This window comes from Pseudomonas sp. GW821-FHT01D09, from assembly GCF_059422465.1.
Genome location: NZ_JBWKWY010000026.1, coordinates 1 through 57,671, shown reverse-complemented (window position 1 = coordinate 57,671; position 57,671 = coordinate 1). Strand labels below are relative to the sequence as shown.

Below are 57,671 nucleotides of genomic sequence, written 5' to 3'. Positions count from 1 at the left end.
GGCGAAGTCCGTCGATAAAGGCAACCAGACGCCGGCCCAGCGCATCGGCGAGGGGCAATTGCGGGTCGTTGTAGGAACTCAATTGTTGTTTCACATCGTTGGGCACGATGCGCATCACGTGGTTCATGCCGGGAATCACCACCAGTTCGGCTTCGGGTTTGGCCTGCTTGAGTTTCTGGGCATCGGCGACCCCCACTTGCAGGTCGGTGGTGCCCTGGATGATCAGGGCCGGCATCGTCAGGCGGGCGAAAGCCGCTGCTGGGTCGGCACGAAACAGGCTGATCAGGTAAGGCTGCACGCTGGGGCGGAAAATCCCCTGCAGCGGGCCTGGCACATCGGCATCCACTTGGCCGGCCTTGAGTCGATCCAGAATCTGGTGGCTGCGCAGCAGCAGGGCAGGCGGCAGGCGATCGGCCAATTGCTGGCGAATCACCTGGTCCACCGGGCGGGCACTGCCGGACAGGGAAACCACCCCGGCGGGCCGCAGCTCGGGGGCGGCGAGGGCTGCCACCAGGGCACCCTCACTGTGGCCCAGTACCACCAGGGGCCCGAATCGCGGGTCGGCCTTGAGCAACGTGCCCCAGGCCACGGCGTCGGCCACGTAGGCGTCCAGCGTCAGGTTGCGCTCGTCGGGCGTGGCCTGGAGGCTGGCGGCCACGCCGCGCTTGTCGTAGCGCACGCTGGCAATATTATGCCGGGCCAGCACCCAGGCCAGGCGCTTGAGGCTGTCGTTGCGCGCCCCGTCGGCACTGTTGCCGTTGCGGTCGGTGGGGCCGGAGCCGGCGATGATCAGCACCACGGGCACCGGTTTGTCAGACTGGGGCAGCAATAACGAGCCAAACAGCTCGCCGCTGCCAGTGTCCAGGCTGATGGGCCGTTGCAGCACCACAGGGCTGGCGGCGTGGGCGACGGTACAGAACAGGGTGAGGGTGAACAGCAAAACTCGCAGCATCATCGCGCCATCATGAGAAAGGTGCCGGTTGGACCAACGTCTACCGGGAAGGTTTCGAGGATGAACTACTGGGTGAGCCTGCGTATACTGGCGCGCTTAGTTATCACGGTTGAGTTGATTCAACTGATTTCACGGAGCGCTCTGCATGTCCGGCAATACCTACGGCAAGCTGTTCACTGTCACCACCGCGGGCGAAAGCCATGGCCCGGCGTTGGTCGCCATTGTCGACGGCTGCCCGCCCGGCCTTGAGCTGTCCCTGGACGACCTGCAGCGCGACCTCGACCGCCGCAAGCCCGGCACCAGCCGCCACACCACCCAGCGCCAGGAGCCCGACGAAGTCGAGATCCTCTCCGGCGTGTTCGAGGGCCGCACCACCGGCTGCGCCATCGGCCTGTTGATCCGCAACACCGACCAGAAGTCCAAGGACTACTCGGCGATCAAGGACCTGTTCCGCCCGGCCCACGCCGACTACACCTACCACCATAAATACGGCGAGCGCGACTACCGTGGCGGTGGCCGCAGTTCGGCGCGGGAAACCGCGATGCGCGTGGCCGCCGGGGCCATTGCCAAGAAGTACCTGGCCACCCAGGGCATCGTGGTTCGTGGCTACATGAGCCAGTTGGGCCCGATCGAAATCCCGTTCAAGACCTGGGACAGCGTGCAAGACAACGCCTTCTTCAGCCCCGACCCGGACAAGGTGCCGGAACTGGAAGCCTATATGGACCAGTTGCGCCGCGACCAGGATTCGGTGGGCGCGAAAATCACCGTGGTCGCCGAAGGGGTGATGCCGGGCCTGGGCGAGCCGATCTTCGACCGCCTGGACGCCGAACTGGCCCACGCGCTGATGAGCATCAACGCGGTCAAGGGCGTGGAAATCGGCGCCGGCTTCGCCTGCGTGGCCCAGCGCGGCACCGAGCACCGCGATGAGCTGACCCCCGAAGGTTTTGTCAGCAACAATGCGGGCGGCATTCTCGGCGGTATCTCGTCTGGCCAGCCGATTGTGGCGCACCTGGCGCTCAAGCCGACGTCGAGCATCACCACGCCGGGGCGTTCGATCGATGTGCATGGCAACCCGGTGGACGTGATCACCAAGGGCCGCCATGACCCGTGCGTCGGCATCCGCGCCACGCCGATTGCCGAGGCCATGATGGCCATTGTGCTGATGGACCACCTGCTGCGCCATCGTGGGCAGAATGCCGATGTGCGCGTGAGTACCCCGGTGCTGGGCCAGCTGTGACGGTCTGACCGTGACAGCGCTCCCGTACTGGCGACTTTCCAGCTTTTATCTGTTCTATTTCGCCCTGCTGGGGGCGACGGCGCCGTTCCTGGCGCTGTACTTCCACCACCTGGGGTTCTCCAGCGCGCGCATTGGCGAGTTGGTGGCAATCCCGATGCTGATGCGTTGCGTGGCCCCCAATATCTGGGGCTGGCTGGGGGACTACACCGGGCGGCGCCTGGCCATTGTGCGCTTTGGCGCGGTGTGCACGCTGCTCAGTTTCTCGCTGATCTTTGTCAGCCAGAGCTATGCCTGGCTGGCGCTGGTGATGGCCCTGCATGCGTTCTTCTGGCATGCGGTGCTGCCACAGTTCGAGGTCATCACCCTGGCGCACCTGCAAGGCCAGACTTCGCGCTACAGCCAGGTCCGCCTGTGGGGCTCCATCGGTTTCATCCTGGCCGTGGTCGCCCTGGGACGGCTGTTCGAGGCCCTGAGCCTGGATATCTACCCGCTGGCGATTGTGTTGATCATGGCCGGCATCGTCGGTGCCAGCCTCTGGGTGCCCAATGCCCAGCCGGCTGCCACAGGCGGGCGCGGCGCCGGCGACGGCTTCCTGCGACAACTGCGCAGCCCCGGCGTGCTGGCGTTTTATGCCTGTGTTGCCTTGATGCAGATGAGCCACGGCCCTTACTACACCTTCCTCACCTTGCACCTGGAAAACCTCGGCTACAGCCGCGGCGTGATCGGCCTGCTATGGGCCCTGGGCGTGGTGGCGGAAGTGCTGATGTTCATGGCCATGCGCCGGATTCTCTCGCGATTCTCGGTGCGCCGGGTGCTGGTGGCAAGCTTCCTGCTGGCGGCGTTGCGCTGGCTGTTGCTGGGCTCGTTCGCCGAGTTCCTGTGGGTGCTGCTATTTGCCCAATTGCTGCATGCGGCGACCTTTGGCAGCTTTCATGCGGCGGCCATCCAATTTGTGCAACGCAGCTTCGGGGCGCGCCAGCAAGGCCAGGGCCAGGCCCTTTATGCCGCGCTGGCCGGCACCGGCGGCGCGCTGGGCGCCTTGTATTCCGGGTACAGCTGGAACCAGTTGGGGCCGACCCTGACCTTCAGCATTGCCAGCCTCGCAGCCCTGGCCGCCGCGTGGATCATGGCGCTGCGCTTGCCCGAGGAACGGCCATGAGCCCGGCCCATCATCTGCAGACTCTTACCGCCCGAGGACCCTATTTATGAGCATTCTTTGCGTTTATCACGTTTCTACCCCGGACACCCCGAACAAGGTCCTGACCCACGCTGACGATATTGCCTCGACCCTGGCCGAGCAGGGCGTGGGCTTCGAGCGCTGGTCGGCCAACACCCGTGTCGAAGCCGGCGCCAGTGCGGCCGAGGTGACGGCGGCGTACCAGGAGCACATCGACAGCTGGATGACGGCACACGGCTACGCGCAGGTGGAAGTGTTGAGCGTGAGCCGCGAACATCCGCAACAGGAGGCCCTTGCTGCAAGCCTGCGCGATGAGTATCGCCATGAGGCCGACGAAATCCGCCTGTTCGCCGCCGGGCGTGGGCTGCTCGGCTTGCACATCGACGATTACGTCTACACGCTGCTCTGCGAAAAACATGACCTGTTGCGCATCCCGGCCGGCATGCCGCGCTGGCTTGACCTGGGGGAAGAACCGCGGGTGGTCGCGATCAGCCTGTTCCAGACGGTGTCCGGGGCCGTGGCGCAACGCACCGGCAGTGACCTTGCCCAGGGTTTCCCCGGGCTGGATGATTGACGGTAATTCACTATCTGCAAACTTATTCAATATGCTCAAGTTGGATAAGTTTGTGGGAATGGACTGTATGGTTTGTAAGTTATAGCTATTTGTCTATGGGCTGATGTGTTAATTCCAGGCTTTGTGTAACTCTCCCCTCACTGTGTAAGTTCGTCTGTCAATAGGAGGAGTCCGAATATTGGCGGTGCAAATCAATAAGAGAGGGAGAGGTATGCATGAGCAGCCCAGAGGAGCCGACCCCATCCGTGGAGCCTGCGGCAAACGCGGCCTGTGAACAGCTGGCGTTGCAGGATAAGCCGCTGACGGCCAAGGAGTTGGAAATACTGCGCTGGGCCACGGAGGGCAAGACCGTGTGGGAAATCAGCCGGATCCGATGTGTCTCACAGGCCACGGTGAAGTTTCATTTGCGCAATATCTATTGCAAGTTGCACGTCAATAACCGGGTCCAGGCCGTCAGCGAGGCGATCAAGCGTGGGTTGTGCAATTAAAAAAGGGCCGTGAGGCACAACGGCGTCACGACCCTGGAAAACACAGCGCTACTTATGCCGAGTGGTAGGTCGGCAGGGCAAAACGGTTCTGGCTTTGCAGCATCGAGATCTGCGGCAAGTCACTGGCTTGTTCTGCCAGGTCGCGGCGGATGGCGCTGATGACCCAGGTCAGTTGGTCGGCAGTGTGCAGTTGCTGGTACGAAATCGAGCGCTTGATCTGCTTGCCCTCGGTGTTGCGCAGGGTCAGCAGGATCCCACCGTCAGGGCGCGGTTGGGTGGTGACGTCGTAGTTGGAGAATACAGAAGCAAACTTGTCTTGGATCAGGCTCATGTCTATTGGCTCCATTGGCTCGTGTTGTGCGGCATGGAGTGATAGGTGCAGTGATTGTGCCAGTATTGTGATTTGTATAAATCATTTATAAATCAATAACTTATAAAAAATAGAATTTTTCGGTTTCGTGCAATATGCATGAATGGCCATCGTGCATCCTGCATTTTGCGCTATCGGGCGCTGACCAACGGTACTGACGGCGGGATACAAAACATTGCAAATCCTGCGTGTACAGCCAAGGAATGGCTGGCGTATTTTCCTGCAAGGCATTCAGGAACGGTCCTACACCGTACGAAGGCCCACGGATCATACGAATAATAAGAAAAAGGACTTTTGTGCATGAGCAATCCGAACAGCGAGATGATTACCCTCGGCATGATGTTGCGTAAGGTGCCGACCATTGTCAGGGCTCTGCCACGCCTGGTGCGCGGTATCCGCGTTGCCAATATCACTGACCCCGACCAGCCGTGCGGGCTGGGCTGGACCTTCGAGCAGGCCACCCAACGCAACCCCGAGGGCGCCGCGCTGCTGTACGGCGACCAGGTGCTCAGTTACCGCCAGGCCAACCAGCACGCCAACCGCATCGCCCATCATCTGCAGGCCCAAGGTATTGGCAAGGGCGATGTGGTCGCACTGTTTATTGAAAACCGTCCCGAGCTGTTGCTGGCGGTACTGGCGGTGGCCAAGGTCGGCGGCATCTGCGCCATGCTCAACACCGCGCAGACCCAGGCGGTGCTGGTGCATAGCCTGACCCTGGTCAACCCGGTGGCGATTGTGGTCGGCGCCGAACTGGTCGAGGCCTACGACGCGGTGCGTGAGCAGGTGGCGATTGAGCCGCTGCGCACCTGGTATGTCGCCGATCAACAGGTGACTCCGGTGCCCCGGGGCTATATCGACCTGATGGCCGCCAGCGCGCAGAGTTCGACGGACAACCCGGCCAGCAGCCAGCAGATCTACTTCAACGACCCGTGTTTCTATATCTACACCTCCGGCACCACCGGTTTGCCCAAGGCCGGCATCTTCAAGCATGGGCGCTGGATGAAGTCCTCGGCCAGCTTTGGCACCATCGCTCTGGACATGGGCCCGGACGACGTCGTCTATTGCACGCTGCCGCTGTACCACGCCACCGGGTTGTGTGTGTGCTGGGGCTCGGCGATTGCCGGCGCGTCGGGGTTTGCCATCCGCCGCAAGTTCAGCGCCAGCCAGTTCTGGGACGATGTGCGCAAGTTCAACGCGACCACCCTGGGTTACGTCGGCGAGCTGTGCCGCTACCTGATCGACCAGCCCCCCAGCCCGCGCGACCGCGACAACCGGGTGGTGAAGATGATCGGCAACGGCTTGCGTCCCGGGGTGTGGGGCCCGTTCAAGGAGCGTTTTGGCGTCGAGCATATCTGCGAGCTGTACGCCGCCAGCGACGGTAATATCGGCTTCACCAACGTGCTGAATTTCGACAACACCATCGGCTTTTCCCTGATGCACTGGGCGCTGGTCGACTACGCCCACGACACCTGTGAGCCGATCCGTGGCAGCAATGGTTTTATGCGTGAGGTGGCGAAGGGCGGCCAGGGCCTGCTGCTGGCCAGGATCGACGACAAGGCACCGTTCGATGGCTACACCGACCCGGAAAAGAACCGCAAGGTGGTCTTGAGCGACGTGTTTGAAAAGGGCGATCGTTATTTCAATACCGGCGATCTGTTGCGCAGTATCGGCTTTGGCCATGCGCAGTTCGTCGATCGCCTGGGCGACACCTATCGTTGGAAGGGCGAGAACGTCTCCACCACCGAAGTGGAAAACATCTTTATGCAGCACCCGCAGATCACCGAGGCGGTGGCCTACGGCGTGGAAATCGCCAACACCAATGGCCGGGCCGGGATGGCGGCGATTACTCCGTCCGAATCCCTGGCCAGCCTGGATATGCAGGCATTGCTGCAGTTCGCCCAGAGCCAGATGCCCGCCTATGCAGTGCCGTTGTTCCTGCGGATCAAGGTGAAGATGGAAACCACCGGCACTTTCAAGTACCAGAAGATGCGGCTCAAGGAAGAGGCGTTCGACCCGGCCCGGGTCGGTGATGATCCCCTGTATGCCTGGTTGCCGGGCACTGACGCCTATGTGCCGGTGACCGGGCAGGTGCTGGCGGATATCCAGGGTGGAAAGTATCGCTACTGAGGGTCTGTGATAGCGCCTGACTATCGTGGCGTTCGGCAAAAAAGGGGTGACAGGCGTAGCGCCGCTCGGGAAACTAACGGCCTTACGCCACACCCACAGGGAGCCGCAGATGTCAGATCAAGCCAAAAAAATGACCGAAGAAGAAGCCGCCGAATTTGCCGAGCAGGTCTTCGACGTCGCCCGCCGAGGCGATGCCGCCATGCTGGCCGCGTTGCTGGCCAAGGGCTTGCCGGTCAATCTGCGTAATCACAACGGCGATACCTTGTTGATGCTGGCCGCCTATCACGGGCACGCCGAGGCGGTGAAAGTGCTGCTGGAGTTCAAGGCAGACCCACAGATGGCCAACGACAAGCACCAATTGCCGATGGCCGGCGCGGCGTTCAAGGGCAGCCTTGAGGTGGTCAAGGCGTTGATTGAAGGGGGCACCCCGGTTGACGGCGCCTCAGCCGATGGCCGCACGGCGCTGATGATGGCCGCGATGTTCAACCGCACCGAGATGGTCGAGTACCTGATCAGCGTGGGGGCCAACCCCAAGGCCACGGATGCCCAGGGTGTGACGGCCCTGGTGGCGGCCCAGACCATGGGCGCTGCGGATACGACGGCGCAGCTGCTAAAACTGGTGTAGGCTTTGCGCCCTCAAAATCAGCCTCGCTACAGGATTGCCCATGAACACCGCGCTCGTCGAACTCATCACTAAAATCAGTTCCGGTTGCCTGGGCGACGCCGAGATCGTGCAGATCGCCGACGAGGCCACCCAGGCCTACGCCGATGCCGATGGGTTCCTGGCGGCCAACCCCGATATCAACTACGACGACAGCTTCCCCATCCCCCTGGGCGAGTGGATAGTGGTTGGCAGCCTGCCGGAAACCGTGCTGTTCCAGGCCGATACCTACCAGGACCTGTTCGCCCAGATCGTCGCGTCCTTTGGTCCGGGCGTCGAGTTCAACCTCAAGCCCAAGCAACTGGCCAAGACCGAGGCGCTGACGGCGCTCAATCGTATCCAGATCCAGCTCGGCGCCATGAACCCGGAAAACGGCGGCTACACCCTGATGAACTTCAGCCAGTTGCTCGATGACGAGATCCAGGCGGTGTTGGTGTATGGCAACGACGTGCCACGGGTGCTGGAATTGTGTGCCGAAACCGGGATCAAGGGCGAGCCGTCCCTGGAAGCCCTGCGTATTGCGCTGCACGTGTGAAATAAAACGGAACCCTGGTCAGGGCTGGCTATCCTAAACAGGCAAACCCTCACTTAGGAGCGACACCATGGGTTCCACATTTAATGGCCTGATCGGGCTGATCATCCTGGCGCTGGATATCTGGGCGATTATCAACGTGTTCAAAAGCGGCGCCAGCACCGGGGCCAAAGTGTTGTGGATCCTGTTGATCCTGTTCCTTCCAGTGCTGGGCCTGATTATCTGGGCCATTGCCGGGCCACGGGGGAATGTGCGGATCTGACCCTCATGGGGCACACTCAAATAATGTGGGAGCCCGCTCCCACATTTAATTACGCTGTGTCCTGTAGATTTGTGTGTCGAGATATTCGCTGCACAAAATTTTCACACTTCATCCAAGACAATTCTCCCCGCTTTATTTTCCTGCCACGGCCCGTCTGCGCCGCCAGGAGCCCTGCGCAATGAGTAATCAATAGCGTTGCCGGCGTTGATCGGGCACCATCTGCCCACCGCGTAATACCCTGGACCCTGTGCCTTTATTGGTTGGGGCAGGACGCCGCTGCATTATTTCGCCACTTAAACTTCCAATGGGTCCTCAAACAACATGGCAAACCCGGACGCCCTGAATCAGCAGCGAGCTTCTAATCGCCTGCTGCAACCGACCGTCAAGTCCCACCTGGCCTACACGCTGCTATGCGCGCTGGTCATGATGGTGATGCTCTCTCTGCTGCGCCTGGGACTGTTGGTGTACAACAGCGACATGATGCTCGACACCCCGGCCTCGACCTTCCTTGAAGCGTTCGCCAATGGCCTGCGCATGGACTTGCGCCTGGTGGTGTACCTGAGCATCCCGCTGATCCTGGCCCTGTTCAGCGTGCGCGCCATGGCCGCCCGTGGGTTCTTCCGGCTGTGGCTGACCGTGGTCTCCAGCATCGCGCTGTTCCTGGGCCTGATGGAAATGGACTTCTACCGTGAGTTCCACCAGCGCCTCAACGGCCTGGTCTTCCAGTACGTCAAGGAAGACCCGAAAACCGTGATGAGCATGCTCTGGTACGGTTTCCCGGTGGTGCGCTACCTGCTGGGCTGGGCCGTCGGCACGTTTATCCTGAGCATCGCCTTCAAGGGCGCCGACCGTGCAACACGCCCCCGTGGCCCGTTCAGCGGTGGCACGGTGGGCACCCGCCAGGTCGCGCCGTGGTACAGCCGCATCGCGGTGTTCGTGGTGTGCCTGCTGATCGCCGTGGTCGCCGCGCGTGGCACCCTGCGCCAGGGCCCGCCGCTGCGCTGGGGTGACGTGTACACCACCGACTCGAACTTTGCCAACCACCTGGGCCTCAACGGTACGTTGTCGCTGGTCGGGGCGGCCAAGGCGCGGTTCTCCGAGCACCGCGAGAACGTCTGGAAAGCCACCCTGGAGCAGCCGCTGGCCACCCAGACCGTGCGTGACATGTTGGTGATGCCGGACGAAAAACTGGTGGATGCCGACACCGCCGCCGTGCGCCGTGACTTCACGCCACCGGCCGAGAAGACCCTGGCGATCAAGAACGTCGTGGTGATCCTGATGGAAAGCTTCGCCGGTCACTCGGTGGGCGCCCTGGGCAGTGGCGGCAAGATCACGCCGTACTTCGACGAGCTGACCAAGGAAGGCCTGCTGTTCGACCGTTTCTTCTCCAACGGCACCCATACCCATCAGGGCATGTTCGCCACCATGGCCTGCTTCCCGAACCTGCCAGGCTTTGAATACCTGATGCAGACCCCGGAAGGCAGCCACAAGCTGTCGGGCTTGCCGCAATTGCTCAGTGCCCGTGATTTCGACGACGTGTATGTCTATAACGGCGACTTCGCCTGGGACAACCAGTCGGGCTTCTTCAGCAACCAGGGTATGACCAACTTCATTGGCCGCAATGACTTCGTTGACCCGGTGTTCTCCGATCCGACCTGGGGCGTGTCCGACCAGGACATGTTCAACCGTGGCCTGCAGGAGCTGAAGGCCCGCGAAGGCGGCAAGCCGTTCTACGCCCTGTTGCAGACCCTGTCCAACCACACGCCGTACGCCTTGCCGACGCCGTTGCCGGTCGAGCCGGTCACTGACCGTGGTCGCCTCAACGAGCATTTGACGGCCATGCGCTACTCCGACTGGGCCCTGGGCCAGTTCTTCGAGAAGGCCCGCAAGGAGCCGTACTTCAAGGACACCCTGTTTGTGGTCGTCGGCGACCATGGCTTTGGCAACGAGCAACAGATCACCGAAATGGACCTGGGCCGCTTCAACGTGCCGCTGCTGCTTATCGCTCCGGGCGTGCAGGACAAGTTTGGCGTGCGTGACCACACCGTGGGCACGCAGATCGATATCGTGCCGACCATCATGGGCCGCCTGGGCGGTGAAACCCGCCACCAGTGCTGGGGCCGCGACCTGCTCAACTTGCCGGAAGGCGACAAGGGCTTTGGCGTGATCAAGCCCTCGGGCAGCGACCAGACCGTGGCCTTGCTCACCGCTGACCGCGTGCTGGTACTGCCCAAGGAAATGCCACCCAAACTGTGGCAATACGAACTGGGCGCCAATCCTAGCGGCAAGGTGATCCCGGAGTCGACGGATGAGGCACAACTCAAGCAGAAACTTGAGTCGTTCCTGCAAACCGCCACCAAGAGCCTGCTGGATAACACCGCAGGCGTGGTAGACGGCAAGCCGGACTAATCGCCAGGCAATAAAAAAGAGGCCTTTTCAAGGCCTCTTTTTTTTGCATCTTTTTTCCTGCTTTTTGTAGGAACGATAACTTTATATCTTGCCCAGCAACAACAGAATCAACAGCACCACCAGCACCGTGCCGAGAATACCCGATGGCCCATAACCCCAGTTGCGCGAATGCGGGAACACTGGCAGGCCGCCGACCAGCAGGAGGATCAGGACAATGATGAGAATGAGGCTCATAGTGGGATTTCCTTATGCGTCTTGTAAAAGACTTGATGATTAAACCGGTCATCTAAAACGGCCGCCTTAATCAATCCGACTCCTGCGTTTTGCAGAAAATTCCCTGTTTTTTTAATGTAATTTGGTTGCTGGCTTATTTCCTTTTTAATTGTTGTACGGCCTCGCACTTAGTTTAAAAAAATTGAACTTGCCCCACGCGCCGAGATCCGACCGGGCTTTTGGTTTGCCCCGGGCATTCAGCAACTTGATGGTGCATGGGCCGGTGAATGACCTTCGCTACACTGGCGCGTACTTCTTCCCTGAACCACAAGGCTACTTCCTATGCAAAATTGCATGATGATCACTGGCGCCGGATCCGGCCTGGGTCGCGAAATCGCGCTGCGCTGGGCCCGTGAAGGCTGGCAACTGGCCTTGTCGGACGTCAGCGAACCGGGCTTGCAGGAAACCCTCGCCCAGGTGCGCCAGGCCGGTGGCGACGGGTTTATCCAGCGCTGTGACGTGCGCGACTACAGCCAGCTCACGGCCTTGGCCCAGGCCTGCGAGGTCAAGCTGGGCGGCATCGATGTGATCGTCAACAACGCCGGGGTCGCCTCGGGTGGGTTCTTTGGCGAACTGTCCCTGGAAGACTGGGACTGGCAGATCGCAATCAACCTGATGGGCGTGGTCAAGGGCTGCAAGGCCTTCCTGCCGCTGCTGGAAAAAAGCCAGGGCCGCATCATCAACATCGCTTCCATGGCGGCCCTGATGCAAGGCCCGGCCATGAGCAACTACAACGTGGCCAAGGCGGGTGTGGTGGCGCTCTCGGAAAGCCTGCTGGTGGAACTCAAGCAGCAGGAGATCGGGGTGCATGTGGTGTGCCCGTCGTTTTTCCAGACCAACCTGCTGGACTCGTTCCGCGGCCCGACCCCGGCGATGAAGGCCCAGGTCGGCAAGCTGTTGGAAAGCTCGCCGATCAGTGCGGCAGACATTGCCGAGTACATCTACCAGCGTGTGGCCGTCGGTGAGTTCATGATTCTGCCTCACGAACAGGGGCGAATGGCCTGGGCCCTGAAGCAGAAAAACCCGCAGTTGCTGTATGACGAGATGACCAGCATGTCGGAAAAAATGCGCGCCAAGGCCCAGTCGGTCAAAGGTTGAGAGATAAACGATATGTTTAAAGCTGATCGGTCCTACTGCTCTATTTGATATTCGTCTGTCAGTAAAACTAACCCTTACCTGTAGGGCTTATCTGTTTGTCTGGCGGCTTATTGATGGATCGTAGGCTCGGGAGCAAGGTCGATGTCCAGTCACTTCCAAAGGACAAACACCATGCTGGTACTTAGCCGCGCAGTAGACGAAATCATTTCCATCGGCGATCACATCACCCTGCGGATCCTGGAGGTCAACAACCTCCAGGTGAAACTCGGCGTGCAAGCCCCGGCAGAGGTCAATGTGCACCGGGCGGAGATCTACGAAAAAAACCGCAACCGGCAGGGCCAGTCGGTGCCCGTGGCCAACCCTTAGTCGAACAGGTGCTTGGGCACATCGTGCTTGAGCATCAGTTGGCACTGTTCACTCTCGGGGTCGAAAACGATCAGCGCCTGGCCCTTGGTCAACGCCTGGCGCACACGCAGTACGCGGGTTTCCAGGGGGGTGTCGTCGCCATTGTCGGTGCCGTCGCGGGTCACGAAGTCCTCGATGAGGCGGGTCAGGGTGTCGACTTCAAGTGCATCGTAGGGAATCAGCATACAAGCCTCAAATGGTGGATCCCGGCGATCCTACTGTGCCGGGATCATAGTTGCCAGCCTCAGGGTTTGTGCCCCACCAGGCTGTCCACCGAAGGCACACGGGTATCGCTCTCCATTTGCGTGTCGTGCTCCAGTTGATGGCTGAAGCGGTCCAGGGAGCCCTGGGCCGGTTGCGCATCGCTGGCAAACACCGGCGGGCTGAGGATGTAGGCGCCCAGCAGGCGGCTCAAGGCCGCGAGGCTGTCGATATGGGTGCGCTCGTAACCGTGGGTCGCATCGCAACCGAAGGCCAGCAGCGCGGTGCGGATATCGTGGCCGGCGGTGACGGCCGAATGGGCATCGCTGAAGTAATAGCGAAACAGGTCACGCCGTACCGGCAGGTCGTGATCCGCCGCCAGGCGCAGCAAGTGCCGCGACAGGTGATAGTCGTAGGGGCCGCCGGAATCCTGCATCGCCACGCTGACGGCATGTTCGCTGGAGTGCTGGCCGGGAGCGACCGGGGCAATGTCGATGCCGACGAATTCGCTGACATCCCAGGGCAGTGCTGCGGCTGCGCCACTGCCGGTTTCTTCGGTGATGGTGAACAGCGGGTGACAGTCGATCAGTAGGGGTTCGCCACTGTCGACGATGGCCTTGAGCGCCGCCAGCAGGGCGGCGACCCCGGCCTTGTCATCCAGGTGGCGGGCACTGATATGGCCGCTTTCGGTGAATTCCGGTAGCGGGTCGAAGGCCACGAAGTCACCGACGCTGATCCCCAGGGAATCGCAATCGGCGCGGGTGGCGCAGTAGGCATCCAGGCGCAGTTCGATATGGTCCCAACTGATTGGCAGTTCATCCACGGCGGTGTTGAACGCGTGCCCGGAGGCCATCAGTGGCAGGACGCTGCCACGGATCACGCCATGGTCGGTGAACAGGCTCACGCGGCTGCCCTCGGCAAAACGGCTGGACCAGCAGCCCACCGGGGCCAGGCTCAGGCGGCCATTGTCCTTGATCGCCCGCACGGCGGCGCCGATGGTGTCCAGGTGCGCGCAAACCGCGCGGTCCGGGCTGTTTTGCTGGCCCTTGAGGGTGGCGCGGATCGTGCCGCGCCGGGTCATCTCAAAGGGGATGCCCAGTTCTTCCAGGCGCTCGGCGACGTAGCGCACGATGGTGTCGGTAAACCCGGTGGGGCTGGGGATGGCGAGCATTTCCAGCAGTACTTTCTGCAGGTAGTTGAGATCCGGTTCGGGGAGGGGTTGGGTCATGGAAACTCCTGATGAGTTGAGGGCCGCATGATCGTTCCCACGCTTCGCGTGGGAATGCCTCAAGGGACGCTCCGCGTCCGCTCTGGTGACGCGAAGCGTCACTGGCTGCATTCCCACGCGGAGCGTGGGAACGATCATTGAGGGGCTGGGGTATTTGTTGGCCGGGCCGGCCTCATCGCAGGCAAGCCAGCTCCCACCTTTAAATGTGTTCACACATCAACATGTGGGAGCGGGCTTGCCCGCGATGAGGCCCGTCCAGACAGCTCATGTCTCAAGCCGTGGTTTGGCTGTGGGGAAACAACAAATCCACAAAGCGTTCCGCCGTGGGCTGCGGTTCATGGTTGGCCAATCCTGCGCGCTCATTGGCTTCGATAAATACGTACTCCGGTTGGTCGGCGGCCGGCACCATCAGGTCCAGGCCCACCATGGGAATGTCCAGGGCCCGTGCCGCCCGCACCGCTGCATCCACCAGCGTTGGGTGCAGGATCGCCGTGACATCCTCCAGGCAACCCCCGGTGTGCAGGTTGGCGGTACGCCGCACCGCCAGCACTTCGCCCGCAGGCAGGATGCTGTCGTAGTCGTAACTCGCTGCCTTTAAGGTGCGCAGGGTTTCGTCGTCCAGGGGGATCCGGCTTTCGCCATCGGTGGCCGCCTGGCGTCGGCGGCTTTGCGCCTCGATCAAGGCGCCGACGCTGTGTTTGCCATCACCGATCACCTGCGCCGGGCGCCGGATCGCGGCGGCCACCACGTCAAAGCCGATCACCAGGATGCGCAGGTCCAGGCCCTCGTGGAAGCTCTCCAGCAACACCCGTGCGTCGAACCGACGCGCCGCTTCAATAGCGCCTTGCACCTCTTCGAGGGTGCGCAGGTCCACGGCCACGCCTTGACCTTGCTCGCCGTCCAGCGGCTTGACCACAATGCGCTGGTGCTCGTCGAGAAACGCCAGGTTGTCGTCGGCGCTGGCCGCCAATTGTTGCGACGGCAATTTCAAACCGGCGGCGCTCAAGACCTTGTGGGTCAGGCTTTTATCCTGGCACAGGGTCATGCTGATGGCGCTGGTCAGGTCGCTCAACGACTCGCGACAACGCACCCGGCGCCCCCCATGGCTGAGGGTGAACAACCCGGCGGCGGCATCGTCCACCTGCACATCAATCCCGCGCCGGTGCGCTTCTTCGACAATGATCCGCGCATAGGGATTAAACCCCGCCTGCGGCCCCGGCCCAAGGAACAGCGGCTGGTTGATGCCGTTCTTGCGCTTGATGGCAAAGGTGGTGAGGGGACGGAAGCCGAGCTTGGCGTAGAGGCTTTTCGCTTGGCAATTGTCATGCAATACCGACAGGTCCAGGTAACTCAGGCCACGGCTCATAAAGTGCTCGATCAGGTGGCGCACCAGCACTTCGCCGACGCCCGGCCGCGAGCATTGCGGGTCTACGGCCAGGCACCAGAGGCTGCTGCCGTGTTCCGGGTCATGGAAGGCCTTCTGGTGATTGAGGCCCATGACGCTGCCGATCACCGCGCCGCTGTCTTCATCCTCGGCCAGCCAGTACACCGGGCCGCCCTGGTGGCGCGGGGTCAACAGGCTGGCATCCACCGGCAACATGCCGCGCCCCTGGTACAGGCGATTGACCGCCTGCCAGTCGGCTGCGTTCTGCACCCGGCGAATGCGAAAGCCGCGAAATACCCGGGTCGCCGGGCGGTAGTCGGTGAACCACAGGCGCAAGGTGTCGGAGGGGTCGAGGAACAACTGTTGTGGATCAATCCCGAGGATCTGCTGGGGCGCGGCCACATACAGTGCGATGTCGCGCTCTGCGGGCTGCTCGTTGAGCAACTCCAGGGCCAGGCTCGCCGGGTCGGGGAAGGTATGGCCAATCAACAGCCGGCCCCACCCACAATGCACGGCAATCGGTTGCGTGCTGGGTTCGCTGCCGTCTTCGGCCAGGCGCGCTTGCAGGCGCTCGTAGGACGGCGCCTGGCCGCGCAGCAGGCGTTGGCTGTAGGTCGTGGCGTGAGGTTTCATCAATCAGATTCCTTGTTCGCTGAGCCATAGGTTCAACGCTGCCAGTTGCCACAGTTTGGAGCCGCGCAGCGGCGTCAGTTGCCCCTGGGGGTCAGTGAGCAGGCGGTCGAGCATCGCCGGGTTGAACAGGCCCCGATTTTGGCTTGGGTCCAGCAGCAGGTCGCGCACCCAGTTCAGGGTATCGCCCTGCAAGTGCTTGAGCCCGGGCACCGGGAAGTAGCCTTTCTTGCGGTCGATCACCGCGCTGGGGATCACCCGGCGCGCGGCCTCCTTGAGCACCTGCTTACCGCCGTCCGGCAGCTTGAATTGGCCCGGCACCCGCGCCGACAACTCCACCAGGCGGTAGTCGAGGAATGGCGTACGCGCCTCCAGGCCCCAGGCCATGGTCATGTTATCCACACGCTTGACCGGGTCGTCCACCAGCATCACCGTGCTGTCCAGGCGCAGGGCCTTATCCACTGCGGCCTCGGCGCCAGGTTGGGCGAAATGTTCGCGCACAAAGTCGCCGGCCGCGTCATGGGCGGTCAGCCATTGCGGGGTGACGGTCGCCGCATAATCGTCGTAGCTGCGGTCGAAAAAGGCCTCGCGGTAAGCCGCGTAAGGGTCGCTGGCGCCGTCCACCTGCGCATACCAGTGGTAACCGGCGAACAGCTCATCGGCGCCCTGGCCGCTTTGCACCACCTTGCAATGCTTGGCCACTTCCCGCGATAGCAGGTAGAAGGCAATGCAGTCATGGCTGACCATCGGCTCGCTCATGGCGCGGAAGGCGGCCGGCAGTTGCTCGATGATCTCGCTTTCAGCGATGCGCAGTTGATGGTGCTGGGTGCCGTAATGCCGGGCGATCAGGTCGGAGTACTGGAACTCATCGCCACGCTCGCCGCCGGCATCTTCAAAGCCGATGGAGAAGGTCGCCAGATCCTGCACGCCGACTTCACGCAACAAGCCCACCAGCAGGCTCGAATCCACACCGCCGGACAGCAGCACGCCCACCTCCACCGCCGCGCGTTGGCGAATGGCCACGGCCTGGCGGGTGCTGTCGAGCACGCGGTCGGTCCAGTCTTGCAGGGTCAGGTGTTTTTCATCGTCATGAGGGCCGTAGGGCAGGGTCCACCAGGTTTTCTGCTCGGTGTTGCCATCGGCGTCGATACGCATCCAGGTGGCCGGCGGCAGTTTTTCGATGCCCGACAGCAGGGTGCGCGGGGCCGGCACCACGGCGTGGAAATTCAGGTAGTGATTGAGCGCCACCGGGTCGAGCCGCGGGCTGATATCGCCGCCCTTGAGCAGCGCCGGCAACGCTGAGGCAAAGCGCAGGCGCTGGCCGGTGCGCGACAGGTACAACGGCTTGACGCCCAGGCGGTCGCGGGCGATGAACAGGCGCTGGCTGTCGCGCTCCCAGATGGCCAGGGCAAACATGCCGTTGAGCTTGGGCAGCAAGGCTTCGCCCCAGGCGTGATAGCCCTTGAGCAGCACCTCGGTGTCGCCGTCCGAATAGAAGGCGTAGCCCAGGGCTTCAAGCTCGCTGCGCAGTTCCGGGAAGTTGTAGATCGCGCCGTTGAAGGCCAGGGACAGGCCCAGTTGGGCGTCGACCATCGGTTGGGCCGAGCCGTCCGACAGGTCCATGATTTTCAGGCGTCGATGGCCCAGGGCAATTGGCCCCTGGGCGTGGAAGCCCCACGCGTCAGGTCCGCGTGGCGCCAGGTGATGGGTGATTCGTTCCACCGCTGCCAGGTCGGCAGGTTGATGATTGAAACGCAATTCTCCAGCTAATCCGCACATAAATTCCTTACCGGTTTTTCCGTTGGGGAGGGGTAAAAAGGCACGCGCCAAAACGGCGGGTACCCAGGGACTGACCCCAGGGCTGCGCAGGGAGTTTTAGATCAATACGTTATATGGCAAACAGCCGCCCCCCTTCGCGACAGACCCTGCGGCCGGTGCGGCGCGGGGGAAAAGGGCGGTAATTAGCTCAAGATCATATGCAAAGAGTGGGGCATTGCCCTGGGCAAACCTGCAGCTATTTGAACCCTTCTGAAGGGCGGGTGGGTTTAGTGTGTGGCGGCATTGTTCAACGCGATTAAGGAACGTTGCGAATGACGCAAACCGCTGATTTGAGCCAGGTACTCGCGCCTGTGGCTCAGGATGATGTGATGAAGGGGCTGCTGAGTATCACCGGCGATCTGGACAAGGCGCAGGTGTTGCATGACACCCTGCCGGCCTGGTTGATCAAAGCTGACTCCCAGGTGCTCCAGGCCATTGAGCAGGCGTATGCCGACAGCGAGGCCCCCCGGGAAACCCTGCAACGGCTGTTGAGCCGTTTGATCCCCCTCGACCGGTTTTGTCGCGAACGGCTCAAGGCCTTTCTGGTCGCCCAGGGCTATGCCCACCTGGATATTGAGCACGACTCGCTGGAGCTCCCCAGGCGCAGTTTCAGCGGTGTCAACCCGGACCTTGGCGGCATGCTGATCGAAACGGTGGTCCTGGAGAAGCACAGCCTGCTGCAGGCGGCCATGCAGAACTTTTCCCAGTCGGGGGCCGAGCCGGCAGGCATACCGATCAATGCCGTGGTGCGGGTGGGCGCCCAGCGCAGGATTGCCCGGGATATCAGCGCCCAGGCCTTTATCGGCTACTGCCGCGAGCTGAACCTGGGGGCGGCCTATCAAGCCCATGTGCGCGAAGTGTTCAAACTGGCGGACCTGGAGCACGGCTATAGCCCTGTGGTGAAGGAGGTCGGCCATACCCGGTGCCTGGATATGCTGCTGGACTTGCATATGGCCCATGCCAAGGGCGATATCGATCAACCGACCTATACGTTGTTGCTCGGCCTGGTCCGGGCGGATATGCCCGCCAGCGACCCCCAGCCATTGTGGTTCAACGGCCAACCGCTGACCTGGCAAGGCCTGAAGATCGATGGGGCTTGCCTGTGGGGCGTGCTGGTGTTTTCCAGCGCCTCCGCCGAGGGATTCGCCAGCGGCCCGATCGTGGTGTACATGCCCAATGAGCCCGTACGCCCGTGGTATCGCTATGAGTCACAGGAGCATTTCAAGCTCTACCTTGGCCTCAAGCTCCATGTGAGTACGTATCGAACCTTCTTCATGGGCTACCTGGATGAGTCCGAGCGTTTCGGTTTTTTCGAGCGTTTTGAGAAATACAATCTTCTGGTGCGCGTGGAGTCGCTAGCGGTGACGGGCAACTTCTCGACGTTCTTTTTTAATGCCTGTGTCGGGAAAATCCAGCTCGATGCCCGTGTGTTGGCGGTTCCCAACGCCCAGGCCGATGACGAGGCACGCCAGCAACGCATCCAGGACTACCTGGACGCTGGCTTGACGGTGCTCAACGTCGCCGCGTTAGTGGTGCCGGTACTGGGGCAACTGATGATGGGCGTGGCGGTGGGGCAGCTTCTTGGGGAAGTGTTCGACGGGGTGGATGACTGGACACACCAGGACCGGCTGGGGGCCCTAAGGCACCTGGCGAACATCGCCGAAAGCCTCGCCGCCATGGCGTTGTTCGCGGCGGGTACCAAAGTGGTGGGCCGGCTGTGGAGAAGCACGCCGCCGGCCTCGGGTTTTTATGGCCGCCTGGAAGCCGTGCGCATGCCGGACAAAACCACGCGCCTATGGCGTAGCCGTAGCGAGCCGTATCGCCACAGCGTCTCGCTCGAGGGGATCGTTGCCAGTCCCCGTGGCGTCTACCAGGCCAATGGCCAGTCCTATGTCAAGATCGACGGTTCGATCTATTCGATAGTCTTTGATGCGTCCACCGGCCGCTGGCGGGCCCGGCATCCGCAGCGTGATGCCGCGTATCGACCGCCCGTGACCCACAACTATCAGGGTGGCTGGCAGTTCTTGTTCGAGCGCCCGCAAGAGTGGCAGAACCCTGACTATGTGCTGGGCCGGCTGGACCCCAGCCTCAACGCCTTCCCGGCCGGGCATCTGCGGGATATCGCCGCCATCACCGACACGACCTTGCCCCGCCTGCAGCAATTGGCCAGGCAAAACCTGCCACTGCCGGAGCGGTTGCGCGAACGTGCCCTGTGTTTCAAGCAGAACCAGGGGGTTCGCGATCTGATCTGGCAAATGACGCACCAGGCACCGCTCAACGTGTTGACCGCGTATGTGCAGATGTTGGCCCTGCCGCTGATGGAAGGCTGGCCCAAGGGGCGTTTTTTTGAACTGCTGGACGAAGAGGGCTATTTGCTTGAGCGTCATCCCGACACTGCCCCCTTTGACTACGAAGACTTGAGCATCCACATCACCACGCGCCAGATGAGGGACGGGCAGGTCATGTCCACCCTGCTGACTGCCCTCGACCCGCAGGAGACCGCGCGCCTGCTGGGGGGCACCTTTGCGGCCGAGGAGGCGCAAGCGGTGCTGGCGCGGCGCCTTTTGGCCTCACTCAAGAACACTCACCAGGCGGTGTATGAACGGCTGCGTGCGGATGCCGACTTCACCGACCAGAGCGATCACGGCGTGCTCAAGCATCGCTATCCACAATTGCCCCTGGGGGTTGCCTGGGAAGTCATGAGCCAAGCCTCCACCGCCGAGCGTTTGCGTTTGCGCCATAGCGGGCGGGTGCCTTTGCGGATCGCTCAATGGGCGCGCGAGGCCCTGCAACGGTTGGATGAAGACGAGGCCCTGAGCGGTCTGTACTTGCCGGAGCTGGCCACCGAAGCCACTCGGCGCGTGGCGACTGGATTGCTGCGGCGGGTTCCGGGCTGGCCCGAAGACCTGTTGTTGCAGGTGCGCCGTGAGAGCTTGAGAGGCAGCGTCCTCGCCCACGTGGGCAAGGCAAAGGCTGCCACGACCCGCACGGTGGTGCAGTCGGCCCAGGGGTTTCGCGCCTACGATGGGCAGGGCGAGCCACTGGGGGCGATGGCCGATGGGCCGCAAGGGTTCTATGAGGCACTGCTCGACTGTTTGTCTGGCGCCCAGCTCGACGCGTTGCGCCTGCCCGGGAGCGACAGGGCCAGCCAGTTGCGCAATGCCTTGATTGGCAAGGCCCAGGATGAGCGCCGCCGGATTGCCCGCTATCTATGGCCGGAACGGCCGGTGCCCGAGGAGCCTGGCGTGGCGTGCGTGCAAGGCATGCCCGTGGATTCGCCATCCCAGCCGGCAGGCCTGGTGCGCAAGGTGCGCAAACTCTACCCCCTGTTTGATGACCAGCGCATCGCGATCTTTTTGCAGGACCTGGGGAGCGATCAATTGTCGCGTGCCAAAGCCATCCGGGTGCTTGAGCAGCAGTATGAAGCCCTGCATCGGGCGCTGAAGGTGTGGGCCAGGGAGAAGGTGGCGCAGGCGCCGTCGGAGGTTACCGTGCAGGATCACCGCCTGGCACGCCACCAGGCCGTCCAGGCCATTGAGCGCAGTTGGCAATATGCCTCGCTGCTGCCGGACGAGTCCCAGCAGAAAGTGCCGAGCCTTTCCCTTGACGGTATGGCCCTCGGGGCATTGCCGACCCTCCCGCCGGGAGTCCAGTTCGGGCATATCCAGCAGTTGTCATTGCGTAACATGGGGCTCAACGATGATGTTGGCTACTTCCTCAAGCACTTCAAGGGGCTCAAGACCCTGGAACTGACGGATAACCGGGTGACGCGGCTGCCGGAAGTGCTGCAGCAGATGAAGCAGTTACACCGGTTGTACCTGGCCAATAACCAACTGCAACTGACCGAATACACCCGGACCAAACTCGGCGACCTGAAAAACCTGATCACCCTGGACCTGAGCAACAACCCCCTGGTCGACCCGCCGGTGGTGGGCAAGATGTTTGAACTGCGTAGCCTGGTCTTGCGTAACTGCCGGCTTAAAAGCCTGCCGAGCGGTTTTATGCGCATCCCCTACCTGGAGCAACTGGACCTGCGGGAAAATGACATCGCCACCTTGCCCGCCTGGTTGTTCGCCGCGCCACGGCGCAACACCGAAATCATCAACTTGCGGCACAACCCACTGGATGCCCCCAGCCGCCTGCGGTTGAACAACTACCGGGACGCCATTGGCGTGGGCATGGGCTTTGTGGAAGACGACATCGCCAGGCTCAATGAACAGGCGGCCCGGGATCTATGGCTGGGAGATGGGCGAGTGGCCCGCTACCCCGAGAGGATCGAGACCTGGGTGGGGCTCAAGGATGAACCCGGTTCCGATGCGCTGTTCAAGCTCCTGGCCGGCCTGGGCGGAGCTGCCGATACCACTCACGTGCAGGAGGACATGGGCCGTCGGGTCTGGCGGGTACTGGACGCGGCGGCAGCGGATACCCGGCTGCGCGAAGAGATCTTTGAACGGGCGGCCACGCCTTTGAACTGTGACGATGCCGCCGCCGAGAGTTTCAGTAACCTGGAAGTGCTGGTGGAAATTCACGAGGCTTCGCAGCGGGTGGAGGGTGGGCAGGTCACGGCCAAGCCACTCTTGAGACTGGCCCGTGGATTGTTTCGCCTGGACCGTCTGGAACAGATGGCCCGCCGGCACAGCGCCGAGCATCCGATGCTCGACCCACTGGAGGTCAGCCTGGCTTATCGCACGGGGTTGGTGGAGCGCTTCCATTTGCCCGGGCAACCGCGGCATATGCGCTATGCCAGCCTGGGCGGGGTGACCGAGCACATGCTGGAGATGGCTGAAGTGCAATTGAGGGCGGCTGAGCTTTCCCCGCTACTGCTGAGCTATATGGTGAAACTGCCGTTTTGGCGCAGCTATCTGCGACGGACCCATGGCGGTTCGTTCGATACCTTGAACCAGCCTTTTGGCGAGCGCATAGAGGCCGTATGGGCGCAGAGAGAGACCCTGGGCGACGCCGATTATCGCAGCCAGATGGGGCAGATCCAGGATGAGCAGGAAAAGGCGGAGCACACCGAGCTTGAACGCCTGACCAAGGAGGCGTTGAGGCTCGATGAGCTGGGCACCTGCGAGCTGCCCACGGCGGGTTGACGGCCCGCTCACTGAGGTTTCTTGGCCGCGTTGCTGCGGATCAACGCCCGTACGGCGAAGCGGTTTGGGTGACAGGCCTCGGCCACGCTGCGGGGCAGGGGCAGCGGTTCGTTGTCCAGCCACGCGGCCAGCAGTTCGGCGGACAACGGCGCGGTGATCAGGCCCCGTGAGCCATGGCCGCTATTGATATACAGGCCATCGAGCCACGGGCAGGCGGTGTCGGGTGTGTGGCGGGCGTCCTTGCGCAGCGCCCCATAGGCCTGGGCGAATGCCAGGGTGTCGGCCAATGGCCCGACAATCGGCAAATAGTCCGGGCTGGTGCAGCGAAAGGCCGCGCGGCCTTGCAGGGTCTGTGGAGCAAGGCTGTCGGCGCGCAGGCGTTGGGCCAGGTCCGGGGAGATCTCCTGTAGCAGCGCCAGATTCCCGGCATGCTCGGCGGCGGTGGGGGTGAGGTCTTCACAGGTGAAGTCAAAACTGGCGCCCAGGGTGTGCTCCCCCAGGCGGGCCGGCGCGACATAGCCTTCGGCGCACACCACCGTGGCCAAGGCCTGGCTGTCGGCGGTCTGCGGCAAGCGGGTGATCTGCCCGCGAATACGCTTTAACGGCAACTCGGCGCTGGCAGCAAAACGCTTGACGTCAGCCGCGCCGGCCAGCACCACCACGGCAGCGCTGGCCAGCAACCGGTCACCGTCCCAGGCCTGCCATTGCTCGTCGACTTTGCGCAGCTCCAGCACCTCATGATGAACCTGCACCGTGATGCCGGGCTGGCGTGCCTGCCATTGGCAGAAAGCGGGTGGATGCACCCAGCCGCCCTCGGGGAAAAACAGCCCGCCGTGCTCCAGGCCAACCCCGGCCCGGGCCTGGGCCTGGTCCCTGTCCAGCCGGTGCAGCAAGCCCGGGGCAAACGCCTCGGCCAGTTGCGCCTGGCGCTCGGCCTCCCGGGCATTGAAGGCCAGTTGCAGGACGCCACAGCCGTCCCACTCCACCCCCCGTTGCAAGTGCTCCAGCAGGCGCCGGGTATGGCCGAACCCGCTGACAATCATTTGCGACAGCGCGGTGCCATGGGCCGACAGCTTGAGGTACAGCACCCCTTGCGGATTGCCCGAGGCTTCCTGGGCCAGGCCGGCATGGCGCTCCAGCAGGCTGACCTGCCAACCTCGCGCGGCCAGGCTGGCAGCGCTGGTGCACCCGGCCATACCGCCGCCGATCACCAGGGCCCGACGCTCCCCCTTGAGGGCCGTTGGCCTGGCGAACCAGGGCTTGGTGGGGGCCGGTAGCGGTGCGTCGGCCGGCCAGCCGAGAAACTCCCCGCGCAGGATTTCCCATTTGTGGCCGATGCCCGGGGTGCGCTTCATCTTGAACCCGGCAGCATTGAGCAGGCGCCGCACCCAGCCGGTGCTGGTAAAGGTGCTGATGGTCGAGCCCGGGGCCGCCAGCCGCGCCAGTTCGGCGAACAGTTCGGCGGTCCACATGTCGGGGTTTTTCGCCGGGGCAAAACCGTCGAGAAACCAGGCGTCGATCTGTGCATCCAACTGCGGCAGTTGCTCCAGGGCATCGCCGATCAGCAGCGTCAGCGTCACACGCCCGTCAGCCAGGATCAGGCGCTGGAAGCCCTGGTGAATGGCGACGTACTGCGCCAGCAATGGCTCGGCCAACGGCTGGAGCTGCGGCCAGAGGGCGAGGGCGCGTTGCAGGTCGGCATGGCTCAGGGGGTACTTTTCCACACTGACAAAATGCAGGCGCGCCCCCGGCACGGCGTGCTGTTCAAACAGCTGCCAGGCACACAGGAAATTCAAGCCGGTGCCAAACCCCGTTTCCCCGATCACCAGCCGCCCGCCCACCGGCAGCGCGGCAAAGCGTTCTGGCAGGCGGTTCTGTTCGAGGAACACGTAGCGGGTTTCTTCCAGGCCCGACTGGTCGGAAAAATACACGTCATCGAACACCCGCGAGCGTGGGCGTCCCTGGTCGTCCCAGTCGAGCTGGGCATTGGGCTGTACGGGGTTCATGGGCAACTCGGCAGAGACAAGGCGGCCATTCTAGTCGATCCCGGCGGGCAGGGTAGAACCGGGGTGTTAGCCGGCTATTTCATCCATGGAAAATTCCCCGGCAATCGCCCCTGGACCCATCAACAATCGGCGTTAATCCGGCGCCTTGGCACGAGGTATCGTTAAGCGTTCAACCCTAGGCATTAAGGGATATTGCTGATGCAGGTACAGAATGGATTGACCCACACACTCACTCAGTTGACGCAGCAACAGTTGCAAGCGGCCTTGCTGGACATGACGGGGGACCTGGCCAAGGCCGAGGTCCTGCAAAAGCGCTTGCCGGGCTGGATGATCAATGCCCCGCCGGGGGTGCTGGAAGCGCTGGAAAACGATGCCTCGCGGGTCGAAGAGGCGCGCGCAGCGGTTGAGGTGCGATTGAAGCCGCTGCGCTCACTGGATGAGTTTGGCAGCCAGCAGTTGAAGGCTTACTGCCAGGCGCAGTGGCAGGTGACGGTGGACCCGAAAAAGGACCTGTTTGTCCGTGCGACCTACGCCTATGAGAAAGATGTGCTGCCCCTGGCGTATGTGCGCACGGTCACGCTGCAACAGCAGAGTTTGTTGCATATGGCGCTGCAGAACTTTTCGGCGGATGAAGAGCGGGCCGAGCGTTATTCCGGCGAGTCCCGGCTGCAGTCGGGGTCTGCCGCCCAGGCCGTTATCGACATTGCCCCGCATGAGTTCGCCCGAGGCTGCCGGGCCCTGGACCTGGGGCGCTTGTATCAGCAGCATATCCTTGAAGTGTTCGCCCTGGAGGCCGGCGACAGCGACGATCAGGTCGGCGTCAACGGCGTGGCGATCGATATCGGTCGGATGAAAACCCTGGATGTGAAAATCGATGCCCACATCGCCCTGATGCGCGGCGATATCAGCCCGAATGCCTACAGCCTGGTGTGCGCGTTGCTTGACCGCAACATCGACCCGGCGCAGGCCAAAGACCTGTTGTTTCAGGGGCGCCCGGTGCTCTGGCAAGGCCTGAATGCCCTCGATTGTTGCCTGTGGAGCGTGGTGGTGTTCTCGGGCCGGCCGATTGCGCAATACCCGCAGGAGCCGTGTGTGGTGTATATGCCCAATGAGCCGTTGCGGCCGTTCTTTGAGTACCCCTCGCTCAATGACTTCAAGGTCTACCTGGACTTGAAGCTGGAGGTGGCCAGCTACCGCACCTTCTTTACCGGGTACCTGGGCGTGGTGGACCGGGTCGGGTTCTTCACCCGGTTTGAGCAGCACCGCACCCTGGGGGTGCTGGAGGCCAGGCCCATCACGGTCAGCCTGGCCCAGCATTTTTTCAGCACCTACGTGGGCAAGCTGCAAATTGACGCACGCACGCTGGCGGTCCCGGTGGTGGATGTGGACGAGGAGGTCCGCCAGCAGCGCTGGCAAGCGTACCTGGAGGCCGGGTTGACGCTGCTCAACCTGGCCGCGTTTGTCGTCCCGGCCTTGGGCCTGTTGATGACGGGGGTGGCCATCGGGCAGCTGCTCGGCGAGGTGTATGAGGGCATTGAGGACTGGCGCCGGGGTGACAGGGACGAGGCGCTGAAGCAGTTGGGGTTGGTGGCGGAAAACATCACCTCGATGGTGTTGTTTGCCACGGGGGCCAAGGTGGTCGGCAAGGTATTGAAGCGTACCCGCCAGGGCTTGAATAACTACTTCCAGGCACTGGAGGCTGTCCGTTCGAGTGATGGCAGCCCACGGTTATGGCGCCCGGATGTGCGCCCGTATACCCATGACCAGGGCCTGCTCGATAACGGGGTGATGGATGCCCAGGGTGTCTATACCGTGGGCGGTCATTCCTACATAAAAGTGGGGGGCTTTGTGCATCAGGTAGCCTTTGACGCGAAACTGGGGCAGTGGCGGGCCAATCACGCGACGCGGCAGACGGCCTATCGCCCGGCAGTGCTGCACAACGGCGAGGGGGCCTGGCGTTTTGCATTTGAAAAGCCGCACGAATGGGACGACCAGGACTACCTCTTTTCGCGCCTGGAACCCACCAGTCGTTACCCCGCGCTGGAGTCGCGCAAGTTGCGACTGGTCCGCGACATCCTGGACCAGCCTTATCGTTGGGGATACCACCTGGCCCAGGAATGCCTGCCCTTTCCCGCGCGGTTTCGCGATCTGTATGAGCGCTTTCGCCTGGAGCAGTCCATTCGCGACCTGATCTGGCTGCTGGAGCGGGGGGTGTACCTCAACGCCGACAGCGCCACCGTGCAGATGCAGGCCTTGCCCCTGTTGCCGGGCTGGCCCGAGGGGTACTGCTTCGAGGTGCAGGGCTCCCGGGGCGAGTTCAAGGCGCGTTATCCCGCCAGTGGGCCCGTGGGCGATGGTCATCAGCGCTTGACCCTCACTGAACAGGCGGTGAATGAGGGGCAAGTGTTTGATGTGCTGCTGTCCCGGCTCGACCAGCAACAAAAGATCGGCCTACTGGGGGCGGCGGTGGCCGCCACTGAAGAGCACGCGGTGTTGGCGCGTCGGCTGCTCGCCTCCCTCAAGGCTGACCGCAAGCCCCTGTTCGAGCGGTTGTATCAGGCGTATGACGCACCGGTGCCGCCCGAGTGGGAGGTGCTGCGCAAGACCTATCCACACTTGCCATGCACGGTGATGCGCGAATTGCTGGCGCAGGCTTCTTCGGTGGAGTGGCAGGCGCTGCGCGAGCATCAGCGTGTACCCATGGCGCTGGCCGAGTCGGTACGCCAGGCCCTCGCACGGCAACGCCTGGATCGTGCCCTGGCCGGTTTCGAGCTGCCGGAGTTGGCCGGCCCCGACACGCAGTGCGTTGCCGTTCGGATGTTGCCGCGGGGCGAGGGCTGGGATAACGCGCTGCGGTTGGAGTTGCGCGAGGATTCGCCGCAGGGCGCCTTAGTGGCGCTGGGGGCGATCGAGGGGGCCGGCGTGCGGCGGGTGGTCGTCAGGTCGGCGGCCGGTTTTACAGCGTTCGATGGCAACGGTGTGAGCCTGGGACCTGCCCGCACAGGCCCGGATGGGCTGTTCGAGGCGCTGGCAGACACGCTGCAAGAGGCGCAGCGCCAGGCCCTGGGTTGGCCTGCCGCCGAGGGCGAACATGGCTGGCGATTGCGGCGTGTGCTGGCCGCCCGGGCGCAAAGTGAGCGTGAGGTGGCCGCGCAGGCATTGACCGATAAGGTTCGTGAACCGCTGGCTATGCAAACCCCTTGTCGGCTGGCGGACTCGCCCACAGGCTCGCCGGCCCATTCGGGGCCGCTGGTGCACAAGGTGAAAAAGCTCTATCCGCTGTTCACTGACGCCCAAGCCGCTGAGCTGTTGATGGCTTGCGGTGCCGATGAGCTGTCCCGGGCCAAGGCCGTCGAACGTATGACCACAGACCTTGAGCACCTGCGGGCCATTCTCAAACATTGGAAGAGCAACACCGGTGAACTGCAGCACCAACCGGGCTTCAGGGATATCCATCGCAGCCGCCAGCTCGTGGCCGAGCGCATCGAGGCCTGCTGGCGGCGCCAGAGCTTTGTCCTCGACGAGTATCAGGTGTCCGTGGCCGGCCTGACCCTGGACGGGATGCGTGTGGGCTCGCTGCCGAACCTGCCGCCCCAGATTCGCTTCGATCATGTGCGGCATTTGTCACTCAAGAACATGCGGCTGGGCGACGACGTGGCTTATTTCCTGAAGTGTTTCAAGGGCCTGCGCCGCCTGGACCTGGACCGCAACCGGCTGACCCGGCTGCCCGAGTACTTCTCGCGGATGCCCGAGCTCGACAGTTTGTCGCTGCCCCGCAACCAACTGGCGCTGACCGAGTACACCCGGCGCAAACTGGCCGACCTGAGCACCTTGCGTCTGCTGGACATGAGCCACAACCCGGTGGGCGGGCACCTGGATGTCAGCAACATGCGCGAGCTGCATACGTTGCTACTCCAGGACAGCCGGATAACCGACGTGCCCAGCGGGCTGGGACGCTTGGCCTATCTGGACCAGGTGGACCTGCGCGACAACTGGATCACGCTTTTGCCCGAATGGCTGTTTCGCGCTACCCGTAGTTTCAGCCAGGCGATCAACCTGGGCGGCAACCCGTTATCCGTTTCGACGGTGACGGCCCTCAGTCGCTACCGTGAGGAAGTCGGTATCGGCATGGGCTATGTGGATGACGATCGACCCCGCGCCACCGAGTTGAAAGCCCGGGCGCTCTGGTTGCCGGACGAAGTGGCCAACCGCAATGCCATAAGGCGCGGGATCTGGGCCAACCTGCGCGATGACAGCGAATCGGCACCGCTGTTCGGGTTGCTTGCCCAATTGTCCGGGACCGCCGACAGCCGTCACGTGCGCGAGGATTTGAGCCGCCGGGTGTGGGAGGTCCTGCAATCGACCCATGACAGCGTGGAACTGCGCGAACAGGTCTTTCAACTGGCGGCCCACCCAGTGAACTGTGCAGACGGGGCGGCGGATATTTTCAGTCAGATGGAAGTGCTGATGGAGGTCGAGAAGGCGACCCAGCAGTCCAGTCACCGACAGGGCAGCCCCGGGGAGCTATTGAAACTGGGTCGGGGCCTGTTCCGTCTCAGTGAGCTGGAAAAAATTGCGCTGACCTACGCCAGGGAACATGCCAGCGAAGACCCGCTGGAAGTCAGCCTGGCCTTTCGGGTGGGCTTGGCAAAAGTCCTGGAACTGCCGGGGCAGCCCAAGCATGCGCAGTATGTGGAGTTTGCCAATGTGACCAACGAGGGGCTGGAGGTTGCGCACTCCCAGGTCCGTACGGCGGAGTTGTCCCCGTCGCTCTTGCGTTTCATGACCCAGTTGACGTTCTGGAAGACCCACCTCAAGCAACAGTTTCCCGCGACGTTCCTGGCGGCGACGGAGCCCTTTGATGTGCAGCAACAATTGCTCTTTGAAAACAGCCAGAACCTCACCGACGGTGAATACCTCGCGCAAATGGAAGCCCTGCGTGCGCCTCGCCGGCAGGCTGTCAGCGAGGTGGTGGAGCGCCTCACCCAACAGATGATGAAGCACCAGGACCTGGGGATATGCCATGTGCCCGAGGGCTGAGCCATTGATCCACGGCAAGGGCTTGGGAATTCCTTGCCCGCCGCGCTGCCCAATCCGCTAGTCTTGGTCCATCTTGGAAGGGAGTCGCCCATGTTTGAATCTGCCGAAATCGGTCACACCGTCGACAAGGACACTTACGAGGCGCAAGTCCCGGCCTTGCGTGAAGCGTTGCTGGAAGCGCAGTTCGAGTTGCACCAGCAGGGGCGCTTCCCGGTGATCGTGTTGATCAATGGCATTGAGGGCGCCGGCAAGGGCGAAACCGTCAAGTTGCTCAATGAATGGATGGACCCGCGCCTGATCGAGGTGCGCACCTTTGACCAGCAGACCGACGAAGAACTGGCCCGCCCGCCGGCCTGGCGCTACTGGCGGCAGTTGCCGGGCAAGGGGCGCATGGGGGTGTTCTTCGGCAACTGGTACAGCCAGATGTTGCAGGCGCGGGTCCATGGCCAGATCAAGGATGCGCGCCTGGACCAGGCCATCGCCGGGGCCGAGCGCCTGGAGCAGATGCTGTGCGATGAAGGGGCGCTGATCTTCAAGTTCTGGTTTCACCTCTCCAAGAAGCAAATGAAGGCGCGGCTCAAGGCCTTGCAGGACGACCCGCTGCACAGCTGGCGCATCAGCCCGCTGGACTGGCAGCAGTCCGCGACCTACGACAAGTTCGTGCATTTTGGTGAGCGCGTGCTGCGCCGCACCAGCCGTGACTATGCACCCTGGCATGTGATCGAAGGGGTGGATGCCAACTACCGCGGGCTGACCGTGGGCAAGATCCTCCTCGAAGGCCTGCAAAATGCCCTGAAGGCGCCCAAGGCCAGGGCCAGCGGGATCCAGCCGGCACCCTTGCCGTCGTCGGTGGACCAGATAAGCCTGCTCGACAGCCTGGACATGACCCAGCGCCTGGAAAAGGACGACTACGAGGAACAGCTGATTACCGAGCAGGCCCGGTTGTCGGGCCTGCTGCGCGACAAGCGCATGCGCAAGCACGCCCTGGTCACCGTATTTGAAGGCAACGATGCGGCGGGCAAGGGCGGGGCGATCCGCCGTGTGGCGGCCGCGCTGGACCCGCGCCAGTACCGCATCGTGCCGATTGCCGCGCCCAGCGAAGACGAACGTGCCCAGCCTTACCTGTGGCGGTTCTGGCGGCAGATCCCGGCACGGGGCATGTTCACTGTGTTCGACCGCTCCTGGTATGGCCGCGTGCTGGTGGAGCGCATCGAGGGCTTCTGTACCACGGCCGACTGGATGCGCGCCTACGCCGAGATCAACGATTTCGAGGAGCAACTACGCGATTCCGGGGTGATCGTGGTCAAGTTCTGGCTGGCCATCGACAAGCAGACCCAGCTGGAGCGCTTCCAGGCCCGCGAAGAAATCCCGTTCAAGCGCTTCAAGATCACCGAAGACGACTGGCGCAACCGTGACAAGTGGGATGCCTACCGGGCGGCGGTGGGGGACATGGTGGATCGCACCAGCACCGAGATCGCGCCCTGGACCCTGGTGGAAGCCAACGACAAGCGCTGGGCGCGGGTCAAGGTGTTGCGCACCATCAACCTGGCGCTGGAAGCGGCGTTCGCCAAGTCCGACAAACACGATAAAAAGAAGAAGCACAAATAGCGCCATGCTTTTGCATACGCCAGGTGAATGATTGTCGCGGTCACCCGGCGCTGGATCTATCCTCGATCTGTCTCCCAACAACGACAAGATTGAGGTAGCCCATGCGTGAAGTAGTGATCGTCGACAGCGTGCGAACCGGCCTGGCCAAGTCCTTTCGCGGCAAGTTCAACCAGACCCGCCCCGATGACATGGCCGCGCATTGCGTCAACGCCCTGCTGAGCCGCAGCGGCATCGACCCGGCCAGTGTCGAGGATTGCATTGTCGGCGCCGGCTCCAACGAAGGCGCCCAGGGCTACAACATCGGCCGTAACGTGGCGGTGCTGTCGCGCCTGGGCACCGGCACCGCCGGCATGACCCTCAACCGCTTCTGCTCCTCGGGGCTGCAGGCGATTGCCATTGCGGCCAACCAGATTGCCTCGGGGTGCAGCGACATCATTGTCGCCGGTGGCGTCGAGTCCATCAGCCTGACCATCAAGAGCGTGAATACCGACCACCTGATCAACCCGTTGCTCAAGGAGCAGGTGCCGGGCATCTATTTCCCCATGGGCCAGACCGCCGAGATTGTCGCCCGCCGCTATAACGTCAGCCGCGAAGAACAGGACCTGTACGCCCTGCAAAGCCAGCAGCGCACCGCCCAGGCCCAGGCCGACGGGTTGTTTGACGATGAAATCGTGGCCATGGCGGTCAAGTACAAGGTCGAGGACAAGAACAGCGGTGATGTGCAAATTCTCGATGGCGTGGTCGACCGCGACGACTGCAACCGCCCGGACACCACCCTGGCCAGCCTGAGCGGGCTCAAGCCGGTGTTTGCCGAGGACGGCTCGGTGACGGCGGGCAACTCCTCGCAATTGTCCGATGGCGCGTCGATGACCTTGGTGATGAGCCTGGAAAAAGCCCTGCAACTGGGGCTCAAGCCCAAGGCGTTTTTCCGTGGCTTTACCGTCGCCGGCTGCGAGCCGGACGAGATGGGCATCGGCCCGGTGTTCTCGGTGCCCAAACTGCTCAAGGCCCGTGGCTTGCAAGTGGCGGACATCGACCTGTGGGAACTCAACGAGGCGTTTGCGTCCCAGTGCCTGTATGCGCGCAATCGCCTGGAGATCGACAATGCCCGCTACAACGTCAATGGCGGCTCGATTTCCATCGGCCATCCGTTCGGCATGACCGGCTCGCGGCAGGTGGGGCATCTGGTGCGTGAGTTGCAACGGCGTAACCTGCGCTACGGCATCGTCACCATGTGCGTGGGCGGCGGGATGGGGGCGACCGGGTTGTTCGAGGCTGTGCGCTGATCTATAAAACACAGCAGATCAAATGTGGGAGCGGGCTTGCCCGCGATAGCGGTGTGTCAGTCACAGTTGCATTAACTGATCCACCGCCTTCGCGGCGATGCGGCGACCCGACAAGCCCGCTCCCACAGTTGATTTGTGGTGTGCCGGATAAAAAACTTCGCCAAGGTTTACCCACATCCCCCTAGAATGCGGGCTCCTCTACCTCTGGCTCTTGGGGCACTCATGCACATCTCTTCCGGCCGCTGGGTCTACGGCTTATCCCTGACCCTGCTGACCGCGCTGCTCTGGGGCATTTTGCCGATCAAGCTCAAACAGGTGCTGCAGGTGATGGACCCGATCACCGTGACCTGGTTTCGCCTGATGGTGTCCGGCAGTTGCCTGTTCGTCTACCTGGCCGCCGTCAAGCGCCTGCCCAGCCCGAAAGTCCTGGGCAAGCGCGGTGGCTGGCTGGTGGCGATGGCGGTGTGCGGCCTGGTGGGCAACTACGTGCTGTACCTGGTCGGGCTGAAGATGTTGAGCCCCGGCACGGCGCAACTGGTAGTGCAGATGGGGCCGATCTTCCTGATGATTGCCAGTGTGTTCCTGTTCAAGGAGCGTTTCAGCCGAGGGCAGGGCATGGGCCTGCTGGTATTGATCATTGGCTTTGGGCTGTTTTTCAACCAGCGCCTGGCCGAGTTGTTGACGTCCCTGGGCACCTACACCGCCGGGGTGCTGACGATTCTGCTGGCGACCACCATCTGGGTGTTCTATGCCCTGGGCCAGAAGCAATTGCTCACGGTGTGGAATTCGCTGCAGGTGATGATGGTGATCTACCTGTGCTGCGCGTTTTTGCTGCTGCCCTGGGTGCATCCCATGGAGGCGCTGCAACTGAGCCCGTTGCAGGGCTGGCTGTTGCTGGCGTGCTGTTTCAATACGCTGGTTGCCTATGGCGCCTTTGCCGAGGCCCTGGCCCACTGGGAAGCGTCGCGGGTCAGTGCGACCCTGGCGATCACGCCGTTGGTGACCTTTGTCGCCGTGGCGATCGCGGCCTGGTTATGGCCCGACTATGTGCAGGCCGAGCAGATCAACGGCCTGGGGTATGGCGGCGCGGTGCTGGTGGTGCTGGGGTCGGCGTCGGTGGCGTTGGCCCCGTCCTTGATCGCCGGGCTCAAGGCCCGGCGCGCAAGGTTGGCCCACCTTTAGGTCAATGCCCGGCTTCGAGCATATTCTGCGGGCGTACCCACTGGTCGAACTCGGCATCGGTGAGGTAGCCCAGCGCCAGTGCGGCTTCGCGCAGTGTCAGCCCTTCGGCATAGGCTTTCTTGGCAATCTCTGCCGATTTGTCATAGCCGATATGGGGGTTCAGTGCTGTCACCAGCATCAGGCCCCGTTCCAGGTGCGCAGCCATTTGCTCGGCGTCGGGCTCCAGGCCCGCGATGCAATGTTCCTGGAAGTTGCGGCAGCCGTCGGCCAGCAAGCGGATCGACTCCAGCAGGTTGTGGATAATCACCGGCTTGTACACGTTCAACTGCAAATGCCCTTGGCTGGCGGCAATGCCGATGGTCACGTCGTTGCCCAAGACCTGGCAGGCCAGCATCGACAGCGCTTCGCACTGGGTCGGGTTGACCTTGCCGGGCATGATCGAACTGCCCGGCTCATTGGCCGGCAGGCGCACTTCGGCCAGCCCCGCCCGTGGGCCCGAGCCCAGCAGGCGCAGGTCGTTGGCGATTTTCATCAAGGCCACGGCCAGGGTTTTCAGGGCGCCGGACAGGGTGGTCAGCGGCTCATGGCCCGACAGTGCGGCGAACTTGTTGGGGGCAGTGACAAACGGCAGCCCGGACAACGCGGCGATTTCCGCGGCAATCGCCTCGCCAAAGCCATGGGGCGAGTTCAGGCCGGTGCCGACCGCCGTACCGCCCTGGGCCAGCTCGTAGACGGCGGGCAGGGCACTGCGAATGGCGCGCTCGGCGTAGTCCAGTTGCGCGATAAACGCCGAGACCTCCTGGCCGAAGGTGATGGGCGTGGCGTCCATCATATGGGTGCGGCCGGTCTTGACCAGCTTCATATGGCGCGCCGACAACTCCGCCAGCCCGCCGGATAGCTCGCGCAGCGCCGGCAACAGTTGCTCGTGCACCGCCTGTACGGTGGCAATGCTCATGGCCGTGGGGAAGCAGTCGTTGGAACTCTGGGAGCGGTTGACATGATCGTTGGGGTGCACCGGGCTCTTGCCGCCACGGGGCTTGCCCGACAGCTCGTTGGCGCGGCCGGCGATCACTTCATTGGCGTTCATATTGCTCTGGGTGCCACTGCCGGTCTGCCAGACCACCAGCGGGAACTGGTCATCGTGCTGGCCTGCAAGGACTTCATCGGCGGCCTGTTCGATCAGCCGGGCGATATCGGCGGGCAGGTCGCCATTGCGGTCGTTGACCCGCGCCGCGGCTTTCTTGATCAGGGCCAGGGCGTGCAGGACCGCCAGCGGCATGCGTTGCTCGCCGATGGCGAAATTGACCAGTGAACGCTGGGTCTGTGCGCCCCAGTAAGCGTCATCCGGGACGTGTACTTCGCCCAGGCTGTCGGTTTCGATACGGCTCATCGCAGGGACTCTCCTTGTGGTCGGTTTGCGCAGTTTAGGCCCTGGGCGCGCGTTTGGGTTCCATAAAAGCCATTTCATCGGCCAACCCCCCGCAAAACCAAGTCCTACAAGGCGTGGGGTTGAGTGCCGGTGTTTTTTAGGCGCAGAATGGTCGCCCTTGGGGTATTACCTCGCCAGCTAGAAAGGAAACTCGATGACTCGTCTTCGTGCCATCTGTACCGCGGTTGCTCTGGTCTGTGCCAGCGGCCAGGTGCTTGCCGATACCGCCAGCCACAATGCCAGTGCCGAAGCTTTCCTGACCCTGGCCCACGCCGACAAGCTGGGCACCCCGGTGTACATGCAAGTGCAGCAAATGTTCGCCCAGCGTTTCGAGCAGACCAAGGCGCCTGCCGCCAAGCAAACCGTGCTCGACACCTACCAGGCCAAGGCCAACGCCGCCCTGGACCAGGCCATTGGTTGGAACAAGCTCAAGCCGGACATGGTCAAGCTGTACACCAGTAACTTCAGCGAATCCGAACTCAAGGACCTGGTTGCCTTCTACAAGTCGCCACTGGGCAAGAAAGTCCTGGAGAAAATGCCGCAGCTGACCCAGCAATCGGCCCAACTGACCCAGGCCAAGCTGGAAAGCGCGGTGCCGGTGGTCAACAAGCTGCTGGAAGACATGACCAACGAACTGGCTCCGGCGAAAAAAGCCGCCGCGCCTGTCAAGAAGTAAGTGGAGCCAGGAATGACCATGCAACAGCGCATCGAGACGGCACTGGCCGCCCTGGGCCCGGACCACCTGAGTGTGCTGGACGAAAGCCATATGCACAGCCGTGGATTGCAGACGCATTTCAAGGCCGTGCTGGTCAGCCAGCAGTTCGACGGGCTTAACCGCGTCAAGCGCCACCAGAAGGTCTACGCCACCCTGGGCGAGCTGATGAGCGAGTTCCATGCGCTGGCGCTGCATACCTACACGCCTGAAGAATGGGCAAAAACCGACGCAGCCCCGGCCTCGCCGACCTGCGCTGGCGGGAGCAAACACTGAGATCCGGCTCCTAAAAAGGCCTGTGTTTTGCTAGAATCCGCAACGCGCCGCTCAGTCGGCGCGTTTTTTTTGCATCCGGTTCACCCTTTACGAGGGTAGCCACCTGGAGAGAACACCCATGACCCACCCGATCGTCGTGGCGGCACTGTATAAGTTCGTCACCCTCGAAGATTACGTCGCCCTGCGCGAGCCGCTGTTGCAGGCCATGGTCGACAACGGCATCAAGGGCACCTTGCTGATCGCCGAAGAAGGCATCAACGGCACCGTTTCCGGCAGCCGTGAAGGCATTGATGGCCTGATGGCCTGGCTGAAGAACGACCCACGCATGGTCGATATCGACCACAAAGAGTCGTACTGCGACGAGCAGCCGTTCTACCGCACCAAGGTCAAGCTGAAAAAAGAGATCGTGACCCTGGGCGTCGAAGGCGTTGACCCCAACAAACAAGTCGGCACCTATGTTGATCCACAAGACTGGAACGCGCTGATCAACGATCCAGAAGTGCTGTTGATCGACACCCGTAACGACTATGAAGTGTCGATCGGCACCTTTGAAGGCGCAATCGACCCGAAAACCACGAGTTTTCGCGAATTTCCCGACTATATCAAAGCCAACTTCGACCCGGCCAAGCACAAGAAGGTCGCCATGTTCTGCACCGGCGGTATTCGTTGTGAAAAAGCCTCGAGCTATATGCTCAGCGAAGGCTTTGATGAGGTGTATCACCTCAAGGGCGGCATCCTCAAATACCTCGAAGAGGTGCCCCAGGCCGAGACCAAATGGCAGGGCGACTGCTTTGTCTTCGATAACCGCGTGACCGTGCGCCACGACTTGAGCGAAGGTGACTACGATCAATGTCATGCCTGCCGTACACCGGTTAGCGTAGAGGACCGCGCATCCGAGCATTACGTGGCCGGCATCAGTTGCCCGCACTGCTGGGATAAGCTGTCCGAGAAGACCCGTCGCAGTGCGATCGATCGCCAGAAGCAGATCGAGCTGGCCAAGGCCCGCAATATGCCGCACCCGATTGGCTACAACTACAAGCAATCATCCACCGAGGCTTGAACCATGTCCGCGCGCCTGCTCTATGTAATGGACCCGATGTGTTCCTGGTGCTGGGGGTTTGCCCCGGTGGCCAAGGCCCTGGTTGAGCAGGCCCGGGCAGCAGGTGTGGAACTGCACCTGGTGGTCGGCGGTTTGCGCACCGGCAGCGGCGCGGCGCTGGAGCCGACCACCCGGCGCTATATCCTGGAACACTGGCAGGCGGTGACCGAAGCCACTGGTCAGCCGTTCCGCCTGGAAGGTGCCTTGCCTGACGGTTTTGTGTATGACACGGAGCCGGCCTGCCGGGCCCTGGTTACCGCGCGCGGCCTGGCGCCGGATTGCGCCTGGGCCTTGCTCGGGCTGATCCAGCAGGCCTTTTATGTCGAAGGGCGCGATGTGACCCGCGCCAGTGTGCTGGTGGAACTGGCCGAGACCGCCGGGGTGCCGCGCATCGAGTTTGCCGAGGCCTTTGACCGCGCCGAGCAACATGCCGCCACGGCCGCCGATTTCACCTGGGTCCAGGACCTGGGCATCGCCGGGTTCCCCACGTTGCTGGCCGAGCGCAATGGTCAGCTGGCGTTGTTGACCAACGGCTACCAGCCGCTGTCCGAGCTGTCGCCGTTGCTCGGTCGCTGGCTGGAGCGAGCTGCCTGTGCATGATCAGCCTCAGCCTCCCGAGCTCCCCGCACGCATTGATCGGCTGACCTGGGCAGAAATCTGCCGCCTGGCCCTGCGCCATAAAAAAGCGTTGTGGATCGCCAATGGGGTCGCTGTACTGGCAACCCTGTGCAGTGTGCCGATTCCCTTGCTCCTGCCCCTGCTGGTGGACGAAGTGCTGCTGGGCAATGGTGATGCCGCGTTGCAGGTGATGAACCATGCGTTGCCGGCGCCCTGGCAGCAGGCCGCCGGCTATATCGGCCTGATGCTGCTGGTCACCCTGGTGCTGCGTTGCGCGGCCCTGGTGTTCAACGTGGTGCAGGCGCGCCTGTTTGCCGGGCTGGCCAAGGACATTGTCTACCGCATCCGCGTGCGCCTGATCGAACGGCTCAAGCGCATTTCCCTGAGTGAATACGAAAGCCTGGGCGGCGGCACGGTGACCACGCACCTGGTTACCGACCTGGACACGGTGGACAAGTTTGTCGGGGAAACCTTGAGCCGGTTCCTGGTGGCCACCCTGACCCTGGTCGGCACTTCCGGGATCCTGATGTGGATGCACTGGAAGCTGGCCCTGTTGATCCTGTTGTTCAACCCGTTGGTGATCTACGCCACGGTGCAGTTGGGCAAGCGGGTCAAGCACCTGAAGAAGCTGGAAAACGACAGCACCTCGCGGTTTACCCAGGCCCTGACGGAAACCCTGGACGCTATCCAGGAGGTGCGCGCCGGCAATCGCCAGGGCTTTTTCCTCGGGCGCCTGGGGCAGCGCGCCCAGGAAGTGCGCGACTTTGCCATCAACTCCCAGTGGAAAAGCGACGCCTCCAGCCGCGCCAGTGGCCTGTTGTTCCAGTTCGGGATTGATATCTTCCGTGCGGCGGCGATGCTCACCGTGTTGTTTTCCGACCTGTCCATCGGCCAGATGCTCGCGGTGTTCAGCTACCTGTGGTTTATGATCGGCCCGGTGGAGCAGTTGCTCAACCTGCAATACGCCTACTACGCCGCCGGTGGCGCGCTGACGCGGATCAACGAACTGCTGGCCCGCGCCGACGAGCCGCAATATGCCGGGGGCGAGGACCCGTTTACCGGGCGCGAAACCGTCGGCATCGAGGTGCGGGGCCTGGACTTTGGCTATGGCGAAGACCTGGTGCTCAACCAGTTGAACCTGGCCATCGCCCCTGGCGAAAAAGTGGCGATTGTCGGCGCCAGTGGCGGCGGCAAAAGTACCCTGGTGCAACTGCTGCTGGGGCTCTACACCCCACAGGCGGGGACGATTCGCTTCGGCGGCGCGACCCAGCAGGCGATTGGCCTGGAAACCATCCGCGAGCATGTCGCGGTGGTGCTGCAGCATCCGGCACTGTTTAACGACACCGTGCGCGCCAACCTGACCATGGGCCGCGAGCGCAGCGACCAGGCCTGTTGGCAGGCCCTTGAAATTGCCCAGCTGGATGCTACGGTCAAGGGGCTGCCCCAGGGCCTGGACAGTATTGTTGGGCGTTCGGGCGTACGTTTGTCCGGTGGCCAGCGCCAACGCCTGGCGATTGCTCGCATGGTGCTGGCCGAGCCCAAGGTGGTGATCCTCGACGAAGCCACCTCGGCCCTGGATGCGGCCACCGAATACAACCTGCACCAGGCGCTGGCGCGGTTTCTCAGTGGGCGTACTACACTGATCGTTGCTCACCGTTTGTCGGCGGTGAAGCAGGCTGATAGGGTATTGGTGTTTGACGGCGGGCACATTGCCGAAGACGGCGACCACCAGCAACTGATAGCCGATGGCGGTTTATACGCCAAGCTTTATGGACACTTGCAACAAGTTCGCTGAAATGCTCCCGTCTCCGATCCTGGAGCGCGCGCGTTCGGCCTTGGCTGTGCTGTCAGGAGCAGTTTTTACTCGCCTGTGCTGATGCAAGGGATCTCATGAAGCAGAAGCGAACTCTCGGAACACCCAAGTTGTTGGGCATCGTCTGGCCCTTTATTGCCGTTGTGCTGTTCCAGGCCTTGCTGGGCTGCGTCAGCCTCTACGTGCTGTCGGCCGTGCGCGGTTATGTGGCGGGCGAGAGCCTGTGGTCCAAGGGGCAGAAAGATGCCATCTACTACCTGACCCTGTACGCCGATAATCGCGACCAGGCGACTTTTCTCAAATACCAGAACGCCATTGCCGTGCCCCAGGGCGGGCACGAGTTGCGTGTTGCCCTGGATCGCCCCAATCCTGACCTGGCGGCTGCGCGCCTGGGGATTCTCAAGGGCGGCAACCATCCCGATGATGTGTCGAGCCTGATCTGGCTATACCTCAACTTTCGCCATTTCAGCTACCTGGAAAAAGCCATCGAGCTGTGGACCGTGGGCGATGGCTACCTGGTACAGCTCGATGACCTGGCGCAGGAGATGCACCGGACAATCCTCGCCAACCGGGTCAGCGGTCGCGACATCCAGGCCTGGAAAGAACGCATCATCGCCATCAACGATGGCGTGACGCCGGCGGCCAAGGCCTTCAGCGACGCCCTGGGCGAAGGCTCGCGGATGATTCTGCGCCTGTTGCTGATCACCAACCTGGCCACCGCCCTGGGCCTGATCGCCTTGGCTTTGTTACGCACCCGCAAGCTATTGACCCAGCGCCATGCGTTTGCCGATGCCTTGCAACTGGAGCGGGAGCGGGCGCAGATCACCCTGGAGTCCATCGGCGACGGGGTGATCACCACCGATGTCGACGGGGCTATCGCCTATATGAACCCGGCGGCGGAATCCCTGACCCACTGGAACGCCGCCCAGGCCCAGGGCCTGCCGTTGGCCGCGTTGTTCAACCTGCTGGATGAAAACGCCCAGGTCGATGGGTTTACCCTGATCGAGCACATTCTGGGTGGCCAGCTCAGCGGTGGCAGCGAGCACTCCAAGCTGATCCAGCGCCTGGATGGCAGCACCGTCTCCGTGACCCTGGTGGGCGCGCCGATCCGCAGTGCCGGCAAAGTCAGCGGTGCGGTGCTGGTGTTGCATGACATGACCCAGGAGCGCCAATACATTGCCAACCTGTCCTGGCAGGCGACTCATGATGCCTTGACCGGCCTGGCCAACCGGCGTGAATTTGAATACCGCCTGGAACAGGTGCTGCATGGCATCGGGCGCCAGCAGTCGGGGCGCCATGCCTTGATGTTCCTCGACCTGGACCAGTTCAAGCTGGTCAACGACACCTGTGGCCACGCGGCGGGCGATGAGTTGCTACGGCATATCTGCGCCTTGCTGCAATCGGACCTGCGCGAAGGCGATACCCTGGCCCGCCTGGGCGGTGATGAGTTCGGCATTCTGCTGGAGAACTGCCCGGCGCCGGCGGCGGAAAAAATCGCCGAAAGCCTACGCAATACCGTACAAAACCTGCACTTCGTCTGGAAAGGCCGACCGTTTGTCACCACGGTCAGTATCGGCCTGGTGCATATCTCGCACACCCCGACCACCCTGGAGACGTCCCTGCGCGCCGCGGACATGGCCTGCTACATGGCCAAGGAAAAAGGCCGCAATCGGGTGCAGGTCTATCACGCCGATGACACCGAGCTGTCCTTGCGCTTTGGCGAGATGGCCTGGATCCAGCGCCTGCACATGGCCCTGGAGGAGGACCGCTTTTGCCTGTACTCCCAGGAAATCGCGCCCTTGGGCCACACCGCGGCGGGGACCGGGCATATCGAAATCCTGCTGCGCCTGCACGATGAGGCGGGGCGGATCATCTTGCCCGACAGCTTTATCCCGGCCGCCGAACGCTACGGGTTGATGACCTCCCTGGACCGCTGGGTGGTGGAGAACGTGTTCAAGCTCATTGCCCGCTGCATGATCGAGCGACCGGGCAGGCCCATGGCGATGTGTGCGATTAACCTGTCGGGCATTACCATCGGCGATGACGACTTCCTGCGCTTCCTGCGGGAGCGGTTCACCGCCTATGGCATTCCTCCGGGCATGATCTGTTTTGAAATCACAGAAACCAGCGCTATCTCGAATTTGGGTAGTGCAATTCGTTTTATCAATGAACTCAAGGCGTTAGGTTGTTACTTCTCGCTGGATGACTTTTGTGCCGGAATGTCCTCATTCGCCTACCTCAAACATTTACCTGTAGACTTCCTGAAGATCGATGGAAGTTTCGTAAAGGATATGCTGGACGACCCGATTAACCGTGCCATGGTCGAAGTGATCAATCACATCGGCCATGTCATGGGTAAGCGCACGATTGCCGAGTTTGTCGAAACGCCGCACATCGAGCAGGCCTTGCTCGAGATCGGCGTGGACTATGCTCAGGGCTACCTGATTGAACGCCCGCAATTGTTTACCTTCGATAGTCTGCAGTGTCGACCTGCGCGCCCGCAGCCCCTGTTATTCAGGGCGCCCGGCACATTCCGCTGAAACATCTACTGGTCTGTACACATCACACATCAAAAGGATCCCGACAGTGATCGACACATTCAGCAGAACCGGCCCGCTTATGGAAGCCTCAAGCTACCCCACCTGGGCTCAGCAATTGATCCAGGATTGTAGCGAGAGCAAGCGCCGGGTTGTCGAACACGAACTGTACCAGCGCATGCGCGATAACAAGCTCAGTGCCAAGACCATGCGCCACTACCTGATCGGTGGCTGGCCAGTGGTGGAACAGTTTGCGTTGTACATGGCACAAAACCTGACCAAGACCAAGTTCGCCCGCCACCCTGGCGAGGATATGGCGCGACGTTGGTTGATGCGCAATATTCGCGTGGAACTCAATCATGCCGATTATTGGATGCATTGGGCACGCGCCCATGGCGTAGGCCTGGAAGAACTGCAGGCGCAGAACGTACCGCCCGAGTTGCACGCACTGAGTCATTGGTGCTGGCACACCAGTTCGGCCGATTCGTTGATCGTGGCCATTGCCGCCACCAACTATGCGATCGAGGGGGCCACTGGGGAGTGGTCTGCACTGGTATGTTCGACGGGCGTGTATGCCGCGGCTTTCCCTGAAGAGGATCGCAAGCGCGCCATGAAGTGGCTGAAGATGCATGCCCAGTACGACGACGCCCACCCGTGGGAAGCGCTGGAGATCATCTGCACCCTGGCGGGGATGAACCCGAGCAAGGCGTTGCAAGTGGAACTGCGCCAGGCTGTGTGCAAGAGTTACGACTATATGTACCTGTTCCTGGAGCGCTGCATGCAATTGGAGAAAGCCCCAGTGACCCGTGAGCGCCAGGTACTGGCGGCCAGCGAAGCCTGACCCAGGCAGGGCGGGGTAGCGTTTACCCCGCCATTGCCAGGCGGTTGCGGCCTTCGCGCTTGGCCACATACAAGGCATTGTCGGCCCGGCGCAGCAGGCTCTCGGCCGACTCGCCCGCCAGCAAGGTCGCGCAACCCAGGCTCACCGTCAATTCGATCCGCGTGGTGTCCGCCCAGTAGTCCTGGGCCTGCGCTGCCTGGCGCAGGCGTTCGCCAACCAGGGCCGCGGCATCCCGGCCGGTGTTGGACAGCAGGATCAGAAACTCTTCGCCGCCAAACCGAAACACCATGTCTACATTGCGCAACTGGCCCTTGATCGAGGCCGCGACGGCCTTGAGCACCTTGTCGCCGGTGGCGTGGCCGTGGCTGTCATTGATGCGCTTGAAGTGATCGATGTCGAGCATCAGCAAGGACAGCGGATGCAAGTGCCGCTTGGCCATTTCGATCTCCCGGCCCAGGGTCTGGTCCATGGCGATCCGGTTGCCGGTCTCGGTCAGTGGATCGCGCAGGGCACTGCGGGTCGCGGCGCGATACAGCAGGGCATTGCGCATGGGGTAGAGCAGGCTGGCCAGCAGTGACTCCAGGTGGCCCTGTTCCTCTTCGCTGAAGCGCTGGTTGCGGCGAAACGCCAGTTCCCCCAGGTGTTCGCCCTGGTGGCTGAGGTGATAGCTCACGCAATGATGGCCGCGCTGGCCATAGTCCAGGCGCAGGTCGCTGGCTTCATGGCGATATTGCAGGGCATCCAGGGGGACCAGGCGCTGCACTTCGCGAAAGAACAGGCCCAGGATCCGCTCGGCTTCGAGGCTGGTCTGCAATTGCAGGCTCAGTTGCTGGCGCAGTTGCGCGAGGCTGGTGGGGCGCCGTGCGACAAGGGCGGGCTGGCCAAAGCCCAGGCGTTGCAATTTGGCACTGTCGAAGTCAATTGCGTTGGTCTGGGTGGGTGTTTTCATAAACGAATGGCCTCTAAGCACTTAATGCTGTCTTACAGGCTCGATGGGAGCGGCCACTGGTAGGCGTCTTACTGTTCCTTCAGTTCCGTAAAACCTGGGTAACAGTTTAGTCCGCTTTGCCAGGGGTTATAACCCCTGATCCCATGCCGCACGTCTTGATGCCGTACCGCCTGCTTAAACAAAGTGGAGCGAAAAGCGTGCCATTACGGGAAGTTATTTTTATTGCTTATAAAACAAGAGGATGGCATTTCTTGAAAAAAAGACGTGCTGGAAATTTGGCGCCGGGCCCTTGTGGGACCCGACAAGCCCGCTCCCACACAAGCCCGCTCCACATTAGGCTGGTGTCAGGTTCGAGGATTATTGCGCGTCGAATGCCTGCCCATTGATCCCCGAGCTGTCCGGGCCCATCAGGTACAGGTACACCGGCATGATGTCTTCAGGCAGCGGGTTGTTGGCCGGGTTTTCCCCCGGGTAGGCCTGGGCGCGCATGCTGGTGCGGGTGGCGCCGGGGTTGATGCTGTTGGCGCGCACTGCGGCGACGGTGTCGAGTTCATCGGCCAGGGTTTGCATCAGGCCTTCGGTGGCGAACTTCGACACGCCATAGGCGCCCCAGTAGGCACGGCCCTTGCGCCCGACGCTGCTGGAGGTGAACACCACCGAAGCGTCCTGGGACAGCTTGAGCAGGGGCAGCAGGGTGGCGGTCAGCATAAACATGGCGTTGACGTTGATATGCATGACCCGCATGAAACTCTCGCCCGACAGCTGTTCGATCGGGGTACGCGGGCCAATGATCGAGGCGTTGTGCAGCACCCCGTCGAGATGGCCGAATTCTTTTTCGATCATCGCCGCCAGCTCGTCGTATTGATGGGGCAGGGCGGTTTCCAGGTTGAACGGGATCACCACCGGCTGTGGGTGGCCGGCGGCTTCGATTGCATCGTAGACCTGGGCCAGGTTGGCTTCGGTCTTGCCCAGCAACAGCACGGTGGCACCGTGGGCGGCATAGGTCTTGGCCGCCGCTGCACCAATCCCGCGACCGGCACCGGTGACCAGGATGACCCGGTCCTTGAGCAATTCTGGGCGTGCGGAGTAATCAAACATAATCGACCTCAACAAAAATTCAGTCTGAATGTGGGGGCGGGCTTGCTCGCGATAGCGCAGTGTCAGCCAATAAACCTGTAGTAGGTTCACCGCTATCGCTGGCAAGCCAGCTCCCACATTGAGCTCAGTGTTTCATAGGATTTTCGGGTGTCAGCAGCTGCAGAGTGCGCTGTCGAGCACCTTGCGCAGCTCCAGCGGGTGATCGACCACGACGTCGGCGCCCCAGTTGCGGGGGTTGTCGTCGGGGTGGATATAGCCGTAGGTGACGGCGGCGGTGCGGGTGCCGGCGTCACGCCCCGACTCGATATCCCGCAGGTCATCGCCCACAAACAGCACGCTGGCCGGGTCCAGGTCGAGCATCTTGCAGGCCAGGATCAACGGCTCCGGGTCGGGCTTGCTGTTTTTTACGTGGTCCGGGCAGATCAGCAGCGCCGAACGCTGGGCAAGGCCCAGTTGCTGCATGATCGGCTCGGCAAAGCGCAATGGCTTGTTGGTGACCACGCCCCAGATCAGCTTGGAGCGCTCGATGTCTTCCAGCAGTTCGGCCATGCCATCAAACAGCTTGCTATGGATCGCGCAGCCCTTGACGTAGCGTTCGAGGAACTCCAGGCGCAGTGCTTCAAAGCCTGGGGACTCGGGGTCCATGGCAAACGTCACGGCCACCATGGCCCGGGCGCCGCCGGAGATTTCATCGCGGATATGCTGGTCGTTGATCGGCGCCAGCCCGCGCTCGGTGCGCATGGCCTGGCAGATGGCGATAAAGTCCGGCGCGGTATCGAGCAGCGTACCGTCCATGTCGAAAAGAACCGCTTTCAACTTCACAGGCTTATTCCTCGCGCAGGGTCTGGATCATGTAGTTGACGTCCACGTCGTTGGCCAGCTTGTAGTGCTTGGTCAGTGGGTTGTAGGTCAGGCCGATGATGTCCTTGACGGTCAGCCCGGCCTGGCGGCTCCAGGCGCCCAGCTCGGAAGGGCGGATGAACTTCTTGAAGTCATGGGTGCCGCGCGGCAGCAGCTTCATGATGTATTCGGCGCCGATGATCGCGAACAGGTAGGCCTTGGGGTTGCGGTTGATGGTGGAGAAAAACACCTGGCCGCCGGGCTTGACCATACGGAAGCAGGCGCGGATCACCGACGACGGGTCGGGCACGTGCTCCAGCATCTCCAGGCAGGTCACCACGTCGAACTGCTCGGGCATTTCCTCGGCCAGGGCTTCGGCGGTGATCTGCCGGTATTCGACACTCACGCCCGACTCCAGCTGATGCAGCTGGGCCACGGCCAACGGCGCTTCACCCATGTCGATGCCCATCACCGTGGCGCCGCGCTGGGCCATGGCTTCGCTGAGGATGCCGCCGCCGCAGCCCACGTCGAGGACTTTCTTGCCGGCCAGGTTGACCCGCTCGTCGATCCAGTTGACCCGCAGCGGGTTGATGTCGTGCAGGGGCTTGAACTCGCTCTCGCGGTCCCACCAGCGGTGGGCCAGGGCTTCGAATTTGGCGATTTCGGCGTGGTCGACGTTACTCATGGGTAGTCCTCTAAATCCGATAAAACAGTGTGCCGGGCCCGGCATGCTGAGCCGGGGCCGGCGTTATTCGTGGTGTCCGCTGATGCGCCGGCCCCAGGTAACGGCCGTGGCGTTCAGTTGCGGTTCATCCATGCGCGTCAGTTGCCGGTCGTCGAGCAGTTGCTTGCCGCCGACCCAAAGGTGTTTCACACAATCGCGTCCGGTGGCATATATAAGCTGCGAGACCGGATCGTAGATCGGTTGCTGGGCCAGCCCCGAAAGGTCGAAGGCCACGATATCCGCAGCCTTGCCCACCTCCAGCGAGCCGATTTCAGCCTCCAGGCCCATGGCCCGCGCACCGTTGAGGGTGGCCATGCGCAGTGCGCGATGGGCATCCAGGGCGCTGGCCGAGCCGGCAACGGCCTTGGCCAGCAGCGCGGCGGTGCGGGTTTCGCCCAGCAGGTCGAGGTCATTGTTGCTTGCCGCGCCGTCGGTGCCTACTGCCACATTGACGCCGGCCTGCCACAGGCGTTCCACGGGGCAGAAGCCACTGGCCAGTTTCAGGTTGGATTCCGGGCAATGGATCACGCTGCTGTTGCTTTCTACCAGCAACGCCAGGTCTTCTTCGCTGATTTGGGTCATATGAACGGCCTGCAAGCGTGGGCCGAGCAAACCCAGGCGCGCAAGGCGGGCCAGGGGCCGTTCGCCATACTGCTCGACAGACTGCTGCACTTCAAAGGCGGTCTCGTGCACATGCATATGAATGGCGGCGTCCAGTTCCTCGGCGATCACCCGGACTTTTTCCAGGTTCGCATCGCTGACGGTATAGGGCGCATGGGGGCCAAAGGCGATTTTGATCCGTGGGTGATGCTTGAGGTCGCCAAACAGTTCGATGCCCTGGCGCAGGGCCTCGTCGGCAGTGGCGGCGCCGGGGGTCGGGAAGTCGAGGATCGGAATCGCGATCTGCGCGCGCAGGCCGCTGTTATGCACACGCTCGCTGGCGACCTTGGGAAAGAAGTACATGTCCGCGAAGCAGCTGATGCCGCCCTTGATCTGCTCGGCGATCGCCAGGTCGGTGCCGTCGCGTACGAAGGCCTCATCGACCCACTTGGCTTCGGCGGGCCAGATGTGTTTTTCCAGCCAGGTCATCAGCGGCAGGTCGTCGGCCAGGCCACGAAACAGACTCATCGCCGCGTGGCCATGGGCATTGACCAGGCCCGGGCTGAGCAGCATGCCCGGCAACTCGCGCACTTCGTGGGCCGCCAGTTTCAGCGCCTGCGCGCGTGGCCCGATAAACGCAATGCGCCCGTCCCGGATGCCCAGGCCATGGGCCTTGAGCACCACGCCCGCAGGTTCGACCGGCACCAGCCAGGTTGGCAGTAGCAGGAGGTCGAGCGGGGCGGCGGGTGGTGTCATAGCAAGCAGCGTCCGGGGCGGTGAGATCAGGAGGGCGAAGTATACCCGAGCGTCTTGGCTGGCGGATCGCTATAATCGGCGGCTTTTGTTCACGAGTGCGGGGTAAGGGATGCGCGATCGACTGTTGGCTGCGGAGAAGGTGAAGGCCATCGATTGGCGTGATGGCGCACTGCACCTGCTCGATCAGCGTGCGTTGCCGGCCCGGGAAAGCTGGGTGAGGTGCTCGACGGTCGATGAAGTGGCCGCCGCCATTCGTGCCATGGTGGTACGCGGCGCGCCGGCCATTGGGATCAGTGCTGCCTATGGCCTGGTGCTTGCCGCCCGCCAGCGGATCGCCGAGGGCGGTGACTGGCAAGCCTCCTGGGAAGAGGACTACGCGCTGCTGGCCGATTCCCGCCCCACCGCATCGAACCTGTTCTGGGCCCTCCAGCGCATGCGCGATCGCCTCGACCGCCTCAAGAAGCACGCCGACCCGCTGGCGGTGCTGGAGGCCGAAGCCATCGCGATCCATGAAAGCGACCGCGAAGCCAACCTGACCATGGCGCAATTGGGCGTCGAGTTGATCCGCAAACACCAGGGCAATGCCCAGGCCATCCTGACCCATGGCAATGCCGGGGCCCTGGCCACCGGCGGGGTGGGCACTGCGCTTGGGGTGATCCGCGCGGCGTTTCTGGAGGGCATGGTCGAGCAGGTCTATGCCAACGAAACCCGCCCGTGGCTGCACGGTTCGCGGTTGACTGCCTGGGAGTTGGCGGGCGAGGGCATCCCGGTCACGGTCAACGCCGACTCGGCGGGCGCGCATATCCTCAAGACCAAGGGCGTGACCTGGGTGATCGTCGGCGCCGACTGTATCGCGGCCAATGGCGATGTGATCAGCAAGATCGGCACTTACCAACTGGCCGTGTGCGCCATGCACCATGGCGTGCGTTTTATGGTGGTGGCGCCGAGCTCGACCCTGGACCTGATGATGGCCACTGGCGATGACGTCGCCCTGGAAGAGCGTGAGGCCGGTGAGTTGCTGGAGGTGGCCGGCCAGCGGTTTGCCGCCGATGTGAGTGCCTTCAACCCGGTGTTTGACGTGACCCCGGCCGACTTGATCGATGTGATTGTGACTGAAAAAGGCATTGTCGAGCGGCCGGACACGGCCAAGCTGGCGAAGTTGATGTGCCGTAAACGCCTGCATTGAAGACGACTGGCGGTGCGGTAGTACAAGTCTAAGGCCGTCTGGGTGAGTGGTTCTTGCAGGATGGTGGTCAATGATCACCTTCGGGGCACTTCTGCATGTCTAGCGCGACTTCTCCTCCCTCGCCTTATCCGCTTATTGACGACCGTGAGCTGATGGGCGTCCTTCCAGTGCCCAGTCGGGCCTGGCATCTGCAACAACTGCAAGCCGAAAGCGCCTTGTGCGAACGCCTGGTGCAGCATCAGCCGTCTCTGGCGCGTATCAGCCGGGAAGCGTTCCAGCGGGCGTTGGATCGCCACTTTCCAGGGATGGCAATCGACCCTGATGCGGTTTGGCTGCTTGAAGATCTACCACTCGGTGCCGCGCAGCGCTCGATGACACAGGCCTTGCAGGACGCTCTGGTGACAGGCACGGCGCCTGAACTCTCGCAAATAAGTGGTTTTTCCAGGGGCGAGGATCTGCTGGGCATTGATCCCCAGGCCTTCGTGACGGTGCTCGATCAGCACCTGCAGGGGCTGTTCGAGCTTTTCAGCCAGGGTTTGAAGCACTTCTGGTACAGCCCGGGTCGGCAAGGCAACGAGCTGAGCATGCGCGACACCTGGCTGCGTTATCGCTACAGCGAACTGGCCGCAGAGGCGGCGTTGCGTCGGGCCGATCACCTGGCGGACCCGGCGGTGGGGCTCACGGCGGATGGCTTGGCGCTGCTGCACGGCCTGGTGGCCAGCGCGGCGCAGCCCGCGAGTGGGGTGGTCCTGCATCGCCTGGTGATCAAGGGCGCGGGGCAGGACATCAACCTGTCGGCGGCATTTGTGTTGGCATGGCGGGGCGGCTTGACCAAAAGCCGGCCAGTACTGCTCTACACCCCGCAGCGCGGCCTGGAGGAGTTTGCCAGCGACTCGGCGGTGCTGGCCGCCCTCAGCCTGCAGCAGGTTGTGGCCGGTGAGCGCGATGAAATCCTGGCCAACGTTGCCCAGCCTGAACGTGAGCAGGTGCTTGCATTGCGCAGGCAGCAGCGCGCGCAATGGGCGCTGGTGGGGATGCCGCCTGATGCCCGGGGCTCTTTGCTCGGGCAAGTCCTGGACGAACAGTTGGCCCAACAACACGTGAATGCGCGTGCGGCCTTCTTCCCCGTGAGGCCGGGCGTCGAGGCGCGCGTTGCCCAGGTGCTCGCGCTGCCGAGTGGCCTGCCGGGGGATGTACGCCGTCGGCCATTGCGTCCCGACACGTTGCCGGTCGTGCCTTCCGCCGGGCTTGCGGTTGGTGATCAGCAACAGAACCTGATACGGCAGCTCAATAAGCTCAACAGCCTGATGGGCCAATTACTGGCGGGCTCACCCGGATTCGATGGGTTTTTCCAGCAGCAGTTGAGGCAGATGTTCCCCAGTTATACCGGGGCGATCAGCCCGCAGCAGATTCATTTCACCCGTTCCCGGCTCGATGAGCAGGGCGAGCGGCAGCCGTATGCGTCCCAGACCCTGGAGTCATTGCTGGATGCGCGGTGGGATGAGGCGCGCGATGACGATCAGGCGGATGGGGCATTTTACGTCGAGCCGCAGACCCTGGAGGAGGACTACAAACTCCAGACGGTCGGCACCCTCAGCCGTCTGCTGCTGGCGCTCAAGCAAGAATTTGCACAGAGGCTGGGGGCGTTCTGGAAGACATTTCAGCGCGACCTGGGGCTGCGTGACGAGTTGCTGGCGCGGATGCGCAAACAGATGCTGGCGACCGAGGCGGCCCTGCGTTGGGTTGATGGCACTTTAACCGCTACTGATCGAGCCCTGATCGACAGCGTATTGCAATACCCGACGGCCAGCGCCCGTGAGCTGGCATTTCCCGTCGCTCAGCGGCCCCAGGTCTACCGTTTGGCCTTGGCTGGTGGGGAGCGGTTTGCCACGGCATTCATTCTCAGTGCTGACAGCACAAACCCGCCGGCCGGGCCATTGGTTTTGTGGACGGCCGCCCAGGGTTTTGAAGCGTTTCCTGGCCTGGCCGCCCTTAATGCTGAGCTGGAGCGGCGTCTTGACGCTGGCGCATCGGAGGGCGTCATGCTGGCTGGCAGCCTGCCGCTTGCGGTGCGCAACAAGCAGACCGGTCGGTGGGCGGGGCGGCTTGCGTCTGTTCCGAGCGCGATAGCGGGAGATTTTGTCGCGGATGGGGTCGCAGCCTTGCTGGCAAAGCAGCAACAGGATCTGCGTCAGGTGCTCGGCGCAGGTCAGCGTCTACGGCCTGGGGCGGTGGATAGTGTGATTGACCTGGCGTCTCAACTGGATACGGCGGCGGCTTTTGTTGCGCGCAATCGGTTGTTGGAAGCGCTGATGGTGCCGGCTTGGCAAAAGGCCCTGTCGGACCCGGACCGCCAGCGTTTGCAGGAAATGGCATTGGCCGCGCAGGAAAAGAACCAGGCCCTGGCTGTGTTGCTTGAACCTGTTCCTTCGTTGCGTGGTTATGCCCGGCAGAAGCTGCGAGCGAGGCTGCGAGGCTTTTTGGAGGCGCGCGGTTTGCCGGGGGCGTCGGTGGAGCAGATCGACCCGGATCAGATCATCGTCGTTCGATCAGAAGCGGTGCGGGTTACCTACGTGCCGGCCCCCGGTCTGACGCCTCCCGTCGAACGGGGTAGCGTCGAACGTATGAGCTTGACTGAACTGACGCTCAAGAATCTCAAGCCCTGGGAGGGGAGCGTCGCCTGGACATCGAGGGTCACGCTTGAGGCGGATGTGACGTTTGCTGACGGGCGGCGGGTATTCGACGCGCGTGGCGAGGCGCTCAAGCTCTCGCGCGAGACGATTGAGCAGTGGGTGACGCAGATCGATGCCGGGCACCATTATTGCGAGGACATTCTCAAGAAAACCTTCGCGCCGCCTGCGACTTCGCCGGGCGCCGAACGGCTGGCGCAGGCCTGGATGGCGGCCCAGGCCGCGACCCTGGAATACGCCGCCGAATCGGCACGCTTCAACCCTGCGGCCTATCGCGGCGCATCCGCCGCCGATCCGAGGCAAAACCGTGTGCAGCAATGGGTGGCGGCGGTGCTGGCGTCGTGGGCGCCGCAGGCTCGGGCCCGGGTGGCGGGGCAGGCGGTCGTGGCGAATTTCTTGATGCTGGGCATACCTGACGTTGAACCTGAGCTTGGCGGGAGCCAGTGGGTGCAGGGGCTGGTGGTGATCTCGACCGCCGAAGAGGCCGGGCGAGTGCTTTACGCACCCAATGCGCCTGATGGGCTGGACGTGCGGGCGTTGCCCGGCGAGCGCGAGTTGATAGCGCTGCTTGGCAAGCCGCAATGGCGAGCCTATTTAATGGAGCGATTGTGCGTAAGGTCCATGCAGGTGATCGAGACCCTGGTCTCGTCGGGGTTGAAGTACCAGCGCTTTGCCGAAGGCCTGGCGTCTTTTGTGCTCGGGAGTGTGAAGCCTCAAGAGCGCCTGCCGCCCCTGGTCGTGCAACTGGTGCCTTGTGAGTCGTCACTGTTGCAGGGCTTGTACTATCTGCAGATTTTACGCTTGCTGGAGCTTGTGCAGCGGGGGTCGGTCAGCAATGCACAAGTCAGCCGTCAATCGACTTTCAATAAGGTGATGTTTGGGGTCGAGGTGGCGGGTGTACTGCTGGATATGCTGCCGTGGGCGATGCATTGGGTTGCTTCGGTCCCGCGGCTGTGGAAGCGCTTGGCCCACACGGCAGTGCGAACGTTTCGCGCACGCGGGCAGGCGATTCCGGGGCTGGTCCTGCGTGAAGGGGGCGCCAGGCACTATTTGAGTCTGGCGGCCATAACCGAGGGCGGGCAGCCCATTGGTGTCAAACCCTTGGCGATGTATCGCAGGTTTTTCAGGCCGCCGCCCGCGCCTGCGTACTCTCTTTTACAGGAGGCCCGGCCACAAGCGCCGGTCTCGTTCATCCCCGAGGCCTGGAAAGCCTCGGCCGTGCCCCGGGATGAAGCCGTCGCGTTGCTGCAAGGGGTGGAGCCTAATGCCAAGGGTATTTACCGCACGGCTGCGGGGGAGTACTTGATTCGCCCGGTGGATGCCCAGGGGAATGCCGTGGTGCTGCGGATCAAAAGCGACTTCAAGCTCTATGAAGAGGGCGGGTTGATGGTGCAAGTCATCGATGCCCGGGGGCGCGGCGAGTTGGGCTTTTTGCATGCCGGCAGGCCTGGGCAGTGGCACTCCGTCGGGGCCCGGGGCGGGGGCAAGGCAGGTTCCAAGCCGTCCCTTGAGCTGCCTCAGGAGGAGTATCTGATGTCGTATGGCTACGGGGATAACCGTCATGGCATGTTGAATCTGCCGCCATCAACAATCGCCTACTATGACGCCTGGTTCGCACGGGATCGGCGGCGCTTCTTCGAGACCGTGCAGATGCCGCCACGCCCTGCGCCTCTTGCCCTGGGGCCATCGGCAACGGTGGATGACCTGATTGCGGCGTGGCCTGACGCCGTGCAGGGCTGGGTGCTGGGGGAGCACCATACCGAAGCCGCCAGTGTGGCGTTTCTCACCGAGAAGATGCAGGCCCTCTATGATCGGGGCTTTCGCACACTGTATATCGAAGGCAGCCATGCCACGGGATCGCCCATGCTCCTGGTTTCGCCGGGGTCTGTAAGTGCGCGCAGTGTGGTGGCGAGAAAGGCCCATGCCTGTGGCCTGCGGGTGCGGGGGCTGGATGATGACTACCTGACTTTGCACCGGGATCGCTACACCCATCAGCCTGCCCTGGATCTCACGAACCGGTTGGCAGAAATGAACTACTTTGCTGTGCGCCAGATTGAGGCTTATCAGCCGGGCGACGGGGGCAAATGGATCGCCTGGGTTGGAGAGCGCCATATGAATACCACAGGAGGTGTGCCGGGGGTTGCCGAGCTTACGGGCGCCATGGGTGTGCGGATCAGGGACGCCCAGGCCGGCCAGCCCTCGGTGGTCAGGGCGCCTGGCAGGCGCGGTTTTTGGTCGGATGGCCCTTTGCCCGATGTGGAGATCGAACTGGATGTGACTCATTACCCTCGGCGTCAGCCGGAAGGGCCCGGTAATTGAGAGGCCGGATGGCTTTTACTGGGCACAATGGGGGCAATTCAGCGCTGAATTTGCGCTGTGGTTGGCCTCTGAGCGCCTCTCGGCCTCATTAGGCCTGTCACTGGTCAACTAACTACACACCATGCGCATCAGGGGGATAGGTGCGTGGCGGCGATTGTGATACCATTCGGCGGTTTCCAAGGTCACCCCAAGGGGTGGTCTTTAATGCGCAGATCCGTGTCATAACTCGTTGATTTGTCGTAAGTCGCTGCCAGGCATCATGTCGGCGGCGGCGAGCTTCGTTGGTCCCGTATGGATGTGACGAAGTTTCACCCGAAAAAGGAATCAGGCTTCTCATGGGCGAACTGGCCAAAGAAATCCTCCCGGTCAATATCGAAGACGAGCTGAAACAGTCCTACCTCGACTACGCAATGAGCGTAATTGTCGGGCGGGCACTGCCTGATGCGCGCGATGGCTTGAAGCCCGTGCACCGGCGTGTGCTGTTCGCGATGAGCGAGCTGGGTAACGACTGGAACAAGCCGTACAAGAAATCTGCCCGTGTTGTCGGTGACGTGATCGGTAAGTATCACCCTCACGGCGACACTGCGGTGTACGACACCATCGTTCGGATGGCCCAGCCGTTTTCCCTGCGCTACCTGCTGGTAGACGGCCAGGGCAACTTCGGTTCGGTGGACGGCGACAACGCTGCGGCCATGCGATACACCGAAGTGCGCATGACCAAGCTGGCGCACGAGCTGCTGGCCGACCTGCATAAAGAAACCGTGGACTGGGTGCCGAACTACGACGGCACCGAAATGATCCCGGCGGTCATGCCGACCCGTATTCCCAACCTGTTGGTCAACGGCTCCAGCGGTATCGCCGTGGGCATGGCCACCAACATCCCACCGCACAACCTCGGTGAAGTCATCGACGGTTGCCTGGCGCTTATCGACAACCCCGAGCTGACCGTCGATGAGCTGATGCAATACATTCCCGGCCCGGACTTCCCGACCGCCGCGATCATCAACGGTCGCGCCGGCATCATCGAAGCCTACCGCACCGGCCGTGGCCGCATTTATATGCGTGCCCGCTCGATGATCGAAGACATCGACAAGGTCGGTGGCCGCCAGCAGATCGTCATTACCGAACTGCCTTACCAGTTGAACAAGGCGCGTCTGATCGAGAAGATCGCCGAGCTGGTCAAGGAGAAGAAACTCGAAGGCATCACCGAGCTGCGCGACGAGTCTGACAAAGACGGTATGCGCGTGGTGATCGAGCTGCGTCGTGGCGAAGTGCCTGAGGTGATCCTCAACAACCTCTATGCCCAGACCCAGCTGCAAAGCGTGTTTGGTATCAACGTCGTGGCCCTGATCGACGGTCGCCCGCGCATCCTGAACCTCAAGGATCTGCTGGAAGCCTTCGTGCGTCACCGTCGTGAAGTGGTCACCCGCCGCACCGTGTTTGAACTGCGCAAGGCCCGCGAGCGCGGGCATATCCTGGAAGGCCAGGCGGTTGCGCTGTCGAACATCGACCCGGTCATCGCCCTGATCAAGGCTTCGCCGACGCCGTCGGAAGCCAAGGAAGCCCTGATCAAGATGCCGTGGGAATCCAGCGCTGTGGTGGCGATGGTTGAGCGTGCCGGTGCCGATTCGTGCCGCCCGGAGACCCTGGACCCGCAATACGGCTTGCGCGACGGCAAGTACTTCCTGTCGCCGGAACAGGCCCAGGCCATCCTGGAACTGCGCTTGCACCGCCTGACCGGCCTGGAGCACGAGAAGCTGCTGGCCGAGTACCAGGAGATCCTCAACCAGATCGGCGAGCTGATCCGCATCCTCAACAGCGCCGTGCGCCTGATGGAAGTGATCCGCGAAGAACTGGAAGTGATCCGCGCCGAATACGGCGATGTGCGCCGCACCGAAATCCTCGATGCGCGCCTGGACCTGACCCTGGGTGACATGATCCCGGAAGAAGAGCGCGTGGTGACCATTTCCCACGGTGGCTATGCCAAGACCCAGCCATTGGCGGCGTACCAGGCCCAGCGTCGTGGTGGCAAAGGCAAATCGGCGACGGGCGTCAAGGATGAGGACTACATCGCTCACCTGCTGGTAGCCAACAGCCATACCACCCTGCTGCTGTTCTCCAGCAAGGGCAAGGTGTACTGGCTCAAGACCTACGAAATCCCGGAAGCGTCCCGCGCTGCCCGTGGTCGTCCACTGGTCAACCTGTTGCCGCTGGACACCGATGAATACATCACCACCATGCTGCCGGTCGAGGAATACACCGAAGGTCACTTCATCTTCATGGCCACCGCCAAAGGCACCGTGAAGAAGACCCCGCTGGAATCCTTCAGCCGCCAGCGCAGCGTGGGCCTGATCGCCCTGGAGCTGGACGAAGGCGACGTGCTGATCTCCGCAGCCATCACCGATGGCGAGCGTGAAGTCATGCTGTTCTCCGACGGTGGCAAGGTGACGCGCTTCAAGGAATCCGACGTGCGTGCCATGGGCCGTACCGCCCGTGGTGTGCGCGGCATGCGCCTGCCAGAAGGGCAGAAGCTGATTTCCATGCTGATCCCGGAAGAAGGCAGCCAGATCCTCACCGCTTCGGCCCGTGGTTATGGCAAGCGCACCGCCATCGGCGAGTTCCCCGAGTACAAGCGTGGCGGCCAGGGCGTTATCGCCATGGTCAGCAACGATCGCAACGGCCGTCTGGTCGGCGCGGTCCAGGTGCTCGATGGCGAGGAAATCATGCTGATTTCCGACCAGGGCACCCTGGTGCGTACCCGGGTTGATGAAGTGTCGAGCCTGGGCCGTAATACCCAGGGCGTGACCTTGATCAAGCTGGCCAGCGACGAGACCCTGGTGGGTCTGGAGCGTGTCCAGGAGCCATCGGAAGTCGAAGGCGAGGAGTTGGAAGGCGAAGAGTTCGACGGCGAGGTGATCGCAGTCGGCGATGACAACGTCGACGAGCCAACCCTCGATGCTGCCGCAGACGAAGAAGAACCGCAGGAATAAGCGGGCAAACAAGGGGGCGGATGAAGATTCGCCCCCTTGTTATTTGTCCCTTTTGAAAATTTGCAATACTGCACATCCCCCTGTGGGAGCGGGCTTGCTCGCGAAGGCGGCGTGTCAGTCCATACATGTGCTGGCTGAGACACCGCCTTCGCG

40 protein-coding genes (1 of these 40 running past the window's edge) are annotated in these 57,671 nt (G+C 62.5%); 26 read left to right on the top strand and 14 right to left on the bottom strand.

Annotated elements, in window-relative coordinates; genetic code table 11:
- Window positions 1-955 carry the 5' portion of an alpha/beta hydrolase gene (locus AC07W7_RS20180; RefSeq protein WP_495039998.1) on the bottom strand. Its footprint begins 8 nt before the window's first position, so 955 of the gene's 963 nt are visible here — the first part of the coding sequence; it begins with the start codon at window positions 953-955; its stop codon lies beyond the left edge, outside the window.
- 142 nt (window positions 956-1,097) lie between these two features.
- On the opposite strand from AC07W7_RS20180, the gene aroC reads away from it, so the two are divergent.
- The 4 genes from aroC (at window position 1,098) to AC07W7_RS20160 (ending at window position 4,428) form a co-directional block, all read left to right on the top strand.
- Entirely contained in the window at window positions 1,098-2,189 is a 1,092-nt protein-coding gene (gene aroC, locus AC07W7_RS20175) for a chorismate synthase (RefSeq protein WP_099168710.1), read from the top strand.
- A gap of 10 nt (window positions 2,190-2,199) precedes the next feature.
- A complete protein-coding gene (locus AC07W7_RS20170) occupies window positions 2,200-3,348 on the top strand; it encodes an MFS transporter (RefSeq protein ID WP_099168709.1) in 1,149 nt (382 codons plus the stop codon).
- A gap of 46 nt (window positions 3,349-3,394) precedes the next feature.
- Window positions 3,395-3,940, top strand: a complete 546-nt coding sequence (locus AC07W7_RS20165; protein ID WP_495039997.1) for a 1,2-dihydroxy-3-keto-5-methylthiopentene dioxygenase — start codon at window positions 3,395-3,397, stop codon at window positions 3,938-3,940.
- A gap of 215 nt (window positions 3,941-4,155) precedes the next feature.
- Window positions 4,156-4,428 carry a response regulator transcription factor gene (locus AC07W7_RS20160; protein WP_099168707.1) on the top strand — a complete coding sequence of 91 codons (273 nt, stop codon included), beginning with the start codon at window positions 4,156-4,158 and terminating at the stop codon, window positions 4,426-4,428.
- Window positions 4,429-4,480: 52 nt separating this feature from the next.
- On the opposite strand, the gene AC07W7_RS20155 is transcribed toward AC07W7_RS20160, so the two are convergent.
- Window positions 4,481-4,759, bottom strand: coding sequence for a DUF3509 domain-containing protein (locus tag AC07W7_RS20155; protein ID WP_099168706.1), 279 nt, complete (start codon window positions 4,757-4,759; stop codon window positions 4,481-4,483).
- Window positions 4,760-5,098: 339 nt separating this feature from the next.
- On the opposite strand from AC07W7_RS20155, the gene AC07W7_RS20150 reads away from it, so the two are divergent.
- From AC07W7_RS20150 to AC07W7_RS20130, 5 genes are all read left to right on the top strand, one after another.
- Window positions 5,099-6,925 carry a long-chain-acyl-CoA synthetase gene (locus AC07W7_RS20150; protein WP_099168705.1) on the top strand — a complete coding sequence of 609 codons (1,827 nt, stop codon included), beginning with the start codon at window positions 5,099-5,101 and terminating at the stop codon, window positions 6,923-6,925.
- A gap of 109 nt (window positions 6,926-7,034) precedes the next feature.
- Window positions 7,035-7,550, top strand: a complete 516-nt coding sequence (locus tag AC07W7_RS20145; protein WP_099168704.1) for an ankyrin repeat domain-containing protein — start codon at window positions 7,035-7,037, stop codon at window positions 7,548-7,550.
- 40 nt (window positions 7,551-7,590) lie between these two features.
- On the top strand, window positions 7,591-8,121 hold the full coding sequence (locus tag AC07W7_RS20140) for a hypothetical protein (RefSeq protein WP_099168703.1): 531 nt from the start codon (window positions 7,591-7,593) through the stop codon (window positions 8,119-8,121).
- A gap of 67 nt (window positions 8,122-8,188) precedes the next feature.
- The gene (locus tag AC07W7_RS20135; protein ID WP_099168702.1) at window positions 8,189-8,380 is read left to right on the top strand and encodes a PLDc N-terminal domain-containing protein; all 192 of its coding nucleotides are present in this window, start codon (window positions 8,189-8,191) and stop codon (window positions 8,378-8,380) included.
- A 321-nt stretch (window positions 8,381-8,701) separates the two neighbouring features.
- A complete protein-coding gene (locus AC07W7_RS20130; RefSeq protein WP_495039996.1) occupies window positions 8,702-10,789 on the top strand; it encodes an LTA synthase family protein in 2,088 nt (695 codons plus the stop codon).
- 81 nt (window positions 10,790-10,870) lie between these two features.
- Here the strand turns inward: AC07W7_RS20130 and AC07W7_RS20125 are convergent, their stop codons facing one another.
- Entirely contained in the window at window positions 10,871-11,023 is a 153-nt protein-coding gene (locus AC07W7_RS20125) for a DUF3309 family protein (protein ID WP_032863216.1), read from the bottom strand.
- A 321-nt stretch (window positions 11,024-11,344) separates the two neighbouring features.
- On the opposite strand from AC07W7_RS20125, the gene AC07W7_RS20120 reads away from it, so the two are divergent.
- The gene (locus AC07W7_RS20120; protein WP_495039995.1) at window positions 11,345-12,160 is read left to right on the top strand and encodes an SDR family oxidoreductase; all 816 of its coding nucleotides are present in this window, start codon (window positions 11,345-11,347) and stop codon (window positions 12,158-12,160) included.
- 171 nt (window positions 12,161-12,331) lie between these two features.
- A complete protein-coding gene (csrA, locus tag AC07W7_RS20115) occupies window positions 12,332-12,526 on the top strand; it encodes a carbon storage regulator CsrA (protein ID WP_099169150.1) in 195 nt (64 codons plus the stop codon).
- On the opposite strand, the gene AC07W7_RS20110 is transcribed toward csrA, so the two are convergent.
- From AC07W7_RS20110 to AC07W7_RS20095, 4 genes are all read right to left on the bottom strand, one after another.
- A complete protein-coding gene (locus AC07W7_RS20110; RefSeq protein ID WP_003192759.1) occupies window positions 12,523-12,750 on the bottom strand; it encodes a YheU family protein in 228 nt (75 codons plus the stop codon). The genes csrA and AC07W7_RS20110 overlap by 4 nt on opposite strands.
- Before the next feature lie 59 nt (window positions 12,751-12,809).
- Entirely contained in the window at window positions 12,810-13,994 is a 1,185-nt protein-coding gene (locus AC07W7_RS20105; protein WP_495039994.1) for an osmoprotectant NAGGN system M42 family peptidase, read from the bottom strand.
- Window positions 13,995-14,265: 271 nt separating this feature from the next.
- Window positions 14,266-16,011: an N-acetylglutaminylglutamine synthetase gene (ngg, locus tag AC07W7_RS20100; protein WP_495039993.1), complete on the bottom strand. Its 1,746-nt coding sequence runs from the start codon at window positions 16,009-16,011 to the stop codon at window positions 14,266-14,268.
- A gap of 3 nt (window positions 16,012-16,014) precedes the next feature.
- Window positions 16,015-17,787 (bottom strand): N-acetylglutaminylglutamine amidotransferase, encoded by a 1,773-nt coding sequence (locus AC07W7_RS20095; protein WP_495039992.1) that lies wholly within the window; start codon window positions 17,785-17,787, stop codon window positions 16,015-16,017.
- Window positions 17,788-18,098: 311 nt separating this feature from the next.
- Between AC07W7_RS20095 and AC07W7_RS20090 the strand changes: the two genes are divergently transcribed.
- The gene (locus tag AC07W7_RS20090) at window positions 18,099-22,919 is read left to right on the top strand and encodes an NEL-type E3 ubiquitin ligase domain-containing protein (protein WP_495039991.1); all 4,821 of its coding nucleotides are present in this window, start codon (window positions 18,099-18,101) and stop codon (window positions 22,917-22,919) included.
- Window positions 22,920-22,927: 8 nt separating this feature from the next.
- Here the strand turns inward: AC07W7_RS20090 and mnmC are convergent, their stop codons facing one another.
- Window positions 22,928-24,925: a bifunctional tRNA (5-methylaminomethyl-2-thiouridine)(34)-methyltransferase MnmC2/FAD-dependent 5-carboxymethylaminomethyl-2-thiouridine(34) oxidoreductase MnmC1 gene (mnmC, locus tag AC07W7_RS20085; RefSeq protein WP_495039990.1), complete on the bottom strand. Its 1,998-nt coding sequence runs from the start codon at window positions 24,923-24,925 to the stop codon at window positions 22,928-22,930.
- Window positions 24,926-25,123: 198 nt separating this feature from the next.
- Here mnmC and AC07W7_RS20080 point away from each other — a divergent pair, with 198 nt between their 5' ends.
- The 4 genes from AC07W7_RS20080 to AC07W7_RS20065 all read left to right on the top strand — a co-directional run bounded on the left by AC07W7_RS20080 (window position 25,124) and on the right by AC07W7_RS20065 (window position 34,041).
- A complete protein-coding gene (locus AC07W7_RS20080; protein WP_495039989.1) occupies window positions 25,124-29,965 on the top strand; it encodes an NEL-type E3 ubiquitin ligase domain-containing protein in 4,842 nt (1,613 codons plus the stop codon).
- 90 nt (window positions 29,966-30,055) lie between these two features.
- Entirely contained in the window at window positions 30,056-31,573 is a 1,518-nt protein-coding gene (gene pap / locus AC07W7_RS20075; protein WP_495039988.1) for a polyphosphate:AMP phosphotransferase, read from the top strand.
- A gap of 101 nt (window positions 31,574-31,674) precedes the next feature.
- Complete coding sequence (locus AC07W7_RS20070) at window positions 31,675-32,859, top strand: thiolase family protein (protein ID WP_169898462.1); 1,185 nt, start codon at window positions 31,675-31,677, stop codon at window positions 32,857-32,859.
- 222 nt (window positions 32,860-33,081) lie between these two features.
- A complete protein-coding gene (locus tag AC07W7_RS20065; RefSeq protein WP_495039987.1) occupies window positions 33,082-34,041 on the top strand; it encodes a DMT family transporter in 960 nt (319 codons plus the stop codon).
- A gap of 1 nt (window position 34,042) precedes the next feature.
- On the opposite strand, the gene AC07W7_RS20060 is transcribed toward AC07W7_RS20065, so the two are convergent.
- The gene (locus AC07W7_RS20060) at window positions 34,043-35,431 is read right to left on the bottom strand and encodes a class II fumarate hydratase (RefSeq protein ID WP_099169139.1); all 1,389 of its coding nucleotides are present in this window, start codon (window positions 35,429-35,431) and stop codon (window positions 34,043-34,045) included.
- A gap of 193 nt (window positions 35,432-35,624) precedes the next feature.
- Between AC07W7_RS20060 and AC07W7_RS20055 the strand changes: the two genes are divergently transcribed.
- The 7 genes from AC07W7_RS20055 to AC07W7_RS20025 all read left to right on the top strand — a co-directional run bounded on the left by AC07W7_RS20055 (window position 35,625) and on the right by AC07W7_RS20025 (window position 43,366).
- Window positions 35,625-36,146: a DUF2059 domain-containing protein gene (locus tag AC07W7_RS20055; protein WP_169901153.1), complete on the top strand. Its 522-nt coding sequence runs from the start codon at window positions 35,625-35,627 to the stop codon at window positions 36,144-36,146.
- A gap of 12 nt (window positions 36,147-36,158) precedes the next feature.
- Complete coding sequence (locus AC07W7_RS20050; protein ID WP_169898452.1) at window positions 36,159-36,458, top strand: BolA family protein; 300 nt, start codon at window positions 36,159-36,161, stop codon at window positions 36,456-36,458.
- Window positions 36,459-36,576: 118 nt separating this feature from the next.
- A complete protein-coding gene (gene trhO, locus AC07W7_RS20045; RefSeq protein WP_169864560.1) occupies window positions 36,577-37,518 on the top strand; it encodes an oxygen-dependent tRNA uridine(34) hydroxylase TrhO in 942 nt (313 codons plus the stop codon).
- Window positions 37,519-37,554: 36 nt separating this feature from the next.
- Window positions 37,555-38,157, top strand: a complete 603-nt coding sequence (locus tag AC07W7_RS20040) for a DsbA family protein (protein ID WP_169864742.1) — start codon at window positions 37,555-37,557, stop codon at window positions 38,155-38,157.
- The gene (locus tag AC07W7_RS20035; protein ID WP_495039986.1) at window positions 38,150-39,970 is read left to right on the top strand and encodes an ABC transporter ATP-binding protein; all 1,821 of its coding nucleotides are present in this window, start codon (window positions 38,150-38,152) and stop codon (window positions 39,968-39,970) included. Before AC07W7_RS20040 ends, AC07W7_RS20035 begins: the two co-directional genes overlap by 8 nt.
- A 95-nt stretch (window positions 39,971-40,065) precedes the next feature.
- A complete protein-coding gene (locus tag AC07W7_RS20030) occupies window positions 40,066-42,528 on the top strand; it encodes an EAL domain-containing protein (protein WP_495039985.1) in 2,463 nt (820 codons plus the stop codon).
- Between the two features lie 79 nt (window positions 42,529-42,607).
- Window positions 42,608-43,366 carry an iron-containing redox enzyme family protein gene (locus AC07W7_RS20025; RefSeq protein WP_232243941.1) on the top strand — a complete coding sequence of 253 codons (759 nt, stop codon included), beginning with the start codon at window positions 42,608-42,610 and terminating at the stop codon, window positions 43,364-43,366.
- A gap of 22 nt (window positions 43,367-43,388) precedes the next feature.
- Here the strand turns inward: AC07W7_RS20025 and AC07W7_RS20020 are convergent, their stop codons facing one another.
- The 5 genes from AC07W7_RS20020 to AC07W7_RS20000 form a co-directional block, all read right to left on the bottom strand.
- Window positions 43,389-44,315 carry a GGDEF domain-containing protein gene (locus tag AC07W7_RS20020; protein WP_169864552.1) on the bottom strand — a complete coding sequence of 309 codons (927 nt, stop codon included), beginning with the start codon at window positions 44,313-44,315 and terminating at the stop codon, window positions 43,389-43,391.
- A gap of 357 nt (window positions 44,316-44,672) precedes the next feature.
- Entirely contained in the window at window positions 44,673-45,413 is a 741-nt protein-coding gene (locus AC07W7_RS20015) for a YciK family oxidoreductase (RefSeq protein WP_495039984.1), read from the bottom strand.
- A 150-nt stretch (window positions 45,414-45,563) separates the two neighbouring features.
- Window positions 45,564-46,235: an N-acetylmuramic acid 6-phosphate phosphatase MupP gene (mupP, locus tag AC07W7_RS20010; RefSeq protein ID WP_197883404.1), complete on the bottom strand. Its 672-nt coding sequence runs from the start codon at window positions 46,233-46,235 to the stop codon at window positions 45,564-45,566.
- A gap of 4 nt (window positions 46,236-46,239) precedes the next feature.
- Entirely contained in the window at window positions 46,240-46,938 is a 699-nt protein-coding gene (gene ubiG / locus AC07W7_RS20005; protein WP_003189760.1) for a bifunctional 2-polyprenyl-6-hydroxyphenol methylase/3-demethylubiquinol 3-O-methyltransferase UbiG, read from the bottom strand.
- Between the two features lie 63 nt (window positions 46,939-47,001).
- On the bottom strand, window positions 47,002-48,333 hold the full coding sequence (locus tag AC07W7_RS20000; protein ID WP_495039983.1) for a TRZ/ATZ family hydrolase: 1,332 nt from the start codon (window positions 48,331-48,333) through the stop codon (window positions 47,002-47,004).
- Window positions 48,334-48,442: 109 nt separating this feature from the next.
- Between AC07W7_RS20000 and mtnA the strand changes: the two genes are divergently transcribed.
- The 3 genes from mtnA to gyrA all read left to right on the top strand — a co-directional run bounded on the left by mtnA (window position 48,443) and on the right by gyrA (window position 57,518).
- On the top strand, window positions 48,443-49,519 hold the full coding sequence (mtnA, locus tag AC07W7_RS19995) for an S-methyl-5-thioribose-1-phosphate isomerase (RefSeq protein ID WP_169898636.1): 1,077 nt from the start codon (window positions 48,443-48,445) through the stop codon (window positions 49,517-49,519).
- 152 nt (window positions 49,520-49,671) lie between these two features.
- On the top strand, window positions 49,672-54,528 hold the full coding sequence (locus AC07W7_RS19990; protein ID WP_495039982.1) for a membrane-targeted effector domain-containing toxin: 4,857 nt from the start codon (window positions 49,672-49,674) through the stop codon (window positions 54,526-54,528).
- A gap of 335 nt (window positions 54,529-54,863) precedes the next feature.
- Window positions 54,864-57,518, top strand: coding sequence for a DNA gyrase subunit A (gene gyrA, locus AC07W7_RS19985; protein WP_495039981.1), 2,655 nt, complete (start codon window positions 54,864-54,866; stop codon window positions 57,516-57,518).
- The last annotated feature ends 153 nt before the right edge of the window (window positions 57,519-57,671 follow it).

Bases quoted from the DNA above. Each gene is read 5' to 3' on its own strand.
- aroC (WP_099168710.1), top strand. From the start codon at position 1,098: ATGTCCGGCAATACCTACGGCAAGCTGTTCACTGTCACCACCGCGGGC.
- AC07W7_RS20165 (WP_495039997.1), top strand. From the start codon at position 3,395: ATGAGCATTCTTTGCGTTTATCACGTTTCTACCCCGGACACCCCGAAC.
- AC07W7_RS20160 (WP_099168707.1), top strand. From the start codon at position 4,156: ATGAGCAGCCCAGAGGAGCCGACCCCATCCGTGGAGCCTGCGGCAAAC.
- AC07W7_RS20155 (WP_099168706.1), bottom strand. From the start codon at position 4,759: ATGAGCCTGATCCAAGACAAGTTTGCTTCTGTATTCTCCAACTACGAC.
- AC07W7_RS20150 (WP_099168705.1), top strand. From the start codon at position 5,099: ATGAGCAATCCGAACAGCGAGATGATTACCCTCGGCATGATGTTGCGT.
- AC07W7_RS20145 (WP_099168704.1), top strand. From the start codon at position 7,035: ATGTCAGATCAAGCCAAAAAAATGACCGAAGAAGAAGCCGCCGAATTT.
- AC07W7_RS20140 (WP_099168703.1), top strand. From the start codon at position 7,591: ATGAACACCGCGCTCGTCGAACTCATCACTAAAATCAGTTCCGGTTGC.
- AC07W7_RS20135 (WP_099168702.1), top strand. From the start codon at position 8,189: ATGGGTTCCACATTTAATGGCCTGATCGGGCTGATCATCCTGGCGCTG.
- AC07W7_RS20130 (WP_495039996.1), top strand. From the start codon at position 8,702: ATGGCAAACCCGGACGCCCTGAATCAGCAGCGAGCTTCTAATCGCCTG.
- AC07W7_RS20125 (WP_032863216.1), bottom strand. From the start codon at position 11,023: ATGAGCCTCATTCTCATCATTGTCCTGATCCTCCTGCTGGTCGGCGGC.
- AC07W7_RS20120 (WP_495039995.1), top strand. From the start codon at position 11,345: ATGCAAAATTGCATGATGATCACTGGCGCCGGATCCGGCCTGGGTCGC.
- csrA (WP_099169150.1), top strand. From the start codon at position 12,332: ATGCTGGTACTTAGCCGCGCAGTAGACGAAATCATTTCCATCGGCGAT.
- AC07W7_RS20110 (WP_003192759.1), bottom strand. From the start codon at position 12,750: ATGCTGATTCCCTACGATGCACTTGAAGTCGACACCCTGACCCGCCTC.
- AC07W7_RS20105 (WP_495039994.1), bottom strand. From the start codon at position 13,994: ATGACCCAACCCCTCCCCGAACCGGATCTCAACTACCTGCAGAAAGTA.
- ngg (WP_495039993.1), bottom strand. From the start codon at position 16,011: ATGAAACCTCACGCCACGACCTACAGCCAACGCCTGCTGCGCGGCCAG.
- AC07W7_RS20095 (WP_495039992.1), bottom strand. From the start codon at position 17,787: ATGTGCGGATTAGCTGGAGAATTGCGTTTCAATCATCAACCTGCCGAC.
- AC07W7_RS20090 (WP_495039991.1), top strand. From the start codon at position 18,099: ATGACGCAAACCGCTGATTTGAGCCAGGTACTCGCGCCTGTGGCTCAG.
- mnmC (WP_495039990.1), bottom strand. From the start codon at position 24,925: ATGAACCCCGTACAGCCCAATGCCCAGCTCGACTGGGACGACCAGGGA.
- AC07W7_RS20080 (WP_495039989.1), top strand. From the start codon at position 25,124: ATGCAGGTACAGAATGGATTGACCCACACACTCACTCAGTTGACGCAG.
- pap (WP_495039988.1), top strand. From the start codon at position 30,056: ATGTTTGAATCTGCCGAAATCGGTCACACCGTCGACAAGGACACTTAC.
- AC07W7_RS20070 (WP_169898462.1), top strand. From the start codon at position 31,675: ATGCGTGAAGTAGTGATCGTCGACAGCGTGCGAACCGGCCTGGCCAAG.
- AC07W7_RS20065 (WP_495039987.1), top strand. From the start codon at position 33,082: ATGCACATCTCTTCCGGCCGCTGGGTCTACGGCTTATCCCTGACCCTG.
- AC07W7_RS20060 (WP_099169139.1), bottom strand. From the start codon at position 35,431: ATGAGCCGTATCGAAACCGACAGCCTGGGCGAAGTACACGTCCCGGAT.
- AC07W7_RS20055 (WP_169901153.1), top strand. From the start codon at position 35,625: ATGACTCGTCTTCGTGCCATCTGTACCGCGGTTGCTCTGGTCTGTGCC.
- AC07W7_RS20050 (WP_169898452.1), top strand. From the start codon at position 36,159: ATGACCATGCAACAGCGCATCGAGACGGCACTGGCCGCCCTGGGCCCG.
- trhO (WP_169864560.1), top strand. From the start codon at position 36,577: ATGACCCACCCGATCGTCGTGGCGGCACTGTATAAGTTCGTCACCCTC.
- AC07W7_RS20040 (WP_169864742.1), top strand. From the start codon at position 37,555: ATGTGTTCCTGGTGCTGGGGGTTTGCCCCGGTGGCCAAGGCCCTGGTT.
- AC07W7_RS20030 (WP_495039985.1), top strand. From the start codon at position 40,066: ATGAAGCAGAAGCGAACTCTCGGAACACCCAAGTTGTTGGGCATCGTC.
- AC07W7_RS20025 (WP_232243941.1), top strand. From the start codon at position 42,608: ATGGAAGCCTCAAGCTACCCCACCTGGGCTCAGCAATTGATCCAGGAT.
- AC07W7_RS20020 (WP_169864552.1), bottom strand. From the start codon at position 44,315: ATGAAAACACCCACCCAGACCAACGCAATTGACTTCGACAGTGCCAAA.
- AC07W7_RS20015 (WP_495039984.1), bottom strand. From the start codon at position 45,413: ATGTTTGATTACTCCGCACGCCCAGAATTGCTCAAGGACCGGGTCATC.
- ubiG (WP_003189760.1), bottom strand. From the start codon at position 46,938: ATGAGTAACGTCGACCACGCCGAAATCGCCAAATTCGAAGCCCTGGCC.
- AC07W7_RS20000 (WP_495039983.1), bottom strand. From the start codon at position 48,333: ATGACACCACCCGCCGCCCCGCTCGACCTCCTGCTACTGCCAACCTGG.
- mtnA (WP_169898636.1), top strand. From the start codon at position 48,443: ATGCGCGATCGACTGTTGGCTGCGGAGAAGGTGAAGGCCATCGATTGG.
- AC07W7_RS19990 (WP_495039982.1), top strand. From the start codon at position 49,672: ATGGGCGTCCTTCCAGTGCCCAGTCGGGCCTGGCATCTGCAACAACTG.
- gyrA (WP_495039981.1), top strand. From the start codon at position 54,864: ATGGGCGAACTGGCCAAAGAAATCCTCCCGGTCAATATCGAAGACGAG.